The sequence below is a fragment of the Streptomyces sp. NPDC049597 genome, from assembly GCF_040675505.1.
Lineage (GTDB): Bacteria > Actinomycetota > Actinomycetes > Streptomycetales > Streptomycetaceae > Streptomyces.
On sequence record NZ_JBFAOY010000001.1, the window covers coordinates 249,280 to 305,364 of the forward strand.

Genomic DNA, 56,085 nt, shown 5'->3' on the forward strand with positions numbered 1-56,085 from the left:
GATCACCGACACGTTGTCCGCGAGGTTGTTGGTGACGTAGGCGCGGGTGCCGTCCGGGGTGACCGCGACGCCGGAGGGGCCGTCACCGACGGGGACGGTGGTGGTCACGGTGTTGGTGGCGGTATCGATCACCGACACGTCGTCGGACAGAAAGTTGGTGACGTAGACGCGCGTGCCGTCCGGGGTGACCGCGACGCCGGAGGGGCCGTCACCGACGGGGACGGTGGTGATGACGGTGTCGGTGGCGGTATCGATCACCGACACGTCGTCCGAGCTGAAGTTGGCGACGTAGGCGAAGGTCCCGGTCTGCGCGGCGGCGGGCGTGGCCACAGCGAGCGGGACGGTCAGGCCGGCCAGGACCGCAAACCCCGCCAACCAGGCCCGCACCATGCCCCACCACGAGCCCCCGCCCCCGCGAGGTCGCCCCGTATTCCCCCGCTCAGACGCCCCCCATACCGCGATACCCGACATGCAGACCTCCTGCAGTGCACCGCACCGACGTGTGCGATTGCTCCTAATGAAGCCGGCGATCGATGCCCGCTCAGGGCGTCCGGGATCGCCGCGGCGCTGATGATCGCCGCAGCCGAGGCTATGTGCCGTGATCGGCTCGCGTGTGCTCGAACCGCGTGGATGAGGGCCGTATGGGCGAGCCGGGTAGCCCATGCGGACACTCACGTCGCCTGCTCCCCGCGTGGCGAGTTGGTACTGCGTCCGTGGGTCCGCACCTGCCGGGGTCAGTCGCGCGGCAGCTCGATCGTCACTCGACCGCAGCCGAAGCGCGCCGCCTCGGCGGCGACGTATCCCGGCATGACGTCGGCGAGGAAGTTCCTGCCGCCGTCCATGGCTTCGAGCTGCTCGGCCAGGAACACCACGGGTCCCGTCTGGCACTGCGCCCGGTACACCGCACGCCTCGGGCCGGCCGTCCCGTAACCCTTGTCGTCGCTCTCGGCCCCGAGGCGCGTCCCGCCGTACAGCAGTTCCTTGTCCTCGTCGTCGTCCGACGCCACCTCGACCGTGCACGTCCCCTGCGGCCGCCCTGCGGCCGGCGGCGCGGACTCGGTGCCGCGCCGCTCGGCACCTGACTCGTCCACGGCCTCGTCGCCGAGCAGGTGCGGGCCGCTGTTCTGCTGCCACGCGCCCCAGCAGTAGGCGTCCTTGAACGGCCCGCTGTCCGTGGCCCACAGCCAGATCCCGGTCGCGAAGACCGCGCCGACCGCCACCCCGGCTATGACGCCGAGGCGCTTCCGTCTGCTACCGGCCATGACTTTCCGCCTTGCGAACCCGCGAAGTCAGAGCAAACGCAGCGATGGTACGCGGCAGCCGGTCAGAGCGCGGCGGCGGCTCCCACGAACGCCGCGAAGGCGGCGGGGGTGAGGGTGAGGACGGGTCCTTCGGGGTTCTTGGAGTCGCGGACGGCGATGTGAGGGGCGAGGTCGGCGACCTCGAGGCACTCACCGCCGGTGTCGCCGCTGTACGAGGACTTGCGCCAGGTCGCGCCGCCGAGGGGGGCGCACTCGATGCACTCACCGCCGCTGGAACCGCTGTAGGACGACTTACGCCACTGCGGGCCCGTCACCTTCTGGCTGCCCATAACGTTCCTCCATCACGCGAGTGATCAGCGCCGCCGAGTCCCTCGGGGAGAGGGCCGCCGCTTGCAGGTGAGCGTATCCGACCGAACGCTCCTTGATCACTTGCGGATCGGCCGTCATGTGACCACCGTCGTAGCTCTCTGCGTAGAAGACATCGGGGTCCCCGTCGAAACGCAGAACAGTGAACGAGCCCATCATTCCCGCATGTTGTCCAACCGAGTCCGGGAGCACCTGAATGTTGGCCCACGGGCGGTCAAGGACGCCCAACAGGTGCGCAAGTTGGTGGCGCATGACCTCGCGGCCCCCGATCTCCCTGCGGAGCGCCGCCTCGTCCAGCACCACCCACAACGCCGGCGGCTCCGTTCGCTCGAGGATGCGCTGGCGCTCCATGCGCGCCGCGACCACCTCGTCGAGCTTGTCCGGGTTTTCGATGCCCAGGACCGCCCGCGCGTAGTCCTCCGTCTGCAACAGCCCGTACACCAACTGCGCCTGGTACGTCGAGATGTACGCCGCCTTCGCCTCCATCTCCGCGTACGCCTGGAACCAGTGCGGCAGTTGGCTGCGCAGCACCAGGCCGACCAGCCGGGAGAACATCCCGTCCGTGCCCAGCGCCGCGTCCACCCGTTCGCTGAAGTCGCGGGTCGGGACCTTCTTCGCCGTCTCGATCTGGCCGACCAGCGAGCCCGTGACGAAGATGCACGAGCCCAACTGCGCCTGGTTCATGCCCGTCGCCTCTCGCCGACGTCGCAGTTCGGCACCGTAGTAGTCCAGCGGCGATGCACTGGGGTCGAGATTGCGCATCTGATACAAGGCGATCGCCCCCGTTCGTGAACAGCTCGTAGCCGAGCGTAAGCAGCGCCCCGCTCGTACGTGACGTGAATCACGTAAAGGACCTCGTTCAGGGCGGTTACCCGCCCGTAGGGCACGATGGCCTCCGATCCGCACCACCCGCCCGGAGGACCGCATGCCGCCCGCCACCCCCAAGCCGGAGATCCTCGCCGCCTTCGAGGCCGCCAAGGGCTTCATGCCCGTGGACGAGGGGCTGGCCCTGTACGCGGCCGCCGTCGAGGCGGGGGCGCTCGGGCTGCCGCTGCTCGAAGTGGGGACGTACTGCGGGCGCTCGACGATCCTGCTCGCCGACGCGGCCCGCGAGGCCGGGACGGTGGCGGTGACCGTGGACCACCACCGGGGCAGCGAGGAGCAGCAGCCGGGCTGGGACTACCACGACCCGGAGGTGGTGGACCCCGAGGTGGGCCTGATGGACACGCTGCCCACCTTCCGCCGCACGCTGCACCGCGCGGGTCTGGAGGACCACGTGATCGCGGTCGTCGGCCGGTCGCCGCAGGCGGCGCGGGTGTGGGGCGGCAAGGTCGGCCTGGTCTTCGTCGACGGCGGCCACACGGACGAGCACGCGACGAACGACTACGAGGGGTGGGCGCCGCACATCGCGGAGGGCGGTCTGTTGGTGATCCACGACGTGTTCCCCGACCCGGTGGACGAATTCACCGGCCAGGCCCCGTACCGCGTCTGCCTGCGGGCGCTGGGGTCGGGCGCGTTCAGTGAGGTGTCGGCGACGGGCTCGCTGCGTGTGCTGCGGCGCACGGGCGCGGGGATCTGATTCCGGCGGGCCGCCCGGCTAGCATCGCGACCGTGCCGTACGACGAGAACCAGCACCCGTACACCGGACCGCGCCGCTCCCGGCGCGGTCTCGTCGCTGTCGCCGCTCTCGTGCCCGTGGGCCTCGCCGGATGGCTGATCTGGCACGGGGCGGGCGGGAACGACGCCCCGGGACCCGCGGCGGCCTCGACCCCGTCGTCCGCGGGCAAGCCGGGCGACGCCGGTCCGACCGCCTCGCCCTCCCTCAGCGCCTCGCCCTCCCCCAGCGCGTCGGCCACGAGTTCCAGGGCTCCGGAGCGGCCCCGGGCCAAGGGGCCGCTCGCCGGGAAGGTGGTCGTGGTCGACCCCGGGCACAACCCCGGCAACTTCCGTCACCCGAGCGAGATCAACAAGCTCGTGGACATCGGGACGAACCGCAAGGAATGCGACACCACGGGCACGGCGACCGTCGACGGATACCGTGAGGCCGATTTCACCCTCGATGTTTCACGACGTCTTCGCACCTTGCTGGAGAAGCAGGGCGCACGGGTCGAATTCACCCAGGAGAACGACCGTCCGTTCGGCCCCTGCGTCGACGAACGGGCACGGTTCGGCAACGAAGCGAAGGCCGACGCCGTGATCTCCGTGCACGCGGACGGTTCGGGGACCGGAAACCGCGGATTCCACGTCATCCTGCCGGCGCTCGTCAAGGGCGGTGCCGCGGACACGTCGAAGATCGTCGGACCCTCCCGTGACCTGGGCGAACGCATCGCGGGCCACTTCCTGCGCGCGACCGGGAGCGCGCCGTCCAACTACGTCGGCGGCGGTACGGGACTTGATGTGCGGGGGGATCTGGGCGGGCTCAACCTGTCCACCGTTCCCAAGGTGTTCATCGAATGCGGCAATATGCGTGATGCCGAGGACGCCGCTCTGCTGACCAGTCCGGGCTGGCGTCAGAAGGCGGCCCAGGGGATGGCGGACGGGATCGGCAGCTACCTCCGGAAATGACCCGGGCAACTGCGATACCCGGAGGACGGGCGGAACCGGCGGACGATAGATTCGCCTCTACGATGGGGAGTCACCCCCGAGCTCCGCGTCCGTGCACCCGCCCGACCAGGCGGCAGCGACGACCGCCCCGATGAGACGACCTACGAAGGACTGACACGTGAACATCCGCTCCCTCACTCGAGGCGATGGCGTGGTGATCGGAGCAGCGGTGTTGCTGTTCATCGCCTCGTTCCTCGACACGTTCGACTGCTCCGGCAGTGAATGCGACGACGTGCCGACCGCCTGGGACAACGGATCCCTGCTCCTGGGCTTCTACCTCGCCGGCATCATCGGTGCGGCCCTGATCGTCCTGTCCCGTGCGCTGCCGCAGCCTCCGAAGGTCATCGGCCTCGACCTCGGCCAGCTCGGTGTCGCGCTGACGCTCTTCACGGCCTGGTCCGCGCTCGGCGCGATCTTCGACCCGGCCGGTTCGCTCAACGCCGAGGGCTTCAGCCCCGATTCGGGCACCGGACTCATCCTCGGCTTCATCGCCGCGCTCGTGCTCGCCGCCGGCGCCGTCTGCACCCTGCTGGTGCCCGCCTTCAAGGCCCCGCTCATCGGCGCCCCCCGCCCGGCCGCCCCGCAGCCGTACGGCATGCAGCCGCAGGGGGGTTACGGTTACCCGGGCGCCCAGCAGCAGCCCTACGGCGCCCAGCCGGGTCAGCCGCAGCCTTACGGTGCCCAGGCGGGCGCTCCGCAGGCCGGCCACCCCGGTCAGCAGGCCGCTCCGGCCCCGGCCGACGCCTCGCAGGGCGGTGCGGCGTCCGACTTCTCGCCGTTCTGGTTCGCCGTGCCCGTCGCCCGGCCGCTGTACGGCGAGGACGGTTCGCCCACGCCGATCGCCGAACTCGCCCCCGGCACCTGGTACCTGGCGGTCGAGCAGCGCGGTCCGGGCCTGGTGGCCCAGACCCAGGACGGCCGTCGCGGCGTCCTGCAGGACACGTCGGGCATCCAGCGCGGCTGACGTCGCGCACGCCTTCGCGGCCCCTCGCCCTTCCGGGCGGGGGGCCGCTGCCGTACTCTGACGCCCCGTCAGAAGTCGGCTGCGGGAGGCGGCGCACATGCGACTGGGACTCGCCCTCGGCTACTGGGGCCGCGGCCCCGACCCCGCCCACCTCGAACTGGCCCTGGAGGCCGAGCGGTTGGGCTACGACTCGGTGTGGACGGCTGAGGCGTGGGGGTCGGACGCGTTCACGCCGCTGACCTGGATCGCCGCGCACACCTCCCGTATCCGGCTGGGAACGGCGGTCGCGCAGATGGCCGCGCGCACTCCGACGGCGACGGCGATGCACGCGCTGACGCTCGACCATCTGTCCGGCGGGCGGATGATGCTGGGGCTCGGCCTGTCGGGGCCGCAGGTGGTGGAGGGCTGGTACGGACGCCCGTTCCCGGCGAGCCCGCTGACCGCGACGCGCGAGTACGTGGGCATCATCCGCCAAGTCCTCGCCCGCGAGCGGCCCGTGGAGCTCGCGGGGCGCTTCCACTCCCATCCGTACGCGGGCGCGGACGGCACGGGCACGGGCAAGCCCCTGAAGCCGATCACGCATCCGCTGCGGGCGGACCTGCCGGTGCTGCTGGGTGCGGAGGGGCCGAAGAACATCGCGCTGACGACGCGCATCGCCGACGGCTGGCTGCCGCTGTACTGGTCGCCGCTGCGGACGGACGTCTACGCGGCGTCTTTGGCATCTCTGCCCGAGGGCTTCGTCGTCGCGCCGATGGCACGGGCCCGCGTCTGCGACAACGTGGCCGAGGGGCTGCTGCCCGTGAAGGCGATGCTCGGCTTCTACATCGGCGGCATGGGGCACGCCGCGCGCAACTTCCACGCGGATCTGATGGGGCGGATGGGCTTCGAGGAGGAGGCGCGCCGGGTGCAGGAGCTGTTCCTCGCGGGACGCCGCGAGGAGGCGGTGCTGGCCGTGCCGGACGCGTTCGCGGACGAGATCTCGCTCACCGGGCCCAGGGAACGGATCGCGGAGCGGCTGGAGCTCTGGCGCAAGGGGCCCGTCACGGACCTGCTGGTGACGGCACCGGACCCGCACACGCTGCGGGTGCTCGCGGAACTGAACGCCTAGGCTCAGCCGCCCAGTTGGGACACCGACGGGACCTTGTCGGTGACCGGTGCGCCCGCGCTCCTGCCCGCGTCCTTGACGTCCTTGATGACGGACTCGAACGACGCGATGTCGGCCTCGCCCGCCTCGCCGTTGCGGAGCTTGGTGCCGAGGCCCTTGAGCTTGTCGATGCCGGCGGTGAGCGGTGCGACGGCCTTGGCGAGGAGGGGGTCGTTCTTGGCGTTCTCGACGGCGGCCTTGAGCCGGTTGTACGCGAAGGCGCCGGCGAGACCGGCCTTGACGAGGGCGAAGGTGCGGCCGTCCGCGCCCTTCTCGAACCGGCCCTCGCGGTAGGGCTTCACGATCCACTGGTACGTGGCGCCGGCGGCGAGGCCCGCGTTGGCGACGAAGCGGGTCTTGGCGAACTTCTGCTTCTCGGCGGACGCGGCGCTGGTGGGCGTCGCCGTCTCGGCGGTGCCGGCTCCCTCGTCTCCTCCGCAGGCGACGGCACCGCTGAGCAGCGCGCAGCACAGGAGCAGGCTGACGAGCAGGCGGCGTATCGGGGTGGTCGGTACGGGCACGGCTGACCTCCGGGCGGACGGGTTACGACCGTCTCCCGGGCCGGGCCCCGACGCCATCGGGATTGGCCCGAACGGGTTTCACGCACGCACAAGCGGCAAGACGCTGGTCATGACAACACACGCGAGAAACACCGCGGTGGCGGCGCGGATCGTTGTCGTCGTCGCGGACGTCATGGCCGCCGTGATCGGCCTGTGGATCCTGATGTACCTGCTGGAGGCCAACCGCGCGAACGACCTCGTGGAGTTCGTCCGCGGGACGGCCCGGTGGCTGGCCGGCTGGTCGCACGACCTGTTCACGTTCGACAAGGAATGGGCGAGGGTGGTGGCGGGCTACGGTTTGGCGGCGCTGGTGTACCTGGTCGTGGGGCACGGGGTGGCGGGGCAGCTGCGGAAGCGGTAGCCGTTGCGGGGGCGTTTCCCCCACCCCGCCCCTCCCCGAACCGGGGCTTCGCCCCGGACCCCGGACCCCGTACCGCGCTGCGCGCGGTGTCCTCAATCGCCGGACGGGCTGGATTTCGCTCCGCGACATCAGCCCCGCCGGCGATTGGGCGCGGACCACGGGGCTTGCGGCAGAGCCCCACAGGCGCGCCGCGCACACCCAGCCCCGCCGGCGATCGAGACGCGGGGGTACAGGACTTGGGGCAAAGCCCCCACAGGCGCGCCGCGCAAATAGCCCCGCCGGCGATCGAGACCCGGAGGTACAGGGCTTGGCGCGGAGCCCCCACAGGCGCGCCGCGCAAATAGCCCCGCCGGCGATTGAGGCGCGGGGGTACGGGGGCGGAGCCCCCGAAAGGCACCGCGCGGAGCGCGGTGCCGGGGTCCGGGGCGGAGCCCCGGTTCAGGGAAAGGGCGGGGTGGGGGAAACGCCCCCGGTCACAGCAACCCGCAGCAGTCCCCCGCCAGCCCCCTCGGCAACCGCTCCCCCCCGAACACCGCCGTCGTCGCCTCGTCGCCCCCCAGCGCCGCCACCGCCAGCAGCAGGGAGCCCGCCGTCCAGGTGGTCAGTTCCTCCGGCCACATCGCGCGGTCGCCCTCGAAGACGTAGCCCGTCCAGTACATGCCGTCCTCGGCGCGCAGGTGCCGGATGGACTGGAGGATCTCCAGCGCGCGGTCGGACTCGCCCATCGCCCACAGCGCCAGCGCCAGTTCGCAGCTCTCACCGCCCGTGACCCACGGGTTCGGCAGGACGCAGCGCACGCCCAGGCCCGGGACCACGAAGTCGTCCCAGCGGGACTCGATCCGCGCCGTGGCCTCCGTGCCCGTGACCGCGCCGCCGAGGACCGGGTAGTACCAGTCCATCGAGTAGCGGTCCTTGTCGAGGAAGCGTTCGGGGTGGTGGCGGATCGCGTGGGCCAGGGCCCCGGTGGCGAGCTCCCAGTCCGGCTGGGGCTCCTCCCGCTCCTCCGCGATCGCGAGCGCGCACCGCAGCGCGTGGTGGATCGACGAACTGCCGGTCAGCAGCGCGTCGTTCACCGCCGTGCCGTCCGGCTCGCGCTTCCAGCCGATCTGGCCGCCCGGCTGCTGGAGGCCGAGCACGAACTCGACCGCCGCGAACACGGTCGGCCACATCCGGTCGAGGAACGCCTCGTCGCCCGTGGTCAGGTAGTGGTGCCAGACGCCCACCGCTATGTACGCGCAGAAGTTGGACTCGCGGCCGTGGTCGGTCACGGCGTCCGGGTCGCCGTCGTGGTAGGCGGCGTACCAGGAGCCGTCGTCGTTCTGGTGGCGGGCCAGCCACGCGTAGGCGCGGGCCGCCGCCTCGTGCTCGCCCCCCGCGTCCAGCGCCATCGCGGCCTCGGTGTGGTCCCACGGGTCGAGGTGGTGGCCCCGGAACCACGGGATCGCGCCGTCCTCGCGCTGCGCGGCGAGGATGCCCGCGACGGTCTGCACGGCCTGCTCGGCGGTCAGGACCCCGGGCAGGACGAGGTGGTCCGTCGTGGCCGGGGGCGCGGGTGGCCGCTGTCCGGTGGGCGGTTTCCCCGGGGTGGCACCGGGGCGGCGCGACGTCGTCACGCCTCTGCCTTGGGCAGATGGGGCTTGGTCGCGTACGCCACGAAACTCTTGCCGACGACCGGGTTGAGGAGCTGCTCCGCGAGCCGGGTCGCGAGCGGCTTCTTCATGATGTCCCAGACCAGCAGCTTGTGGTACGCCCGCACGGGCAGCGCCTTGTCGTTGTCCACTCCGAAGGCGCACTTGAGCCACCAGTACGGCGAGTGCAGCGCGTGCGCGTGGTGCGTCCCGTACGGCTTGAGGCCGGCTTCCCGGATCTTGGCGAGCAGTTCGTCGGCCTTGTAGATGCGGATGTGGCCGCCCTCGACCTCGTGGTACGCGTCGCTCAGCGCCCAGCAGACCTTCTCCGGGCCGTAGCGCGGCACGGTGACGGCGATCCGGCCGCCGGGCCGCAGCACGCGGACCATCTCGGCGAGCACGCCCTTGTCGTCGGGGATGTGCTCCATCACCTCGGAGATGATCACGACGTCGAAGGACTCGTCGGGGAACGGCAGGTTGAGCGCGTCGCCCTCCATCGCGGTGGCCGTGGCGCCCTCGGGCGCCTCACCCGCCTCCTTCATCGCGGCGAACCACTTGGCGACCTCGCGGATCTCCTCGGCGTTCTGGTCCAGGGCCACGACCTGCGCACCGCGCCGGTAACACTCGAACGCGTGCCGGCCTGCGCCGCAGCCCAGGTCGAGCACGCGGTCGCCCGGGGCGAGCGGAAAGCGGGAGAAGTCGACGGTCAGCACGGGGGTCTGCCTTCCTGGGGGCGGAGCTGGTGTGCGGGGGGTCAGGAGGTGTGGGTACGGACGGGTGCGGGCGAGGCGGCGATGGCCTCCCGGTAGCGCTCGGCCGTGCCGATCGCGGCCTGCTTCCAGGTGAAGCGGGCGAGCACCCGGGCCCTGCCCGCCGCGCCGAGCCGGGCCCGCAGGTCCGCGTCGCCGAGGAGGCGGCGCAGGGCAGTGGCCAGGGCCTCGGCGTCGCCGGGCGGCACGGCCAGGCACGTCTCGCCGTCGGGGCCCGCGACCTCGGGGATCGCGCCGCCCGTGGTGGCGACGAGCGGGGTGCCGGTGGCCATGGCCTCGGCGGCGGGCAGCGAGAAGCCCTCGTACAGGGACGGCACGCAGGCGATCTGGGCGCTGCGCACGAGGTCGACGAGTTCGGCGTCGGTGATGCCCTTGACGAACCGGACGGCGTCCGCGAGTCCGTACCGTTCGATGAGCTGGGCGACGGGGCCGTCCTCGGCGCGCTTGCCGACGACGACGAGGTGGGCGTCCGGGTTCTCGGTGCGCAGTTTCGCCAGGGCCTCGACGAGGTGGACGAGGCCCTTGAGGGGCACGTCGGCGCTGGAGGTGGTGACGATCCGGCCGGGGACCTCGGCGACCGAGGGATTCGGCGAGAAGAGGTCGGTGTCGGCGCCGATGTGGACGACGTGGATCCGGTCGCCGCGTACGCCGAGGTGGTCGGTGATCTCCTGCCGCGAGGAGCCGGAGACGGTGAGCACGGACGGGAGGCGGCGGGCGACGCGCTTCTGCATGCGGGTGAAGGCGTACCAGCGGCGTACCGAGGCCCGGCGCTTCCAGTCGGCGGCGGCGTCCAGGTCGAGCTGCCGGTCGACGGTGATCGGGTGGTGGATCGTGGTGACGAGCGGGGCGCCGAGGTCGCCGAGGAGCCCGTAGCCGAGGGTCTGGTTGTCGTGGACCACGTCGAACTCGCCGCGCCGGGCCCGCAGATGGCGGCGGGCGCGCAGGGAGAAGGTCAGGGGCTCGGGGAAGCCGCCGGTCCACATGGTGGCGACCTCGAGGCCGTCGATCCAGTCGCGGTACTCGCCGCGCCCGGGCGTGCGGAACGGGTCGGGCTGGCGGTACAGGTCGAGGCTCGGCAGCTCGGTGAGCGGCACGCCCTCGTCGAGGACCGGGTAGGGCTGGGCGCCTATGACCTCGACGTGGTGGCCGAGGCGGGCGAGCTCGCGCGACAGATGGCGTACGTAGACGCCCTGGCCGCCGCAGAACGGGTTCCCCTTGTACGTCAGGAGCGCGATGCGCAGCGGGGAGTCGCCGTCGCCGGACGCGCCCGCACGGGGGCCGATCTCTATGGCCTCTGCGGTCACCCACGGCCCCCTTCTCACTGCGTTTCGCCGGAGCGTAATCGGTCGCGCTAATCTAGAACAAGTTTCAGACTTGATCGTTCGAGGAGCTTCGAATCTACCGGCAGGTAGCGCAACTGTGACCGGCGGATCAGGTGATTCGCGCCACGGCGGGCGTACCGTGCCGGGCGATCCGGACGCGTGCGGGGAACGGGACCTATGACAGCGGAAGCCAAGCCGGCGGTGCCTGTGTCACCGCCCCTGACCGAGCGCCAGGAGGCGCGCCGCCGTCGCATCCTGCACGCCAGCGCGCAGCTGGCCTGCAGAGGCGGCTTCGACGCCGTGCAGATGCGGGAGGTCGCGGAGGCGGCCGGAGTCGCCCTCGGCACGCTCTACCGCTACTTCCCCTCCAAGATCCATCTGCTGGTCGCGACGATGCAGGACCAGCTGGAGCGTCTGCACACCACCTTGCGCAAGCGCCCGCCGGGCGGCGAGGACGCGGCCGAGCGGGTGGCGGAGACCCTGATGCGGGCGTTCCGGGCGCTCCAGCGCGAACCGCAGCTCGCGGACGCGATGGTGCGGGCGCTGACGTTCGCCGACCGCAGCGTGAGCCCGGAGGTGGACACGGTCTCGCGGCAGACCACGGCGATCATCCTGGACGCGATGGGACTGGAGAACCCGACGCCTGAGCAGCTGTCCGCGGTGCGGGTGATCGAGCACACCTGGCACTCGGCGCTGATCACGTGGCTGTCGGGCCGGGCGTCCATCGCACAGGTGAAGATCGACATCGAGACGGTGTGCCGGCTGATCGATCTGACGGCGCCGGACGCGGCGGCCGCGCCCCCGAAGGGACGCGGCCGGACGGCGCGCTAGCCGCTGGGCGCCGGTGCGCCGGGCGGCTGTCAGGAGTCCTTGTTCTTCTCCAGGTCCTCCCGGAAGAGCTTCTCGCACGCGGGGCCGTTGTCCGTGGCGATAAAGGTGATCAGCAGGAACGTGTCCTTCTGGCCCTGGTAGCTCGCCTTCACGGTCCAGCCGCTCTTGTCCAGCGTCTTGATGACCGAGCCCTGCTGGTCGAAGTTCTGCGACTCCTTCCAGCCGCCCTTGCCGAGGGCCGCGACGGTCGCGTCGTAGGACGTCTTCGGGTCGGCGGCCTTCTTGTCGTCGGGCTGCCACGAGACCATGCAGCTCCTCAGGGCCGGCGGGACGTCGTCCGACGGCTTCTCGGTGAAGCCGGCCGCCGTGGCGGCGTCCGCGATCTCCTTGGTCACCGCGGCGGCGTCGAGGCTGCCCGCCTCGGCCGGGGCCTGCGAGGAGCCGGATCCGCCGCCCTTGCCCTCGTCGGAACCGCCCTCGCTGCCGCAGCCGGTCACCATGAGCACCACACCGGCAGCCGCGGCCGCCCACCTCGCCTTGCGCACAGTTCTCCCAATCCCAGGTGCACGGGGGCACGTTGCCCTCGTGATCATGGATCAGAAGTTTCGCACGATCGCGCGCGCGGACCCGCGCGACGCCCTCAGGGGGCGATGGGCAACCGGCGCTTGTGGTCGGTGAGGCGGTAGCGGCTGACGATCTTCTCGAAGGCCCGCTCGTCCACCGGCTTGCCCTCCAGGAAGTCGTCGATGTCGTCGTAGGTGACCCCGAGCGCGTCCTCGTCGGCCTTGCCGGGGTCGAGGGTCTCCAGGTCGGCCGTCGGGGTCTTCCACACCAGCTCGGCGGGCGCGCCCAGCGCGTCCGCGACGGCGCGCACCCGGCGCTTGGTCAGGCCGGTCAGCGGGACCAGGTCGGCCGCGCCGTCGCCGAACTTGGTGAAGAAGCCGGAGACCGCCTCGGCGGCGTGGTCGGTGCCGACGACCAGGCCGTCGTGCGCGCCGGCCACCGCGTACTGGGCGATCATGCGCTGGCGGGCCTTGATGTTGCCGTGCACGAAGTCCTGGTGGTGGGCGTCGCGGAAGGTCACCCCCGCGGCCAGCGCGGCTTCGAGCGCGGCGTCGCTCGCCGGCTTGATGTCCACCGTCAGCACGTGGTCGGCCCGGATGAAGGAGAGCGCGAGCTGGGCGTCGTGCTCGTCGGCCTGGACGCCGTAGGGCAGCCGCATCGCGTAGAACCGCGCCTCGTGGCCGGCTGCCCGGGCCCGCTCGACGGCGAGCTGGCACAGCCGGCCGGTGGTGGTGGAGTCGACGCCGCCGCTGATGCCGAGCACGAGGGAGCGCAGACCGGTGGAGGTCAGCCGCTCGGCGAGGAAGGCCACCCGGCGTTCGATCTCCCGCTCGGCCTCGAAGGTCTCGGCGACCTCGAGCTCCCGGGCGATCTCCTGCTGCAGGGCGATGGACGCCGGCTCGCTCACGTCTGCTCCTCGTTCCGGTCCGGTGTGCTGTGTCGCGCCCACCCTACCCAGCGGGTTTCCGGCGCAGCCGGGCCGGACGCCCGGTGGGAGCACTGCCGGACGGAGTCCGGGCCCCCGGCCGTGATCCGCCGGGCACCTGCGGGACGCGGCGCTCAGTCCTCCGGCGGGAAGACCGTCTCGCCGCTGTCCAGCAGCGTGATCGTGATCGCCTCGACGGGGCAGTTCTCGGCCGCGGCCAGGACCTCCTCGCTCGCGTCCGCCGTCTCGGCCCGCGGATGCGACTGCCGCGCGGTGTCGAGCCGGAAGCCGTCCGGAGCGTGGCCCACGCACATGCCCGAGCCGATGCACACGCCCCGGTCCACCTCGACGCGCCAGCGGTCACCCATCGGCCCGCGCCTCCCATCCGGCCGGCAGATGGATCATCTTGTGCTCCAGGTAGGCCCCGTACCCCTCGGGCCCGAACTCGCGCCCGAGGCCGGACTTCTTGTAGCCGCCGAACGGTCCGAGCATGTCCAGGCTGAAGGTGTTGACGTTGTACGTGCCCGTCCGCACCCGGCGCGCGAAGTCGATGCCGTGCTCGACGTCGGAGGTCCACACGCTGCCGCTGAGCCCGTAGTCGGAGTCGTTCGCGATCGCGGCGGCCTCGTCCTCGTCCTCGTAGGGCAGCAGGCAGATCACCGGGCCGAAGATCTCCTCGCGGGCGATGCGCATGGAGTTGTCGACGCCGCCGAAGAGGGTCGGCTCCACGTACCAGCCGCGGTCCAGGTGTGCCGGACGGCCGCCGCCGCTCAGGATCTTGGCACCCTCCTCCTGGCCGACGCGGATGTAGTCGAGCGAGCGCCGCTGCTGGCGTTCGGCGACCAGCGGTCCGACCTGGGTGGCCGCGTCCAGCGGGTCGCCGACGACCAGCTCGGATGCCGCAGCGGCGAACGCCTCGGCGATCTCGTCGTAGCGGCTGCGCGGCGCGAGGACACGGGTCTGGGCCACGCACGCCTGCCCGTTGTTCATCCACGCGGCCGGGACGATCCCGGCGACGGCTCCCGCCAGATCCGCGTCGGGCAGGATCACGGCCGCCGACTTGCCGCCCAGCTCCAGGGTGACGCGGGTGAGGTTGCGGGAGGCGACCGCCATGACACGCTTGCCGGCCGCGACCGAACCGGTGAAGGACACCTTGTCGACACCGGGGTGGCCGACCAGGTACTCGCTCACCTCACGGTCGGCCGGAAGGATCGACAGCACGCCCTCCGGCAGCCCGGCCTCCTGCGCGATCTCGCCGAGCAGGTAGGAGTCGAGCGGTGACTCGGGCGACGGTTTGAGGATCGCGGTGCAGCCCGCGAGGAGCGCCGGGGCGAGCTTGGCGGCGGCGGTGAACTGCGGGACGTTCCACGGGACGACGGCCGCGACGACCCCGACGGGCTCGCGGCGCACCAGCACGGGGCCGAGGACGCCGTCGCGGTGCTCCTCGTGGACGAAGCCGCGGGCGACCGCTGTGGCCGCGTCCCACACCATCATCGCGCCGAGGGCCTGGGCGAGGACGCTCCAGGAGTACGGGGAGCCGTTCTGCGCACTGATGCAGCGGGCGATCTCCTCGTGGCGTACGGCGATCGCGTCCTTGATCCGGGAGACGACCTCGATGCGTTCGCCGAGGGACATCCGGGGCCAGGGCCCCTCGTCGAAGGCGCGGCGCGCCACGGCGACGGCCCGGTCGACGTCCGCGCGCGAGGCGTGCGGGACGCGGCCGATGACCTCTTCGGTGTGCGGGGAGACGACGTCGATGGTGTCGCTCCCGAGCGGATCGGCCGGCCGGCCGCCGATGAACAGGTGTCGGTGCTCCTGGAAGTCGGTCATGACCGCTGCCTCCCGCTGGGCCGCCGTGTCCGGCGACGTGGCCCACGCCGCATCTGACGGTGCTTCAGAACTGATACCAGCTCCCGTTCCAGGAGTCCACGGGGCGCGGGCGACCGACAGTAGACACGGGCAACCATGAGAACCGGTTCTCGTTATAGTCGACGGACGGGCAACAGCCCTCAGGCGGACGGGAGATGAGCACTCCATGACGCAGGTGACCGACCACGGAGGGGGCGTACGGTCCCTCCGCGTCCCGATTCCCGACAATCCCCTCGGCCACACCGTGGTCCATCTCCTCGACACCGACCGCGGACCGGTGCTCGTCGACACGGGCTGGGACGACCCCCGGTCCTGGCACATCCTCACCGCCGGACTCGAAGCGTGCGGAACCTCGGCCGGCGAGATCCACGGCGTGATCGTCACCCACCACCACCCCGACCACCACGGTCTGTCCGGACGCGTCCGCGAGGCGTCCGGGGCGTGGATCGCGATGCACGCCGCCGACGCCGCCGTCGTGCGCCGCACCCGCGAGGCCGCACCTGGCGTGTGGCTCGCCTACCTGGCCGACAAGCTGGAGCGGGCCGGAGCACCCGAGGAGCACCTGGCCCCGCTGCGCGCCGCCCACGCCGCGGGCGGCGGCCGGCTGCCCGGACTGCGTGCCGCCCTGCCGGACCGCGAGATCGTCCCCGGCGAACTGCTCGACCTCGCGGGCCGCCGGCTGCGCGCCGTGTGGACGCCCGGCCACACCCCCGGCCACGTCTGCCTGCACCTGGAGGAGGACCACCCGGCACAGCGCCCCGGCCACGGGCGCCTGTTCTCCGGAGACCACCTGCTCCCCGGCATCACCCCGCACATCGGGCTGTACGAGGATCCTGACGACGACACCGTCACCGACCCCCTCGGCGACTACCTCGGCTCCCTCGAACGCGTCGGCCGGCTCGGCGTCGCCGAGGTGCTCCCCGCCCACCAGCACGCCTTCACCGACGCGACGGGCCGGGTGCGGGAGCTGCTCGCCCACCACGAGGAGCGGCTCGCCGGGCTGCTGCGCCTGCTGTCGACGCCGCTCACGCCCTGGCAGGTCGCGGAGCGGATGGAGTGGAACAGGCCCTGGGCAGAGATCCCGTACGGCTCCCGCACCATCGCGGTCTCCGAGGCCGAGTCCCACCTGCGGAGACTGGTGAAGCTGGGCCGCGCGCAGGAGGTGCCGGGCGGCTCCCCCGCGCGGTACGTCGCGTGTGACCGGATCCCGGGGTCGGCCGGTGACCGTCACACGGCCCCCGCGCGGCCCCTCACGCCGTGACCACGGGCGGCTCGCCCGTGGTCCACACGGCCCGCACGTCCATCCGGCTGATCCGCCAGCCGCCGGACGTGCGCCGCAGCTCCGCCTCGTGGACGCCGCCCACGGTGAACAGCGGGTTCGCCCCTTCGCCGCGCTCCCGCAGGGTCGAGTCGTGGTGGACGTGCACCATCAGCGCGTTCCACGAGGCGGTCGCCGTCTCCCCGTCGCCTGCGACGTCCACCAGGACGTCGCAGGCGATGTGCTGGGTGCGGGCGAACCGGCCGACGGCGACCTCGGCATGGCGTACGGCGTCGGCGCCTTCGGCGTCGCCGACCGGGGTCGTGGTCCGCACGTCGCTGGTGAAGCAGCCGTCGGCCCATCCGTCCGTGAACTCGCGGGCGTCCAGCGCCCGGAAGAGGCGGCTGACGAGCGTGCTGATGTCGTGGTGATCCCTCTGTGCGGTCATGACGGCGAGCGTGCCGCCTCAACCGCACTTGAGGTCAAGGCGCGCTGACTCACAGCCGCTGGATGATCGTCCCGGTCGCCTGCGCGCCGCCCGCGCACATCGTGATCAGCGCGAACTCCTTGTCGGCGCGCTCCAGTTCGTGCAGGGCGGTGGCGATCAGCCGCGCGCCCGTGGCGCCGACGGGGTGGCCGAGGGCGATGCCCCCACCGTTGACGTTGACCTTCTCCAGGTCCTGGTCGAAGACCTGGGCCCAGCTCAGCACCACCGAGGCGAACGCCTCGTTGACCTCGACCAGGTCGATGTCCTTCAGCGACATGCCCGCCTTGCCGAGCACCGCGCGCGTGGCGTCGATGGGGCCGTCGAGGTGGAAGTGCGGGTCGGCCCCGACGAGGGCCTGCGCGACGATCCGCGCGCGGGGCCTCAGTTTCAGCGCCCGCGCCATCCGCTTGGACGCCCACAGCACGGCGGCGGCCCCGTCGGAGATCTGCGAGGAGTTCCCGGCGGTGTGCACGGCGTTCGGCATGACCGGTTTCAGCCGTGCCAGCGCCTCCATCGAGGTGTCCCGCAGCCCTTCGTCGCGGTCGACGAGCCGCCACATGCCCTGGCCGGCGGCCTGCTCCTCCTCGGTCGTCGGCACCTGCACGGCGAACGTCTCGCGTTTGAACCGCTCCTCGCTCCAGGCGATCGCGGCCCGCTCCTGCGAGACGAGCCCGAGGGCGTCCACGTGCTCGCGGGTCAGCCCGCGGCGCCGCGCGATCCGCTCGGCGGCGTGGAACTGGTTGGGCAGGTCCACGTTCCACTCGTCCGGGAAGGGCTTGCCGGGCCCGTGCTTGGACCCGCTGCCGAGCGGCACCCGCGACATGGCCTCCACGCCGCAGCCGATGCCGATGTCGACGACGCCGGAGGCGATCATGTTGGCGACCATGTGGCTCGCCTGCTGCGAGGAGCCGCACTGGCAGTCCACGGTCGTCGCGGCCGTCTCGTACGGCAGGCCCATGGCGAGCCAGGCGGTGCGGGCCGGGTTCATGGACTGCTCGCCGGCGTGCGTGACGGTGCCGCCGACGATCTGCTCGACGCAGTCGGCGGGGATGCCGGTGCGGCCGAGGAGTTCGCGGTAGGTCTCGCCGAGCAGGTAGGCGGGATGGAGGTTGGCGAGGAGTCCTCCCCGCTTGCCGATGGGGGTGCGTACGGCTTCGACGATGACGGGTTCCGCGGCCATGAGCTCGTCCTCTCCTCGCTCGGCCCCCGGGCGTCCCGGCGCCCACCGGGCCGAACTCGCGAACTGATACGCGTTCTAGTTCCCCCTGAAGTCTGATGGCTATTACCGCCGGTACGCAAGGGTCCTGCACGCCCCCACTGGGCACTTTCCGGGCAACTCCTCCCTTCATGGCCCTTGCCACTTGTAGAACTCGTTACTACCTTTCGGACACCTCCTGATGGCTCGTCAGACCGTCCACCAGAACGCGGAGCTGCCGATGTCCTGCCCCCATCTGCCCGACGGGTTCGACTTCACCGACCCCGACCTCCTCCAGGCGCGCGTCCCCCACCCGGAGTTCGCCGAGATGCGGCGCACGGCCCCGGTCTGGTGGTGCGCCCAGCCGGCCGGCGTCTCCGGCTTCGACGACGAGGGGTACTGGGTCGTCACCCGGCACGCGGACGTCAAGCACGTCTCCACGCACCCCGAGCTGTTCTCGTCGCACACAAACACGGCGGTCATCCGCTTCAACGAGTCGATCAGCCGTGACCAGATCGAGGTCCAGAAGCTGATCATGCTGAACATGGACCCGCCGGAGCACACCCGTGTCCGCCAGATCGTCCAGCGCGGCTTCACCCCGCGCGCGGTGCGCTCACTGGAGGACGCCCTGCGCCGCCGGGCGCGCTCGATCGTCGAGACGGCGCTCGCCCGCGCCGAGGACGACGGCAGCTTCGACTTCGTCACGAACATCGCCGTGGAGCTCCCGCTCCAGGCGATCGCCGAACTCATCGGCGTCCCCCAGGAGGACCGCTCCAAGATCTTCGACTGGTCCAACAAGATGGCCGCCTACGACGACCCGGAGTACGCGATCACGGAGGAGGTCGGCACCGAGGCGGCGATGGAGATCGTCTCGTATGCGATGAACCTGGCGGCGGCGCGCAAGGAGTGCCCGGCGACGGACATCGTCAGCCAACTGGTCGCCGCCGAGGGCGAAGGGAACCTCTCCTCGGACGAGTTCGGCTTCTTCGTGATCCTGCTCGCGGTGGCCGGGAACGAGACGACGCGCAACGCGATCAGCCACGGCATGCACGCGTTCCTGACGCACCCGGACCAGTGGGAGCTCTACAAGCGCGAGCGCCCGTCGACGGCCGCCGAGGAGATCGTGCGCTGGGCGACCCCGGTGGTCTCCTTCCAGCGCACGGCGACCCAGGACGTCGACCTGGGCGGTGTCCGCATCAAGAAGGGCGACCGGGTCGGCCTGTTCTACTCCTCGGCCAACAACGACCCGGAGGTCTTCACCGACCCCGGACGCTTCGACATCACCCGCGACCCCAATCCGCATCTGGGCTTCGGCGGCGGAGGCCCGCACTTCTGCCTCGGCAAGTCCCTGGCGGTGATGGAGATCGACCTGATCTTCCAGGCGACAGCGGATGCCCTCCCGAACCTGCGTCTGGCGGGCGCCCCCCGCCGGCTGCGCTCGGCGTGGCTGAACGGCATCAAGGAGCTGCGGGTCGGCGTCGGCGGCTGAGCAGCGCGCGCCGGGCCCGGACCCGGGAGACGGGGGCATCCCCTGCGCCCCGCCCCTGTCCCCCGCCGAGCCCCTCAGGTCAGCGGGCGCCCCGCGTCCCGGCGCGGCGGATGCGCCAGGCGACGCCGGCTCCGGCCGCACACGCCAGCAGGACTCCCCCTGCCACCAGGAGGGTGCCGGTTCCCCCCGTGCCGGAGCGGGCGGCTGGGCCGGAGGTGGCACTCGCGGTGGTCCGCCCCTCGTCACCGTCTCCCGCGGACTCGGGCTGCGCCGTACCTTTTCCGACCGTGGGCCGCTCCGTGCCGGGTCCGGTCGTGGGCCGCTCCGTGCCGGGACCGGCCGTGGGCGAGGCAGGGGTTCCGGGAGAGACCGTGATCTCCTCCTCGTCCCGGCCGAGCCCCGGATGGCCCGCCTCCACGGTGACCCGCCAGCGCCCGGGGGGCAGCGCCTCCGCCGTGGTGTGACCGGTCGCCGAGGCGGGGTCGCGGACGAGCCTCCAGGGGCCGAGCGACCTGCTCCCGTCGGCGCTGACCGCATTCACGGTGGCAGCGACCCGCTCGTCGACCGGGTCGTTGTCGTTCTCCCAGGTGACGGTCGTCCGCACGCGACCGAAGTCGTGCCCGGTGATCTCCACCTTCAGGGTGTCGCCGTGGGCCAGGGCGCCGGTGGCGGTGGTCAGGGACAGGGCCGCGCCCGCCAACGCGGTGGCGACGGCCGGGCCGAGGGCTCGGCGCATGACGATGTCCTCCATGGATGAGATGTGGGGTGGAACGGGGACGGCCGGCGGGCCACAGGCCCGCCGGCCGTCATGGAACTGATGCGGGGTCCTCAGGCTCAGGCGGCCTTCTGGACCGTCCACACCTGGGCCGGCGCGCCCGCCGCGTGCTGCAGCTCGATCAGCCAGGACCCGTAGTACGGGCGGTTGCTGACGCCGAGGACGTAGCGGCTGTCACCGGCCGTCACCGTCACGCCGTTGCCGCTCCGGGCGATCCTCCACCGCTGGGCAGCGGTGTCGGCGCAGGGCTGCTGCGCCACGTACATGCCGGCGGAGGGAGCGCCGCCGACCTGGAGGCACTTGCCGGAGACGGCGGAACGGATACGGGTGTAGCCGTTGCCAGCGCTGTCGAAGTACCACTGCTGCTGGGCGTATCCGTTGTGCTGCGAGCCGACGAGGACGGTGCCGTCGCCGCTCCTGCCGCCCCAGATCTCGGCGGCGTTCCCGGTCGCGCTGTTGGTGAGCAGGTGGCGCGTGTTGGGCGTGGGGGTCGTCCCGTCGCCGTCACCACCGCCCGAGGTGCGGAACGAGGCCGCCTTGCCCCGGCCGCTGTCGCGGCCCGAGGTGTCACGCACGGAGACGGATACGGTGTAGTTCGTTCCCGGCTTCAGGTTGTAGACACGGGCGCTGGTCCCCTGCACCCAGCCGATGGCCTGGTCGTTCAGGAAGATCTGGTACCAGGCCGCTCCGCTGACCGCGTTCCAGCTCGCGACCGCCGAGTCCGGGCCGATCTGCCCGACGGTGACGGCGGGTCCGGTGCCGGAGCCGTTCGTCGGGGTGGGCTTGGGCGTCGGCGTAGGACTGGGGTTCGGGTCGGTCCCGGTGCCGCCCTTGATCAGGAACTGGTTGTCCGCCATGTTCCAGTGCGTGGCGAGGTAGCTGCCCTGCCTGGGGTTGGTGTGGAAGTAGTCGTCGTGGTTGCAGTCCAGGCGGTTCTCGTAGTCCTGGCCCTGGCAGACGTAGCGCATCTTCGGGTAGTAGGGGGTGTCCGAGTAGCACATGACGTCGTACTCGTCCGTGCAGTGGGCGCCCCGGCTGGTGTTGGGTGCGCTGTTGTTCACCGCGCCGAGGTTGTGGCCCAGTTCGTGCGCCGCGGTGTGTCCGCCCCAGCAGCCGGTGTCGGTACGGCCGTAGGAGGGGCCGAAGTTGCTGAGGTTGTTCTGACCGGGACGCTCGTCCCCGGCGAAGGAGCCGATGCCGCAGTAGACCTGCGTGTCCGCGAAGATCATGTACTTGCGGTCACGGCGGTCGAGCCCCTTGGCCGCGAGCGCCCTGTTCGTGGCGCTGAACTCGGTGAGCGCGGAGGCCGGGAGCTCGATGTTGAGCACGGTCGGCGTGCAGTCGGCGGCCGTCACATAGCGGATGTTGCGCACACCGCCGGTGTCCTTGGCGCTCTGCGAGTAGATGAGGTCGGCGTCGGCGGCCCACTTGCGGAACGACGGGAAGTACTCCGCGTACCGGTCTCGTCCGGGGGCGTGCACGTACACGACCTGGACACGGTTGCCGCTGTTGCCGTCGCCGTCGCAGCGCACGGTCTGCCCGGCGGGCCCGTTCGCCGCGGGGGCCTGCGAGGCGGAACTTCCGGCAGCGGGAGGGCTGCTCGCCTTGCCGGCCGAGGCCGCGGCGTCGAGTGCGGGTGCCGCGGTGCGCGGAAGCTCTCCCCCGGAAGGCTTCGGGCTGCCCGCCTCGGTCGGATCCTCCGCGGGTGCGGCGGCCTTCACCGCGGGCGGAGTGTCCTTCTTGATGTCCACGCCCTTCGGAGGGGCGTCAGGGCCGTGAGTGCAGTGGCCGTCGGCCGTGCGGTACACCCCCGCGCACGGATCCCCCTCGTGCGCGGGCTTCAGCCCTTCGTAGATCATGCCCCGCTTGGGCTCACTCTTGGGCACTTCCGTGAGCGGCTCGGGGTCCTTGTCGCGAGCCGGCTCCTTGGCCGGCTCCGGGGTCGCTGCGAGCGGCTCCCCCTGGGCGAGCGACAGCGGTCGGTTCTCGTCCGACCCCGGCTGGGTCGCCTGGTAGGCCACTCCGGCCACAACCGCCATGACGGCGACCGCGGCCGTGCCGAGTATGAGCCGGCGGGACTTGCGACGCGGAGGCTTCTTGAGTCTTCTGCGTCCGGACAAACTGCACCTCTTCCTTGGTCAGGGGATGGGTGCGCGAAAGCTTGCCAGAACAAATGAGCGGAAAATTAAGACAAATGGGATCGGCCTTTGCGAAGTCGTTCTGTTATCAGTGCTCTTGAATTGATGATCCGTCAACTCGTAGTAGGTACAAGGAAGTTACGCGCGTTGAGCGACTGTGGTCTAGTCCCATTTAAGGATGCCGTAATCTGATCGAAATATGAATCTGCCCCTTTTTGAATTTCCGTCAACTTCGTTTCTCACGGGGCGAATTGGCGCGATCACAAACAGTGCGGCCTCCTTCCCGTCGAGGGAAGGAGGCCGCTGTCCTTGCGGTGACGATGAATAGCCGGTCCGCTACCGCTCCGACACCATGCGCGATGAGGCACCCTCTCGCCGCAGCGAGTCGACGAACGCGGCGAACGCGGCGGGGGCGAGGTGGAGGACGGCTCCGTCGGGAACCTTGGAGTCGCGCACGGCCACGGCATGGGCGAGCGGCGCGCACTCGACGCACTCGCCACCCTTGTCGTCGCTGTAGCTGGACTTGCGCCAGGTGGCGCCGCCGAGGGGGGCGCACTCGACGCAGTCGCCGCCCTGGTCGCTGCTGTAACTGGACTTACGCCACTGTGTCGTGCTGCTCTCCATAGCGCTCCTCCAGAACGTCTCGGATCAGCTGCGCCGAGTCCTTGATCGAGAGGGCTGCGGCCTGCAGGTGATCGTAACGGAGCGAACAGTCGCTGACCGTGGCCGGGTTGGCCGTCGGATGGCCCGTCCCATAGCCCTCGGTGTAGAGGATCGTCGGGTCGCTCGCGAAACGGTAGAGGTTGAAGGAGCCAGTCAGGCCGGCATGCGCACCGGCCACGTACCGCAGCACCTGCACGTTCACCCGAGGATTCCCCTCGTACGACAACAGCCGCTCCAGTTGACCGCGCATCACCCCCGTGCCGCCGATCTCCTGTCGCAGCGCCGCCTCGCCCAGGATCGCCCACAGCACCGGCGGCTCGTCCTTCTCCAGGATGCGCTGGCGCGCAAGGCGGACCGCCGTACGGTCGTCGAGTCGCGTGGGGTCCATCGTGCCGAGCACCGCGCGGGCGTAGCCCTCCGTCTGGAGCAGGCCGTGCACCATGTGGGTCTGGAACGTCGAGATCTCCGTCGCCCGCGCCTCCAGCTCCGCCACCTGCTGGAACCATGCGGGCAGCTGGCTGCGCAGCACCAGGCCGAGCAGCCGCGACAGCAGACCGCCCGTCCCGAGCGCCGCGTCCACGCGTTCGCTGAACTCCGCCGTCGGAAGCTTCCTGGCCGTCTCGACCTGGCCCACCAGCGAGCCCGTGTAGTTGACGATCGCGCCGAGCTGTTTCTGCGTCAGGCCCGCCGTCTCGCGGTAGCGGCGCAGCTCGTAGCCGTAGTAGTCGAGCGGCGAGGCGCTCGGGTCGAGGGCGTTGATGTGTCGGACGTCGGGCATGACGGATCCCCCTTGCTCAACTGCCGCAACCGGAAAGCACGTTGCGTACGTTCGGTAGCCGAGCGTAGTCGCCGCAGGCCACGCTCGTGGCGTGAACGAAGACATTCCCCAGTACGGTATGCGCCTCACCGCGGGCGCCCACTCGGCGCGGCACGTCCGGCGGATCGTCCGCTGCTACCTGACGCTGTGGAAACTGCGCGAACTCGCCGACTCCGTCGAACTCGCGGTCACCGAGCTGCTGGCCAATGTCGTGCGTCATGTGCCGGGCGGGCACTGCGCGTTGGTCATCCTGCGGCATCCGGACGGCGTACGCGTCGAGGTGTCGGACGGCGTCGACCGGCTGCCCGTCCTGCGGCACGCCGACGCGGACGACGAGGACGGCCGTGGGCTGGCGCTGCTCGACGCCGTCGTCGACAAGTGGGGCGTGGACAGCCGGAGGCAGGGCGGCAAGACGGTCTGGTTCGAGGTGGCCCCGGCCGTCGCTCAAGTGGCGGAACCGGCCGATGTGTCGGACGATGGCTGAACGCGACGATCCACCCCGGAGGGTGCGGGACGCATGCCCCGTACCTCCCGGGGCTCACGCACGTGTGACCGCGACCTCCTTGGACTCGGCCGCCCTGGCGGAGGGCACCGCATGTGCCGGGATCCGCAGCTCGCGGCGTCCGGCCAGTGCGTACGTGAGGCCGAAGCCCGCGCCGACCACGGCCGCGCCGCCGACCGCGTCGAGCACCCAGTGGTTCGCGGTGGCGACGATGGCGCACACCGTGAACAGCGGGTGCAGGAGCGCGACGAGCTTCATCCACAGCCTGGGTGCGAGCACCAGCACGATGATTCCGCACCACAGCGACCAGCCGAAGTGCAGCGACGGCATGGCCGCGTACTGGTTGGTGACGGCCGTCATCGCGCCGTAGTCGGGATGCGCCAGGTCCTGCGGTCCGTGCACCGTGTCGACGAAGCCCATGCCCGGCATCAGGCGCGGCGGCGCCAGCGGGTACAGCCAGAACCCGAGCAGCGCGAGCAGCGTCGCCAGGGCCAGCGAGGAGCGGGCCCAGCGGTAGTCCCAGGGGCGGCGGACGTACAGGATGGCCAGGACGCACAGCGGGATCAGGAAGTGGAAGGACGTGTAATAGAAGTCGAGAAACGCCTCCAACCAGTCCGTCCGCACCACCGCCTGGTTCACCCGGTGCTCGATGTCGATGCCGAGCGCGCCCTCGGCGGAGTGGATCTGCCGGGCGTGCGACTCCGCCGCGTCGACGCTGCCGGTCGCGGCGGCGCGGATGCGCGAGTACACCGAGTACCCGACGCGGATCACCAGCAGTTCCAGGAGCAGGTTCGGGCGGCTGAGCACGCGCCGCCAGAACGGGAGCAGCGGTACACGGCTCCAGCGCGCGGGCAGGGGCCGGGCGTACCGCGTGGGGACGGGGCGCCGGAAGTACGGCGACGCGCGCGACAGGAACGGCACCGCGCAGGAGGCGGCGAGCGCGGCGATGAGCAGGGCGTTGTCGCGGATCGGCTGCAGCACCGTCATGTTCGGCAGCAGCATCGTGCCGGGGAGCGTCATCACCAGGACGACGAGAACCGGCCACAGCAGGCGGTCGCCGGCACGCTTGCCGACCCGGCCGGCGACGGCGAGGAGCACCCACAGCAGCTGGTGCTGCCAGGCCGTCGGGGAGACGGCGACGGCGACGCAGCCGGTGAGCGCGACGGCGAGGAGGAGCTGGCCGTCGCGGGCGTAGTGGACGGCGCGGCGCAGGCCGAGGAACGTCACGGCGGCGGCGAGGGCCAGGCAGAGGGCGATCTCCAGCGGGCCCTCGACGCCGAAGCGGAGCAGGGCGCCGTGCAGGGACTGGTTGGCGGGGCCGTCGGGGCGGGGGCCGAGACCGGCCCCGGCGACGTGGTGGACCCAGTACGTCCACGAGTCGCCGGGCAGCGCGGCCCAGGCGAGCGCGGAGAGGGCGGCGAAGGTGCCCGTGGCGCACGCGGCGGCCTGCCGGCGGCCGGCGAACCACAGCAGCGGCGCGAAGAGCAGAACGGTGGGCTGCAGGGCCGCGCCGAGACCGATGAGCAGGCCGGAGGATCTCTCGCCGCGTGCGGCGAAGCAGCCGAGGAGGACGAGCAGGACGGGGATGATGCTGGTCTGGCCGAGGTGGAAGCTGTTGCGCACCGGAAGGGACAGCATCAACAGGCTGACGGCGACCGGCGCGGCCAGCAGGCTGCTGCGGCGCGACACGGGAGCGGGCAGGGCGCGCGAGACGACGAGGCCGAGGGCGACCACGAGCAGCAGGGTGCCGAACGTCCAGACGACGCCGAGGCTCTGCTCGGCGGAGCCGGCGAACGGTCTGAGCACGAGCCCGGCGAACGGGGTGCCGGTGAACGGGGTGCCGGCGAACCGGCCGGCGTCGTAGAGGCCGCCCGTTACCTGCAGCACACCGCTGGGGCCGATCAAGGTCTCCAGGTCGGTGAGCCGTTCACCGGGCGGCTGCCGCAGCACCGCTGCCGCCTGCCGTACGGCGAGAACGGTGGCGACGAGCCACAGCGCCGCCCTGGCCGCCCCCGTCCTCGCGTCCGTCGCCGTGCTGCCGCGCACGCTGCCCTCCGCGTTCGCCACGTCGCGCCGCGCCTCCCCACCGTTGCCACCGTCGTGTCGTCCCGGTCCTGCCGCCCTGCCGTCCTGCGCCCCGTGGTCCTGCGTGTCGTGCGGTCCTGCGTGTCGTGCGGTCCCGCGTGTCCTGTTCCGGCCTCGCGGGGCGTCGGCAGGGCGTGCCGCACTGCCCTGCCGGAAAGACTCAGGCAACCCCTTCTTCGCCTGCCTGTCACCCCGTTGCTGTCCGGTTCTCGCCACTCGATCGCACCCCGGAAGCCCTGACCAGCCGGAACCGCCGACGCGCCCGGCACCGTCACAGGAGGCATGCGTCGGAACATACAAGAACGCGGGCCGCGCCCGCGCGCGCTCGTCGTCCTGTTGCTGCTGCTCGGCTTCCAGCTCGGGGCTCTGGTCGCGCCGGCTCACGCCTGCGGCTGCGGCGCGATGGTGCCCGACCCGAACGCGAGCATCACGGTGGGCCGGGAGACCTCGGTGGTCGACTGGGACGGCCGCACCGAGCAGATCGTCATGCGGTTCACGGTCACGTCCGACACGCCGCGGGCGGCATGGATCATGCCGGTGCCGGGGCGGGCCACGGTCGACCTCGCGGACGAGGCGCTCTTCGACGAACTGGTGCGCATCGCCGCGCCCGAGCACCGCGAGCGGCAGTACTTCTGGCCGCGCGGCAACGACTGGCCGTTCGACGACGTGGACGGCGCGGGGGCCGCGCCGCCGAGTGCGGCCGCCCCGGACGCCGGGGTGGGCGTGGTCGGCCGTGAACGGCTGGGGGACTTCGACGTCGCCCGGCTGACGGCGACCGACCCAAACGCGCTGGGCGACTGGCTGGAGGAGAACGGCTTCGAGATGCCCGCCGGCCTCACCGGCGACCTGCGGCCGTACGTCGACCGGGGCTGGGAGTACGTGGCCGTACGGCTCGCGCCGCGCGAGGAGGGGGCGGTGCTGACGGGCACGCTCGACCCCCTGCGGCTGCGGTTCGCGAGCGACGAACTCGTCTATCCGATGCGGCTGTCCCGGCGCGCGGACACGGCCCAGTCCCTCGGTCTGTTCGTGCTCGCCGGGCACCGCATGGAGCCGCGCTCGGCGATCGGCGGCAGCGAGCCGGAGGTGACCTACGCGGGGCGCGTGACGTCGCCGACCGGGGAGCTGGGCCGTCTCACGGGCGGGAAGGAACGCTTCCTCACCGTCTTCGACCAGGAGTTCCCCGACCCGTCCCGGATCAACGGCGACCACGAGCTGCGGGCGGCTGCCGAAGACACACCCTTTCGGCGGGTGGTGTGGCACGACGAGCTGCTGACGCTGGGCGGCGTACCGGTGTGGCTGCTGACGCTCGGCGCGGTCGCCGCCGGGGCGTCGGCGGCGGTGGTGTGGGCGGTACGGGTACGGCGGCACAGGCCGGTCCGGCCGTCGAATCCCGTGCCGACGCCGGTGCCCTGAAATAGCGTGACCCGTATGACTGATGACGCTGCGCAGGACCGACTGCAGGACCGGTGGAACGCCGTCGACCGCTACGTCGGCGAGCTTCTCGTGCCCGAGGACGACGCGCTCACGGAGGCGCTGGCGGCGAGCGAGGCGGCGGGGCTCCCGTCGATCAACGTCGCCCCGAACCAGGGCAAGCTGCTGCATCTGCTGGCCCGGATCCAGGGAGCGCGCACGGCGCTGGAGATCGGCACGCTGGGCGGCTACAGCACGATCTGGCTGGCGCGCGCGCTGCCGGCGGACGGCCGGCTGATCTCCCTCGAATACGACCCGGCCCGCGCCGACGTGGCCCGCGCGAACCTCGCCCGCGCCGGGTGCGACAAGGTCGCCGAGGTCAGGACGGGCGCGGCGCTGGACCTGCTCCCCCGCCTGGAGGCGGAGCCGGGAGCGGGCCCGTTCGACCTCGTCTTCATCGACGCGGACAAGGCGAACAACGCCCGCTACGTGGAATGGGCACTGCGCCTGACGCGCCCGGGAAGCGTGATCGTGGTGGACAACGTGGTGCGCGGCGGCGGGGTGACGGACCCGTCGAGCGGGGACCCGGCGATTGTCGGCACGCGGGAGATGTACCGGCTGGTGGCGGACGAGCCGCGGCTGGACGCGACGGTGGTGCAGACGGTGGGCGTGAAGGGGTGGGACGGGCTGCTGGTGGCGCGCGTGCTGAGCTGATGCTCCCCGCCCCGCCCCTTGCCGGCCGGGGCTCCGCCCCAGCCCCGCCTTCCGGGGGCTCCGCCCCGGTACCGCGCTTCGCGCGGTGTTCCGTTCGCGCGTGCGAGAGCCAGCCTCGTCGGCTTTCGGGGCGCGGCCGCCCCGGGGGGAAGACATCCAGCCCCTCGGCGTCTGAGGCGCGGACCCCCGTGTGTGCGGCTCGGGCGGCGTCCCCCGGGGGCGGGGCGGGGCGTGCGGCAGGATGGGGGCATGAGCATCGTGAAGATCAACGTCCTCACCGTCCCCGCCGAGCAGCGGGAGACCCTTGAGAAGCGCTTCGCCTCCCGCGCCGGCACCGTCGAGTCGTCCGACGGGTTCGAGTGGTTCGAGCTGCTGCGGCCCGTCGAGGGCACCGACCAGTACCTCGTGTACACCCGCTGGCGCGACGAGGAGTCGTTCCAGGCGTGGATGGAGGGCCCCATGAAGGCGGCGCACCAGGGCGGCGGCGAGGGCGGCGAGCGTCCCAGGCCCGCCGCGAGCGGGTCCACCGTGTGGTCCTTCGAGGTGATCCAGCAGGCCGCTCCCAAGGTCTGACACCTGTCGGACTCGGGCCCGGACCCGTGAGCGCCGCGGGCCCGGACCCGTGAGCGCCGCGGGCCCGGACCCGTGAGCGCCGGGGGCGTCGACGCTGGTACGGCGCCGTAATTCGTAATTCGCTGGCGGGACGGGCCCGTCCGGGGATACAGAGGTCCGTATGACCGAGTGGACCCTCGCCCCCGAGGCCGTCGACACCGACGACGCCCACGCCCTGCGCCGCGCCTACTACGGCGACGTCGCAGGCAGCTACTGGAAGCGGCCGGCGACCGACGCCGAGATCGACGAGGGACTGACCGGGGACGGCGCCGAGCGACTCGTCCCGCCCACCGGCCAGTTCGTCGTCGGACGCTACGGGGGCGAGGCCGCCGCCTGCGGCGGGGTGCTGATGCTGGACGCGGAACGGGCCGAGCTCACCCGCGTGTTCGTCCGCCCCGCCTTCAGGGGCCTGAGGGGCGCCGGGCTGCTCATGGACCGGCTGGAGCACGAGGCCCGCGCCCTGGGCGCCCGCCGCATGGTGCTCAACACCCGGCTGGATCTGCTCGCCGCCCGGTCCCTGTACGCACGGCACGGGTACGAGGAGATCCCGGCGTACTGCACCGGCCCGTACATGGAGGTCTGGTACGGCAAGAAGCTCTAGTCGCTCAGTGCCGTCGAGGGTACTCCGCCGCAGGCCGCTCGTGGTCGCCGCGCGGCTCGGGGCTGTGAGGCCCTTCCGCGTCCGAGCCGCACAGCTCGCTGTTGAGCTCGCGCACCAGCTGGATCAGGTCGGTCGGCCGGTCCGGCCCCCACCAGTCGCCCAGCAGCTCCGCCAGAGACTCCTCGCGGGCCTGCGACAGCCGGGCCGCCGCCTCCGCGCCCCGGTCCGTGAGCAAGAGGTCCAGGCCCTCGCGGCGGGCCAGCCCACGCCCTTCGATCTCGCGGGCCGCCTCGGTGACGGCGCGCAGCGGCACCGGCGTGGTCTCGGCGAGGCGGGCCGGTTCCACCGTGCCGTGCCGCCTGATCCGCAGCAGGAGCCAGCTGGAGGCGGGCAGCAGGTCGTACCCGGCGCGCGCGGTGATCTTCTCGTAGATGTGCCGGCGCCCCTCGCGGGAGCCCAGGACGGACAGGGCGCGGGCCACCTCGTCGTGCGAGGAGCGTTCGACCGGGTTGGAGGCGAGCGTCTGGCTGGGGTCGGGCGCGGTGACCGAGCCGCGCAGCGTGTCCTCCCTGAGGAACCAGGAGATGAGGAACGCGAGGAGGACGACCGGCACCGCGTACAGGAAGACGTCCGTGATGGACGTGGCGTACGCGTGGAGCACGGACGGGCGCAGCGGCGGCGGGAGTTCGGCGATGGCGCGCGGGTCGGCCGCGAGTTCGGACGGGCCCGCGCCCGGCGGCACACGCTGTCCGGCGAGGGCGTCGTCGAGCTTGTCCTCCAGCCGGTTGGTGAAGATCGTGCCGAAGACGGCGACACCGAACGACGCCCCGATGGACCGGAAGAACGTCGCACCGGACGTGGCGACGCCCAGGTCCTCGTAGCTGACCGCGTTCTGCACGACGAGCACCAGCACCTGCATGACCAGGCCGAGTCCGGCGCCGAAGACGAAGAAGGTCACACTCATCTGCCAGGTGGAACTGGACTCCTTCAGCTGGTGCAGCAGGACGAGCCCGAGCGCGGTGACGGCCGTTCCGGCGACGGGGAACACCTTCCAGCGGCCGGTGCGGCTGACGATCTGCCCGGACGCCGTCGAGGTGATCAGCATGCCGAGGACCATCGGCAGCATGTGCACACCGGACATGGTCGGCGACACGCCCTGCACCACCTGGAGGAACGTCGGAAGGTACGTCATCGCCCCGAACATCGCGAAGCCGATGACGAAGCTGATGACGGCGACGAGGCTGAACGTCCTGATGCGGAACAGCTTCAGCGGCAGCACCGGTTCGGCGGCGCGCCGCTCGACGGCGACGAACGCCACGAGCAGGACGGCCCCGAGCACGGCGAGCCCGACGATCTGCGCCGAGCGCCACGCCCAGGTGACGCCGCCGAGGGAGGCGACGAGGACGAGGCAGGTGGCGACGGAGGCGATGAGGAACGTGCCGAGGTAGTCGATCGTGTGCCGGGTGGCGCGGGCCGGGATGTGCAGGACGGCGGCGATGACGAGCAGCGCGACGACGCCGATGGGCAGGTTGATGTAGAAGACCCAGCGCCAGCTGAGGTGTTCGGTGAAGAACCCGCCGAGGAGCGGGCCGAGGACGCTGGTCGCGCCGAAGACGGCTCCGAACAGGCCCTGGTAGCGGCCGCGTTCGCGGGGCGCGACGATGTCGCCGACGATCGCCATGGACAGCACCATGAGACCGCCGCCGCCGAGGCCCTGGAGGGCGCGGTAGGCGATGAGCTGGGGCATGTTCTGCGCGATGCCGCACAGGGCGGAGCCGAGGAGGAAGATGACGATGGCGGCCTGGAAGAGCTTCTTGCGGCCGTACTGGTCGCCGAGTTTGCCCCACAGGGGGGTGGCGGCGGTGGAGGCCAGCATGTAGGCGGTGACCACCCAGGACAGGTGGTCCATGCCGCCCAGTTCGCTGACGATGGTCGGCAACGCGGTGGCGACGATGGTCTGGTCGAGCGCGGCGAGCAGCATGCCCAGCAGCAGCGCTCCGATGGCGACGAGTACGGTCCGGCGGTTCCGGACCTCTCCGGGGGCCGGGGACGAGTGCGCGGTGCTCACTTCCTGGGCCATGCGGATCTCCTTTGCGTTCCCTTCCATCGTGGTGGGTGTGTCCGGTTATGGCCTGCCGAGGGGCGGGCGGGGCGGGACAGGTGGGGTGGTGCCGTGCGGTCGGGCACCGGGCGTCTGCATAATCGGCGGCATTCCTAGGGGAGGGGCCGGCCATGACCGGAAACAGCTGTCCCGAGTGCGGCGGACCGCGGAGCGCGGACGGCGGCGCCGGGTCCGGATGCGACTGCGCGCGCAGAGCGGTGGAGGCGATGCGGGCGGAGCGTCAGGCGCGTGCCGCGGCGGCGGAGGACTTCGATCCGCTGCGGATCCGCCCGTATGTGGCGCTCCCGGAGCCGGACTTCATCGACACGGCCCCGCCGCCCCCGCTCCCCGGCGAGGCACCGCGACCGCAGGCCGTCCGCCCTGCGTACGGGGCTGCGCCGGGGGCGATCGCGCCCGGGGTCGTCCGGGCGGGCCCGGTCCCGCCCGCGGCCGGAGCGGCGGGAACCGTCGGCCCCGCGGCCTCGGGGGCCGTCGCCCGCGGATTCGCCCCGGGACCGGCGGGCCACGCCGCACCGGACCCAGCAGGGGCCGGGATCGTCGGCCCCGCACACCCGGGGGCGGGCGCCGTCGTGATACGCGGCGAGGCCTGGCCTGCCGGGCCCGTCGGTCCGGCCGGGGGCGTGGGCCACGGCCCGGAAGGGCCCGGGACCGCCGGGCCGAGACTCGCGCCGGGTGGCTCCGGTGCGCGCAACGCTCCCGTACCGCAGGCCGGGCCCGGCCCGATGCCCGACCTCGCCTCGCCGCCCCCCGCGCCCCCTGGGGTCGTACGAGCCCCCGGAGAGCCCGACGCGGCGTGGGGCGACGACACGCACGAGCTGCCGCCGCTCGACGGCCGCGCCGCTGACGCCGCTCCGCCCGCCGAGAGCGCGCCACGGCGGCGTACGGCCGTCGCGGTCGTCGTCGGCGCGGCCGTTCTCGCCGTCGCGGGGACCATGGCGTTCGCCGGCGGCCTGTTCTCCGGGGAGCGCGAAGGCGACCACGTCTCGATGCCCGACCGGGGCACGAGCGGCCCCAGTCTCAACGTCGGCCCGGACGCGCCGTCCGCTCCCGCGTCCGTGTCCGGCTCGCCCTCCGCCTCCTCCCCCGCGTCGGCATCCTCCTCCGCCTCCGCGTCGGCGTCCGCGTCGGGGCGTCCCTCCGCGGGAGCCTCGGCGGACGGCACTGCACCGGCCGGATCCGCTCCTGGGGCGACGGCCCCGAGCGCTCCGCCGTCGACCGCCGTGGCGACCGGCAGCATGTCGGAGGACTCGCCGAGGCGGTCCTCGGCGAAGACGCTGCAGAAGGGCGACAGCGGCCCCGCCGTGACCGAGCTCCAGCTGCGGCTGGCGGAGATCCGGCTGTACGAGGGCCCCGTGGACGGGCAGTACGGCGAGAGCGTCGAGGACGCCGTGGCGCGGTACCAGTGGGCGCGCGGCATCAAGAGCGACCCCCTCGGCGTCTACGGACAGAAGACGCGCCGGTCCCTGGAGGCGGAGACGAGCGAGCCGTGACGAGGCCGAAGCGGGGGCGGGGTGGCGCGCCCCCGCCCCTCTTTTGTATCGTGTAGGAACAAAGTGGTTCCGCCCGCACCCCCTGACCGGCGGGCGGGACCGCTCTGTCTCCTTCCTCGCGCCCTGGAGCCATGCCGATGCCGGCCACCGCCACGCCCGTCCTGACCGCCCGTGCCCTGCTCCTGGACATGGACGGCACCATCGTCAACTCGGACGCCGTGGTCGAACGCTGCTGGCGCGCCTGGGCCGTCGAGCACGCGCTCGACCCCGCCGAGGTGCTCAAGGTCGTCCACGGACGACAGGGCCACGCGACCATGGCCGTGCTCCTCCCAGACCGGCCCATGGAGCAGAACCACGCGGACAACCGCGTCCTGCTCGCCCGGGAGACCGCGGACACGGACGGCGTCGTGCCCGTCGAGGGCGCGCCCGCGTTCCTGGCCGCGATCGCCGGCCTCCCGCACGCCCTGGTGACCTCGGCCGACGAGGCGCTGGCCACGGCCCGGATGAACGCGGCCGGACTGCCGATGCCGGCGGTGCGGGTGACCGCCGAGTGCGTGGGCGCGAGCAAGCCCGACCCGGAGGGCTTCCTCAAGGGCGCGGCCGAGCTCGGGTACGACCCCGCCGACTGCGTGGCCTTCGAGGACTCCGAGGCCGGGATCACGGCCGCCCGCGCGGCGGGCATGCGGGTCGTGGGCGTGGGTCCGAGGGCCGCCGCCTTCGCCCCCGACCTGTACGTGCCGGACCTGACGCACCTCACGGTGACCGCCCGCCCCGACGGCACCGTCGAGCTCAGCACCTGACGGCCTCCGCCTCCCTCGCACCGGACCTTGCCCGCAGGGCAGGGTCCGACGCGTGTCGAGGGCCACGACCGGCCCGTTCCCGGGGCGACCGTCCAGGCGGTCAGCCCGCGACGGCCTCGTACAGGCTGAACGCGGCCAGGGCCAGCATCAGCGCGGCCGCGATCCTGGTGATCAGCTGCAGCGGCACGTACTTCATCAGCGTCCGGCCTCCGAGGATCCCGATCCCGGCGACGGCCCACAGCGCCAGCACGGCGCCGAGGCCGACGGAGAGCGGGTTGTCGTAACGGGCCGCGAGGTTGGCGGTCATGATCTGGGTCAGGTCACCGAACTCGGCGACGAGGATGAGCATGAACCCGGCCCCCGAGACCTTCCAGAACGACTGGTCCGCCGGAGCCTTGATGCTCTCCTCCTCACCGCCGTCCCTCTTGAGGAGCAGCATCAGCCCACCGGCGAGGAACAGCAGGCCGACGACGGCCTGGACCAGCCGCTGCGGCAGCAGCGTGAGCACGCTTCCGGCCGCGACGGCGAGCCCGACGTGCACGGCGAAGGCCGCGGCCACCCCGGCGAAGACGTACGAGGCGCGGTAGCGGGTGCCGAGCATCAGACCTGCCAGCGCGGTCTTGTCGGGCAGCTCCGCGAGGAAGACGACACCGAACGTGATCGCCATGACGGTAAAGCTGATCATGGAGGGAGAACCTCAATCGGTCGGGCGCGGCCCTGCCGAGAGTCCTGAGCGTTTCAGGGGTCGCTTCGGCACGGCAGCGCCATGAACACATGGACACTGCGGCCGAAGGTCTCGCTGGCGGTCTCGGACGAGGCCGCCTCCGGGCGCCGGCCGGGCACGAGGCCCGGCAGTATGTCGACGTTCCGGCGAAGAGCTACTCCCCTTCTGCTGCGTACAGCCTACGCGACCGTACGACCGGCCTGTCGGGGACCCGGCTCCCGGCTTCCCCGGGCGTCCGGCGCGGGCGGCATCCGGTGGGCCCCGAGGAGAGCCAGGGTCGCGGTGCGCAGGGAGGACTCGGCCTCGGGAAGGGAGAGCCCGCCCGCGCGAACCTCGTCGCCCGCCGCGTGGCCGAGCGCGACCACCGCCGCCACGAGCCAGGCGGGTGACACGTGCGGGTCGAACTCGCCCGCGTTCTGGCCCCGCTCGATCAGGCGGGTGAGCCGGGCCGTGACCGGTTCGTGGCGGGCACGGTCCTCGTCGGGGGGCGTGGCGACGGCGTCGGTCCGGAGAACGCGGCGGGTGTCAGCGCCCTCGCGCTGCGCCGACGCGGTCAGTGAGGGTCCGCCCCGTCCCGGTGCAGCCGGCCCCGGGCGACGAGCTCGAGCACCACCGCGACCGCGACGGCCTGGACGGCCATCAGGGCGACGAGCACGAAGAACTGCACCGCGCCCGCCTCCACCGGTGAGGCGCCGCCGAGCAGCATGCCGACGAACGCGCCCGGCAGCGTGACCAGTCCGACGGTCCTGGTCTGGTCGAGACCGGGCAGCAGGGCGTCGGAGGCGGGCTCGCGGGCGACTTCCATGCGGGCGTCCCGGTCCGGCAGTCCGAGGGCGAGACCGGCCTCCACCTCGCCGCGACGCTGGGCCAGTTCGTCCAGGGCCCGGCGGCCGCCGAGGACGGTCGCGGTGAGCGCGCCGCCGATGAGGATGCCGGTCACGGGGATGAGGGCGATGCCCTTCACGGGCACGAGTCCGGTCAGCAGCAGGGCCGCGACGACGGGGAGGACGCCGGCGGCGATCGGCAGCGCGGCCCACCACCAGGTGGAGTTGGCCGTGATGCGGCGCCCGGCGGTGCGCACGGCGACGGCGTACATCAGCAGCAGGAAGGCGAGGAGCAGCGGTACGGCTTCGACGACCCAGCCGATCGCCAGGGAGACGACGGCGAGTTGGGCCGCGGCGCGCACGCCCGCGACGGCGATCGCACGGGAACGGCCCAGGTGGGCGAGGGCGGCGACGGTCGCCGCGGCGGCGAGCAGGACGGCCAGTACGGCTCCGAGGGTGAGGTTGACCGGCAGCAGCACGCGGCAACCCTAGCCGGTGGAACGGACGGTGCCGGTTCGTCAGAACCCTTGATGTGACGTGCCCATGTCGTCACTCTGTTACCTGGCGCCCATCCCCGAGCAACCTGGCGCCGCCAGCATGGCCACGCCTGGGCCCCTCCCGCACCGAAAGGGCGCAGGGATGGCCACGTCCCCCCACTCCCAAGGAGTTCGCATGTTTGGTGTCTACGCGCGTCACGCCCGTCGGGCGGCCGTCCTCGCCGCAGCCTCCGCCGTCGCGGCCACCGGCCTCCTGGCGACCGCGCCGGCCGCACAGGCCGCCCCGCCCACCCCTGTCAGCGCCTCCACGGCCCGCAGCTATCTCAGCCAGCTGACCGTCGCCCCCGAGGGCTCCTCCACCGGCTACAGCCGTGACCTGTTCCCGCACTGGATCACCCAGTCGGGCACCTGCAACACCCGCGAGGTCGTCCTCAAGCGCGACGGCTCGAACGTCGTCCAGGACTCCAGCTGCGCCGCCGTCAGCGGCAGTTGGCACTCCCCCTACGACGGCGGCACCTGGTACGCGGCCTCCGACGTCGACATCGACCACATCGTCCCGCTCGCGGAGGCATGGCGCTCCGGGGCGAACAGCTGGACCACCTCCCAGCGCCAGCAGTTCGCCAACGACCTGACCCGCCCGCAGCTGATCGCCGTCACCGACAACGTCAATCAGGCCAAGGGCGACCAGGACCCCGCCGAGTGGCTGCCCTCGGTCACCTCGTACCGCTGCATGTACGCCCGGATGTGGGTGCACACCAAGTACTACTGGAACCTGAAGGTCGACTCCGCCGAGAAGAGCGCGCTCCAGTCCATACTGAACGGCTGCTGACCGGCCTCCGGGCCCGCGCACACCGCGTGGAACCAGGCCGCCCCTCGCGTCGTTCCGTACCGTACGGGGTGACGGAAGGGGCACACATGGCCGGGCTGCGCCTGGGGCCGCTGCTGCGGTACGTGGACTGGGACACGGGCACGAGCGCGACCGTCTGGGTCGAGGCGGACCGCCCGTGCACGGCCGAGGTGCGCTGCGAAGGCGGCGGCCGCGGCTCCTCACGCACGTTCGCCGTCGCGGGCCACCACTACGCGCTCGTGCCCGTGACGGGCCTCGCACCGGGCACGACCTCGGCGTACGAGGTGCTGCTCGACGGCGAGCGGGTGTGGCCGCTGCCCGACTCGGCCTTCCCGCCCAGCACGATCCGTACGCCCGGCGCGGCCTCGGCGGACGTCGTCGTCTCCTTCGGCTCATGCCGCTGGGCCGCGCCGCCCGTCGGCGGGCACGACCCGGTGGGCCCCGACGCGCTGGACACCCTGGCCGCCGCGCTGGCGGCCGATCCCGCCGCCCGGCGGCCCGACGTGCTGCTCCTGCTCGGCGACCAGGTGTACGCGGACGAGACGTCGCACACGACCCGCCGGTGGATCGCCGAACGGCGGGCCCGAGCGGGCACGGGCGCCACGGCGCCGGCGGAGCAGGTCGCGGACTACGAGGAGTACACCCGGCTGTACGACGAGTCCTGGCTCGACCCCGAGCTGCGCTGGCTGCTGTCGGTGGTCCCCAGCTGCATGATCTTCGACGACCACGATCTGGTCGACGACTGGAACACCAGCGCCTCCTGGCTCGCGGACATGCGGACGAAGCCGTGGTGGCAGGAGCGGGTGACCGGCGGGCTCATGTCGTACTGGGTGTACCAGCACCTGGGCAACCTCTCCCCCGCCGAGCTGGAGGCCGACGAGCTGTACGGGCAGGTGCGGGCGGCCGGGGACGGGACCGACGCCCTGCGGAAGTTCGCGCTGCGCGCGGACGCCGACCCGGCCTCGGTCCGCTGGAGCTACCGCCGCGACTTCGGCCGCACCCGGGTGCTGATGGTCGACACACGGGCCGGCCGCGTGCTGGAGGAGCAGGACCGGGCGATGCTCGACCCGCAGGAGGCCGCGTGGCTGCGGGACCAGGCTCTCGCCGGCCGGGGCTCGCTCGACCACCTGCTCGTGGGCAGCTCGCTGCCGTGGCTGCTGCCGCCCCTGATCCACGACGTCGAGACGTGGAACGCGGCGCTGTGCCGGGGCGGGCGCGGTGCGCGCTGGGCGCGGCTGAGCGAGCGGCTGCGCAGAGTCGCGGACCTGGAGCACTGGGCGGCGTTCCCGGCGTCGTTCGAGAAGCTGACGCGCATGATCGCGGAGGCGGGCGCCGGTGAGGACGCCCCCGCGACCGTGTGCGTGCTCTCCGGCGACGTGCACCACGCGTATGTGGCGGAGCCGGTGTGGCCGTCGGCCGGGCGGCCCGTGGCACGGGTGCTCCAGCTGACGTGCTCGCCGCTGCACAATTCGGTGCCCGCGGCGATCCGGGTCGGGTTCCGGTTCGGCTGGAGCCGGTTCGGGAAACGGCTGGGCCGCGCGCTGGCCCGGCACGGCCGCACGGGTGCCCCGTCCGTGAACTGGCGGCGTACGGGCGGTCCCTGGTTCGGCAACCAGCTCATGACCCTGACGCTGCGGGGCCGTTCCGCGGCGCTGCGGCTCCAGCGGGTGGAGGGCCCGGAGGAAACGCGGGGCGGAGCCGCGCGGCTGACGACCGTGCTGGAGCGGAGCCTGACGGACGCCCCCTGACGGGCGTCACGTTCCGGCCGTGCGGGGCGGGCGACGCGGACCCGGCCCGGCGGCCTGCGGCGCGGCACCGGCATGATGAGGCGGACGATCCGCTTCCAGCGCCCGTCGCGCACCCCACATGCCCCGGGAGTCAGTGTTGTCCGCAGGTTCCGCGCAGTCCCCCCGCCCCTTCGCGATGGCCCTCGTCGGCGCAGGCCCTCGCGGCACGTGTTTCCTCGAACGGCTCTGCGCCTCCGTCCCCGACCTCGCCCCGGACACGCCCCTGACCGTCCATGTCGTCGACCCCGCCGCCCCCGGTGCGGGCCGCGTGTGGCGCACCGACCAGAGCGCCGAGCTGCTCATGAACACGGTGGCCTCGCAGGTGACGGTGTTCACGGACGACAGCGTCGCCTGCGAGGGGCCGATACGCCCGGGGCCGAGTCTGTACGAGTGGGCGGCCGGCCGGGCGGGCGAGCGACTCGGCCCCGACGACTACCCCACCCGCGCCTGCTACGGGCGCTACCTGGAGTGGGCCTTCGCCCGCACGGTGGCCTCGGCCCCGCAGACGGTCGAGGTACGGGTGCACCGGGCCCTCGCCGTACGGCTGGAGGACGACCGGGACGTCCCGGCCGGCGTACGGGACCCGCTGCAGTCGCTCCGGCTCGACGACGGCACGCTGCTGTCCGGGCTGAGCGCGGTGGTTCTGGCGCAGGGCCATCTGCCGGTGGTTTCACGCCAGTCCACCGCGCAGCTCGCCGACTACGCGGCCCGCCGCCCGGGGCTGCGCCACTTCCCGCCCGCCAACCCGGCCGACCTCGACCTGTCGGGCATCGCCGCCGGGGAGCGGGTGCTGCTGCGCGGACTGGGGCTCAGCTTCTTCGACCACCTGGCCCTGTTGACCACGGGGCGCGGCGGCTCGTTCGTCCGCGACGGGGAGCGGGGGCTCGTCTATCGTCCGTCCGGGCGCGAACCCGTGCTGTACGCGGGCTCCCGGCGGGGCGTGCCCTACCAGGCGCGCGGCGACAACGCCAAGGGCCCGTCCGGACGGCACGAACCGCTGGTGCTGACTCCGGAGGTGATCGCCGGCTTCCGGGAGCGGGCCGAGGCCGGGCACCCTGCCGACTTCCTCTCGGAGATCTGGCCTCTGGTCGCCAAGGAGGTGGAGACCGTCTACTACGCGTCCCTGCCGGCGGTCCGGGAGCGCGAGGGCGCGGGCGGCCGTTCAGGCTCGGGCTCGGGCGGGGGCTCGGGCTCGGGCTCGGGCGGGGGATCCTTCCGGGAGCGGTTCCTGGCGGCGCGGCACGGCAGCGCCGAGGAGGCCGAGACGCTGGAGGCGTTCCGCGTGAGGGAGGCGGACCGCTGGTCGTGGGAGCGTCTCTCCCGTCCGCACCGGGGCGAGGTGTTCACCTCGCGCGCCGGTCACCGGGCCTGGCTGCTCTCGTATCTGCGCGCCGACGCCGCGCAGGCCGGGCTCGGCAACGTCGACGGCCCGGTGAAGGCGGCTCTCGACGTCCTGCGCGACGTCCGCAACGAGCTGCGCCTGATCGTCGACCACGGCGGTCTGACCGGTACGTCCCGCCGCGACCACCTCGACCGCTGGTACACGCCGCTGAACGCGTTCCTGTCCATCGGCCCGCCCCGGCGCAGGATCGAGGAGATGACGGCGCTGATCGAGGCGGGCGTCCTGGAGGTGGTGGGCCCGCGGATGTCGGTGGGCACCGAGGCAGGGCTGTTCACGGCGCACTCGCCCGATGTGCCGGGATCGGCCGTGACGTTCACCGCGCTGATCGAGGCGCGCCTGCCGGAGCCGGACCTGCGCAGAACGGACGACGAGCTGCTCGGCCGGCTGCTGAAGACGGGGCAGTGCCGCCCCCACGCCATCGACGGTTACGAAACCGGTGGTCTCGATGTCACACCGCGCCCGTACCGTCTGGTCGACCGTCAGGGCCGTGCGCACCCACGGCGGTTCGCGTTCGGTGTGCCCACCGAGGGCGTGCACTGGGTGACCGCGGCGGGCGCCCGCCCGGGCGTGGACTCGGTGACGCTGTCGGACGCCGACGCGGTCGCGCGCGCGGCCCTGCGCTCGCTCACCCCGCCGCTCGCGGGCGCGGGCCGCGGTCCGGGCAGGGGTGACCGGGCCCGCATCGAGAGCAGGGCGGAAATCGGACACGGCCGGATGTTGAAGTTGCAAGTATGAGTTAGGTCCGCCTAACCTTTGTCTCCTCATCGGTTCCGTCCCCCCATGACCGAAGGAGTCCCATGGCAACCCCCACGCTCTCCGGCCGGCTGCATCAGGCGCAGCCGTACGCGCTCGGGCTGTTCCGCGTCGTCGTCGGCCTGCTGTTCCTGTGCCACGGCGCGGCCTCGCTGTTCGGCGTGCTCGGCGGGATGAACGGCACCACCGTCGAGACCGGCGCCTGGCCCGGCTGGTACGCGGCGGTCATCCAGCTCGTCGCCGGCGCGCTGGTGCTGCTCGGCCTCGGCACGCGCACGGCCGCGCTCCTCGCGTCCGGCTCGATGGCGTACGCCTACTTCTCGGTGCACCAGCCGGAGTCCCTCTTCCCGCTCCAGAACGGCGGCGAGGCGTCCGCCATGTTCTGCTGGGCGTTCCTGCTGCTGGTCTTCACCGGCCCGGGCGCGCTCGCGCTCGACGGCCTGTTCGGCGCGCGCGGCGCCGAGCGGGAGGGCGAAGGCGCTCTGGAGGAGAAGACGGCCGTGACCGCCTGACGTCCCAACCGGTCCGTCACGGACGGCATTCGGGCCCCCGCGGCCCAGTCGCGCATCCGCCCGCGGAGTCCGGCGGCGCCCGGTCCCTCGCCACGAGGGGCCGGGCGCTCGGCGTTCCCGCCTGTCGGACGCGCCCTGCACGTCACGCGGAATACGACATCTCGCCCCCCTCCCGCCACCCTCCCGATCTCCGTGCGTCACCCGGGCGTACGCTGTACAGCTGTCAAGCCGCCCCCTGACGCCCCTCGCGACACCGCGGCCTTGTCACCGAAACCGGGGAGAGAACAAGGTGCTGGAGAGTGTGGGGTCGCTGACCGGCAGCCCATGGATCTACGCCGTCGTGGCCCTGTCCGTCCTCCTCGACGTCTTCCTGCCCGTCCTGCCCAGCGGGGTGCTGGTCATCACGGCCGCGACCGCTGCCGCCGCGGGCTCCACGGCGACCGTCGCGGGCGCGGCGGGGCAGGTGCAGCGCGAAGTGCCCTCCCTGCTCGTCCTCCTGCTCTGCGCGGCGACCGCGTCCGTGCTGGGCGACCTGGTCGCCTACCGGCTCGCCCGGCGCGGCGGTGCCCGCTTCGACCGGGCCATCGCGCGCTCCCCCCGCCTGACCAGGGCGCAGGAACGTCTCGGTGCCGCGCTCAGCCGCGGCGGCGGAGCGCTCGTCGTCATCGCCCGCTTCGCCCCCGCCGGACGCTCGGTCGTCTCGCTGGGAGCGGGCGCCTCACGCCGCAGGGTGAGGGAGTTCCTGCCGTGGTCGGCCCTGGCCGGTGTGGCGTGGGCCGGCTACAGCGTCGGCCTCGGCTACTTCGGCGGGCAGTGGCTCGGCGCGAGCTGGGTCGGCGCGGCGGTGTCGGTGCTGGCGCTGTTCGCGGCCGGGTGGCTGGCCGCCTACGTCATGCGGCGTCCGGCTCCGGCCGCCTGACGGCCCGGCCGCGCACCTCGAGCCCTTCGAGGAGCCTGCGGGTGGCCTCGGTGATCTCGTCGACGGCCTGCTCGAACACCTCCCGGTTGTGCGCGGCGGGCGCCCGGAAGCCGGACACCTTGCGCACGTACTGCAGAGCGGCGGCGTGCATGTCCTCCTCGGTGGCCTCCTCGGGGAGCACGGGCGGACGAAGGGTCTTGATGCTGCGGCACATGCGTCCAGTGTGCCGCGCGCCACTGACAGCCCGCGAGCGTCGTGCCCCGGGGAGGCAAGCGGCGGGGGCCCGTCCGGCCGGTCCGCGGGCGGACAGTAGAGTGCGGCTCCGTCCCCTCCCCCGCTATTCGAGGTACCCGACTCCGTGACCCCCGCACCGCGCCCACCTGCAGTGACCGTCGTCGGGATCGGCGCGGACGGCTGGCCGGGGCTCGCCCTCGCCTCCCAGGACGCCCTGCGCGCAGCCGAGGTGATCATCGGCGGTACCCGGCAGCTGGCGCTGCTGCCCGGCGAGTGCGGCGGCGAACGGGTGCCGTGGCCCAGCCCGCTGCGACCCGCCGTCCCCGGGCTCCTCGCCGCGCACGCCGGGCGCCGCGTCGCCGTCCTCGCCAGCGGCGACCCCTTCTTCCACGGCATCGGGCGCGCCCTGGCCGACGAGCTCGGGCCGGACGCCCTGCGCGTGCTGCCGCATCCGTCCTCCGTCTCGTACGCGTGCGCCCGGCTCGGCTGGCCCGTCGAGGACACCGGGGTCGTCACGCTCGTCGGCCGCCCGGCGGCCCGCCTCGCCGCCGCCCTGCACGAGGGGCGCCGCCTGCTGGTGCTCAGCGCGGGGGCGGACACGCCCGTGGAGGTCGCGGCCCTGCTGCGGGACCGCGGCTACGGCCCGACGCGGATGCGGGTGCTCGAACAGCTCGGCTCCGACGCCGAGCGGCACGTCGACGGCACCGCCGACACCTGGGACACCGGCGCTCCCCGTGCCGTCGACGCGCTGAACGTCATCGCCCTGGACTGCCGCCGCGCCCCCGGCGCCCTGCGGCTGTCCGCCGCGCCGGGTCTGCCGGACGAGGCGTACGAGCACGACGGCCAGCTGACGAAGCGCCACGTCCGCGCCGCCACCCTGGCGGCGCTCGCGCCCGCGCCCGGCGAACTCCTGTGGGACATCGGCGGCGGGTCGGGGTCGATCGCGATCGAGTGGATGCGTACGCACCCGTCGTGCCGCGCGGTCACCGTCGAACGCGACGCCGTGCGCGCCGAGCGCATCGCCCGCAACGCCGACACCCTCGGCGTGCCCGCTCTGCGCGTGGTGCGCGGGTCGGCGCCCGGGGCCCTGGCCGGGCTGCCCGCGCCCGACGCCGTGTTCATCGGCGGCGGGCTGACCGCCCCCGGCCTGCTGGACGCCTGCTGGGACGCGCTGGCGCCCGGCGGCCGGCTGGTCGCCAACACCGTGACGCTGGAGTCCGAGGCGCTGCTCGCCGAGCGGTACCGCGCGCTGGGCGGCGAGCTGGTACGGCTCGCGGTCGCGCACGCGGTGCCCGTCGGCGGGTTCACCGGCTGGCGCCAGGCGATGCCGGTCACCCAATGGTCCGTCACCAAGAGTGGAGAACTGTCATGACCGTGTACTTCATCGGCGCGGGCCCCGGAGCCGCCGACCTGATCACCGTGCGCGGCGCGCGCACGCTGGCGTCGTGCGGGGTGTGCCTGTACGCGGGCTCCCTGGTCCCCACGGAGCTGCTCGCCGAGTGCCCGCCGGACGCGCGGCTGGTGGACACGGCCCGGATGGACCTGGACGCCATCACGGCCGAGCTGGTCCGCGCCCACGAGGAGGGCCACGACGTGGCCCGGCTGCACTCGGGCGACCCGTCGGTCTTCAGCGCGGTCGCCGAGCAGATGCGGCGGCTGGACGCGGCGGGCGTGCCGTACGAAGTCGTCCCGGGCGTGCCGGCGTTCGCGGCGGCGGCCGCGGCGCTGAAGCGGGAGCTCACGGTCCCGACCGTGGGCCAGACGGTGATCCTGACACGTGTCGCCCAGCAGGCGACGCCGATGCCGGAGGGCGAGGACCTCGCGACGCTGGGCAGGAGCGGGGCGCTGCTGGTGCTGCACCTGGCGGCGCGCTATGCGGACCGGGTCGTCGACGAACTGGTCCCGTACTACGGCAAGGACTGCCCGGCGGCGGTCGTGGCGATGGCGAGCCGCCCGGACGAACTGGTCCTGCGGGGCACGCTGGAGGACATCGCGGACCAGGTGAAGGCGGCGGGGGTGACGCGGACGGCGGTGATCCTGGTGGGCCGCACGCTGGCGGCGACGCAGTTCCGCGACAGCCACCTGTACTCCCCGGAACGCGACCGCCACGCCTGCTGACGGGCCTGCCCGGGGTGCGCCCGGCACGGGGCGCGGCTCAGGCCCCCAGGTGCGGTCCCAGACCCCGGGTGGCTCCGGCATGGGAGCGGCCCAGGCCTCTGGGGCCGGCCCGGACGCCCCCGTGCGGCCCGAAGCCCCTGGGTGCGCCCGGAACAGGGCGCAGTGCAGGCCCCGGGCTGAGAGCGCCCCGACCCGTGCGACGCCCTCGTGACGTTGTGCCCACCCCTTCCGCCCAACGGAACAGTCGCCCACAACGACGGCAAGGTCCCGCACGGCGCAGTCCGCGCGAGCGCCGCCGGGGACGCAGCCCACACGTTCCGCGCGGCAAAGCCGCCCACGGGCGGGGACGGGGCCCACACGTTCCGCGCGGCCCAGCCCGCGCGGGGTTCGGGGCGGAGCCCGGTGCTCGTCAGAGTTCCGGGAGGGGCGGGGGGCATACCCCATGCACCTCCACAGCCCCGCGCTCGGGGCGCAGCCCCAGACCCCGTACAGCGACGCGGCGCGGACAACGGCTCACGGCCCCGCCGGGGCCGACCGGCCCACCACCGTCCCCGCGCGGTCGATGCACACCACGTCCACCGTCACCGGCGCGCCCCGCAGGACCGACAGGGCCTCGTCGCGGGCCCTCGCCGCGACGAGGTCGCCGAGCGGGACGCCCGCCGCCTCGCACAGGCGCAGCGCCGCCAGACCCGTGTTGGCCGTGGCGATCTCCGCGGCGAGGGACTCGGACGCGCCGCCCGCGCGGGCCAGGTCGGCGAGGAAGCCCTTGTCGACCTGGGAGCGGGCCGAGTGCAGGTCCAGGTGACCGGCCGCCAGCTTGGAGAGCTTGGCGAAGCCGCCGCAGACGGTGAGCCGGTCGACCGGATGCCGCCGCACGTACTTCAGCACCGCGCCCGCGAAGTCGCCCATGTCGAGCAGGGCGATGTCCGGCAGGTCGTAGAGCGTGGTCACGGTCCTCTCGGAGGTCGAGCCGGTACAGCCCGCCACGTGCGTCAGGCCCGCCGCGCGGGCCACGTCCACGCCGCGGCGGATGGAGTCGATCCAGGCCGAGCAGGAGTACGGGACGACGATGCCGGTCGTCCCGAGGACGGACAGGCCGCCCAGGATGCCGATCCGCGGGTTCCAGGTGGAGCGGGCGATCTCCTCGCCGTCGTCGACGGAGACGGTGATCTCGACGTCCCCCGTGCCGCCGTGCCGGTCCGCCACGAGCGCGACGTGGTCGCGCATCATCCGGCGCGGGACCGGGTTGATCGCCGGCTCGCCGACCTCCAGGGGCAGGCCGGGCAGCGTGACCGTGCCGACGCCCGGTCCGGCCCGGAAGACGACTCCGGAACCGGCCGGCAGCAGGCGGACCGTCGCCCGGACGAGCGCGCCGTGCGTCACGTCCGGGTCGTCGCCGGCGTCCTTGACGATCCCGGCCATGGCGGACGACGAGCCGGTCAGGGCTTCGACGGCCAGGGCGAAGGACGGCGTCTGGCCCTTCGGCAGGGTGATCGTCACCGGGTCCGGGAACTCCCCGGTGAGCAGCGCCGTGTACGCGGCCGTGGTCGCCGCCGTCGCGCACGCCCCGGTCGTCCATCCGGGCCGCAGACCGGTGTGCTTGAGTTGGGCGTCCCGCCCGCCGCCTGAACTCATGTGAGGACTCCCGTGCACGTACTCGTTCTCGGTGGGACCACCGAGGCCCGCACCCTCGCCGCGACCCTGCACCCTACGGTCCGCGTCACCAGTTCGCTGGCCGGGCGCGTCGCGAGCCCCCGGCTGCCTGCGGGCGAGGTACGGATCGGCGGGTTCGGCGGTGTGGACGGGCTCGTGGACTGGGTGCGCGCGCACCACGTGGACGCGGTCATCGACGCCACCCATCCCTTCGCCGAGCGGATCAGCTTCAACGCGGCCAGGGCGGCCGCCACCGCCCATGTTCCCCTGCTGGCACTGCGCCGCCCCGGCTGGGTCCCTGTCGAAGGCGACGACTGGCACCCGGTCGGCTCGCTGACCGAGGCGGCCCGCGCACTGGACGGCCTCGGGGAACGCGTGTTCCTGACGACCGGGCGCATGGGTCTCGCCGCCTTCGCGGACTGCCCGCAGTGGTTCCTCGTCCGGTCGGTGGACGCGCCGGAGGCGCCGATGCCGGCCCGCAGCGAAATCCTCCTGGACCGGGGCCCCTTCACCCTGGACGGCGAGAGCGCGTTGCTGCGCACCCACCGCGTCGACGTCCTGGTGACGAAGGACAGCGGCGGCGCGGCGACCGCCCCGAAGCTCCGCGCGGCCCGCGACGCGGGCATCCCGGTGGTGGTCGTGCGCAGGCCGCCGGTGCCGGAGGGCGTGCGGGTGGCCGCGACGGTCGAGGAAGCGGTGGCCTGGGTACACGGCTGAGGCCGCCGCCCCTCGGGGGGGCGACGGCCTCGTTCACGCGTGCCTCAGCTGGCGGCGGGAGCGCCGAGTTCGGTGACTGCCACCCAGTTCACCGTCTCGTCGTCCACGCGGAGGGAGTTGGCCCAGTCGTCCACGGCCACCACGGCGTACATGACGGTCTCGCCGTCCGCCGCACTGCCGTGGAGGAACGAGATGGCGTCCTCGCCGAGGCACGCGACCCGGTGGGCCGGCCAGACGTGGCCGCCTTCGCCGTCGCCGTACTTCTCGGCCTTGAAGACCTCGTACCGCTTCAGCGGGGGCGAATCGGCCTGCGGGAGCCGGGTCGTCGCGAAAAGGCCGTCCGCGTCGGGTGTCTCGACGCGGACGGCCTCGGCGCCTTCACTCGTAGCGGCGCGGCGTCCAGGCGATCGTGCGGCCGTCGCCGCGTTCGACCGCCTCGGTCCGGGACGAGCCGACCAGCAGCAGCGTGCGCATGTCGACCTCGGAGGGCTCCAGCGTCTTCAGGGTCACCACCCGCACCGACTGCTCCGGGCCGCCCACGTCCCGCGCCACGACCACCGGGGTCTCGGGCGAGCGGAGTTCGAGCAGCAGGTCACGGGCGGCCGCGACCTGATGGGTACGGGAGCGGGAGCCCGGGTTGTAGATCGCCAGGACCAGGTCCGCCGAGGCCGCCGCGCGCAGGCGCTCCGCGATGACCTCCCAGGGCTTGAGCCGGTCGGACAGGGAGATCGTGGCGTAGTCGTGGCCGAGCGGGGCGCCGGCCGCGGCCGCCGCCGCGTTCGCCGCGGTCACGCCCGGCAGCACCCGTACGGGCACGTCCCGGTACTCCTCCTGCGAGGCGACCTCCAGCACCGCCGTGGCCATGGCGAAGACCCCCGGGTCACCGCCCGAGACGACCGCGACCCGCCGTCCGCGCCGCGCCAGGTCCAGGGCGAACTCGGCGCGTTCGGACTCCACCTTGTTGTCGGAGCCGTGGCGGATCTGGCCGGGGCGGTGCGCGACACGGTCCAGGTACGTGGTGTAGCCGACGAGGTCGTCGGCGTCGGCGAGCGCGCGGCGCGTCTCGGGCGTCAGCCACAGCGGGCCGGCCGGCCCCGTGCCGACGACCACGACTTCGCCGCTCTCCGGGCGCGGCCTCGGGTTGGCGATACGGCTGGGCACGACGGCGACGGAGAAGTACGGCACCGACCCGGGGTCGATGTCGGCCAGTTGCCCGGTCCGTTCGCCGTTCATCGTGGCCCGCTCCACGTACCGGGCCTCGTCCAGCCGGCCCGAGGTCTCCATCGCGCGGCGCACGGCCGGGAAGGTGCGGCCGAGCTTCATCACGACGGCCGAGTCGGTCGCGGCGAGACGGGCGGTCAGCTCCTCCTCCGGCAGCGTGCCGGGGATGACCGTGAGGACCTCCTCCGCCTCGCACAGCGGCGTGCCGAGCCGGGCCGCGGCGGCGCTGATCGAGGTGACGCCGGGGACGACCTCGGTCGGGTAGCGGTGCGCGAGCCGCTTGTGCATGTGCTGGTAGGAACCGTAGAAGAACGGGTCGCCCTCGGCGAGGACGGCCACCGTCCGCCCGGCGTCGAGGTGCTCGGCGAGCCGGGCCGCCGCCTCCTCGTAGAAGTCGTCGAGCGCGCCGCGGTACCCGCCGGGGTGGTCGGTCGTCTCGACCGTGATCGGGTACATCAGGCGCTCCTCGATGTGGTCGGGGCGCAGATGCGGGGCGGCGATGGAGCGGGCGATGGAACGGCCGTGGCGCGCGCAGTGGTACGCGATCACGTCCGCCTCGGCGATGATGCGCGCGGCGCGCAGGGTCATCAGCTCCGGGTCGCCGGGGCCGAGCCCGACGCCGTACAGGCGCCCCGTCGTCTTCTGGTCGTCGCTCACTACTCCGCCTCGCTCGCGATCGCGTTGACGGCGGCGGCGGCCATGGCGCTGCCGCCGCGGCGGCCGCGCACCACGAGGTGTTCGAGCCCCATCGGGTGGGCGGCCAGGGCGTCCTTGGACTCGGCGGCGCCGATGAAGCCGACGGGAACGCCGATGACGGCGGCGGGCCGGGGCGCCCCCTGCTCGATCATCTCCAGAAGCCGGAACAGCGCGGTGGGGGCGTTGCCGACGGCGACGACGGAGCCCTCCAGCCGGTCGCGCCACAGTTCGAGCGCGGCGGCGCTGCGGGTGGTGCCCAGTTCGGCGGCGAGCGCGGGCACGGACGGGTCGGAGAGCGTGCAGATCACCTCGTTGTCGGCGGGCAGCCGTTTGCGGGTGACGCCGCTCGCCACCATCTGCGCGTCGCACAGGATCGGCGCGCCGGCGCGCAGGGCGGCGCGGGCGTGCAGGACGACGTCCGGGGAGTGGGCGAGGTCGCGGACGAGGTCGACCATCCCGCAGGCGTGAATCATGCGGACCGCGACCTGGGAGATCTCGGCCGGCAGGCCGGCGAGGTCCGCCTCCGCGCGGATCGTGGCAAAGGACTGGCGGTAGATCTCCGCGCCGTCCTTCTCGTAGTCGAACACTGTGCTCTCGCTCACTTCGTCGGTCGTTCGGTGGGGTCGGTGGAGTTGCTGCGCGCCGCCGCGAGGGCGTCGGCGAGTTCGGTCAGAGGGACGGTGTGCCGCGGGACTCCTGGGGCGGTCAGGTCGTAGCGGCCCTCGCCGGTCGCGACGACGTCCACCCAGGCGCCCCGGGGATGCCCGCAACGGCGTTCGCAGCCGGACCAGTACACGGGCAGCCCACCCGCACCGGCGGCGACACGGGCGGTGGCGTCGGCCCGTACGTCGGCGAGGGACTTGGCGCAGCCGGGCCGTCCGGTGCAGGCGCCCACGCCGACCCAGGGCGAGTCGGGCCCGGTGACGAGGCCCGCGTCGGCGAGGGCGGGCAGGAGCGCACCGGAGACGCCGGGAAGGACGACACCGCGCCAGGGCGTGACGCGCAACTCCCCGGTCCCGTACGTCTCGGCGGTCCGGGCGAGCAGCCGCCACTGCGCGACGCGCATGCGTCCGAGGGTGACGCCGACGTGCAGGGAGACGGCGCCTGCGGGGCCGTCGACGACGCCGGGCACGGGGATGGCGGGCTCGCCGCCCGGGCCGGGCCAGGGGCCCGTGGGTCCGCCGGAAGCATGGACGACACCCGACGCGGAGGCCGTGGTCCCGCCGCCCTGTTCGGGACCGTGGGCGGGAGCACCGGCTCCGGCCGTGGCCGACGCGTCGGCCACGGCAGGGCCGCCGGACGGCGCTCCGTCGCGGGCACGGGCTGGGCTCGGCCCCCCGGGGCCTTCCGGCAGTCCGGCGCCCGCCGTCGCCGGCTCGGCGTCCGCGCCTCGCGCGGGCGGGCCGACGTCCGCGTCCGCGCCCCGCCCGGAGCGATCCGACGCGGACGCACCGTGCGACGCGAGCACGGCCACACCTGCCGCCGCCGCCCGGCGGGACAGCTCCGCGGCCGACACCGTGTACGCCGGCGGAAGTTCCCGCACCCGCCACGCACGCGTGCCGCCGGCGTCCGCCGCGTCCAGGAACGCCTCGGCCGCGAGCAGCAGCGCACGCGCGCCGTCCTGCGTGCCGACCTCCAGCGCCTGTTCTCCGAGCAGGACCCGCACCCGCGCCCCGCCCGGCTCTGCGAGCAACATCACATCCGCGCCGAGCCCCGCCATGTCCCCGCGGCCGTCGTCCAGCGCGAACAGGAACCGGCCCGACAGCGCCGTGGCCCGCTCGCTCGCGCACAGCAGCGCGTCCAGTTCGCGCACGAGCGGCTGGACGTCGAGGTGACCGCGGCCGTCCAGCCCGGACAGCGGCGAGGCGACGACGTTGCGCACCCGCTCGTGGGCGGGCGCGGGCAGCAGGCCCGCGGCGTCCAGATGTGCCGCCAACTCCCCGCCGCAGCCCCGGCCGAGGCCCCTCAGCTGAAGGTTGCCGCGGGACGTGATGTCGAGCGCGCCGTCGCCGAGCCGCTCGGCCGCGTCGGCCAGGGCGTACGCCTGCCGGGCGCTCAGCACTCCCGCGGGCACGCGGACGCGCGCCAGCGCACCGTCGTCCGCGGTGTGCAGTCGCAGCGCGCCGGGGCAGGCATCACCGCGGTCCCGTACGGGAGTTTCGTCCCGGTCCGGGCGGTTCGAGGGGGCCGAAGGCATGGCGGCGAGCATACCGACCATCGGACAAGCCACCTGCTGCCGGAGACGTGACGGCCCTTACTATGCTGAGCAGCGGGCCACACGGTCCGTCACCGCCGAAGACGGCGTCAGGGGAGGAAGCCCGGTGAGATCCCGGCGCGGTCCCGCCACTGTGAGCCCGGCAGCAGCGCAGCACGCGCACGCGGCCGGGTGAGCCAGGAACTCCCGCCGTCCTCAACCGCCCGGGGCGCGGAAACCCCGAGGAAGGCCAGACGTCGCATGCCGATCTCGTCCGAGGGACTGCCCTCGCAGCCCCGCATCCTGCTCCTGTCGACGTCCGACACCGACCTGCTCAGCGCCCGCGCGGCAGCCGGACCGGTCGCGTACCGCTTCGCGAACCCCTCCCGCCTGCCGGTCGAGGACCTCCCCGGCCTCCTGGAGGGCACCGACCTCGTCGTCGTACGCCTCCTCGGCGGGCTGCGCGCCTGGCAGGAGGGCATCGACCTGCTCCTCGCCCAGGACCGCCCGGTCGTCGTCCTCACCGGCGAACAGGCCCCCGACGCCCAGCTGATGGAGACCTCCACGGTCCCGATCGGCATCGCCGCCGAGGCCCACGCGTACCTCGCGCACGGCGGCCCGGCCAACCTGGAGCAGCTCGCCCGCTTCCTGTCCGACACCGTGCTGCTCACCGGCCACGGCTTCGAGCCCCCGGCGGCCGCGCCCACCTGGGGCCGTCTGGCGCGCACCCCGCGCCGGGAGACCGACGGCCCGCTGATCGCCGTGCTCTATTACCGCGCCCACCACATGAGCGGCAACACCGCCTTCGTGGACGCCCTGTGCGGTGCGATCGAGGACGCCGGCGGCCGGGCCCTGCCCCTGTACGTGGCGTCGCTGCGCGCCCCCGAGCCGGAGCTGCTGGAACAACTGCGCAGCGCCGACGCCCTGGTGACCACGGTGCTCGCGGCGGGCGGCACGCGCCCGGCCGACGCGTCGGCCGGCGGCGACGACGAGTCGTGGGACGCGGGCGCGCTCGCCGCCCTGGACGTGCCGATCCTCCAGGCGCTGTGCCTGACGGGCCCGCGCTCGGCGTGGGAGGACAACGACGAGGGCCTGTCCCCGCTGGACGCGGCCAGCCAGGTGGCGGTGCCGGAGTTCGACGGCCGGCTGATCACGGTCCCGTTCTCGTTCAAGGAGATCGACGAGGACGGCCTCCCGTCGTACGTCGCCGACCCCGAGCGCGCCGCCCGTGTCGCCGGGACCGCCGTGCGCCACGCCCGCCTGCGCCACATCCCGAACGCGGACAAGCGCATCGCGCTGGTCCTGTCCGCGTACCCCACCAAGCACTCCCGCATCGGCAACGCGGTCGGCCTGGACACCCCCGCCTCCGCCGTCGCCCTCCTGCGGCGCCTTCGCGCCGAGGGCTACGACTTCGGGCCCGAGGCCGACATCCCGGGCCTCGTCTCCGGCGACGGCGACGAGCTGATCCACGCGCTGATCGAGGCCGGCGGCCACGACCAGGACTGGCTGACCGAGGAGCAGCTCGCCCGCAACCCCGTGCGCATCCCGGCGGCCGACTACAAGCGCTGGTACGCCGAACTCCCGGCCGAACTGCGCGAGGCCGTGGAGGAGCACTGGGGCCCGGCGCCCGGCGAGATGTTCCTGGACCGGTCGCGCAACCCCGAGGGCGACATCGTGCTGGCGGCCCTGCGCCGCGGCAACCTGCTGATCCTCATCCAGCCGCCGCGCGGCTTCGGCGAGAACCCGATCGCGATCTACCACGACCCCGATCTGCCGCCCTCGCACCACTACCTGGCCGCCTACCGCTGGATCGCCGCGTCGGCGGACGACGGCGGTTTCGGCGCGGACGCGATGATCCACCTGGGCAAGCACGGCAACCTGGAGTGGCTGCCGGGCAAGAACGCGGGCCTGTCCGCGGCCTGCGGCCCCGACGCCGCGCTCGGCGACCTCCCGCTCGTCTACCCGTTCCTCGTCAACGACCCGGGCGAGGGCACCCAGGCCAAGCGCCGGGCGCACGCCACGCTGGTCGACCACCTGGTGCCGCCGATGGCGCGGGCGGAGTCGTACGGCGACATCGCGCGCCTCGAACAACTCCTGGACGAGTACGCCCAGATCTCCTCCATGGACCCGTCCAAGCTGCCCGCGATCCGCGCCCAGATCTGGACGCTGATCCAGGCGGCGAAGCTGGACCACGACCTCGGGCTGGACGACCGCCCGGACGACGACGGCTTCGACGACTTCCTGCTGCACGTCGACGGCTGGCTGTGCGAGGTGAAGGACGCGCAGATCCGCGACGGTCTGCACGTCCTGGGCGGCGCGCCGACCGGCCCGGAGCGGGTCAACCTGGTCCTGTCGATCCTGCGCGCCCGCCAGATCTGGGGCGGTACGACGTCGCTGCCGGGGCTGCGCGAGGCCCTGGGCCTCGACGAGTCCGCGGCGACCCGGACGACGGCCGACGAGGCGGAGGCCACGGCCCGCGCACTGGTCGAGGCGATGGAGGCGGCGGACTGGGACCCGGACGCGGTGCCCACCGCCCACGGCGAGCAGGTGGCGGCCATCCTGCGTTTCGCTGCGCTCGAAGTGGTCCCGCGCCTGTCCCGTACGACGGACGAGATCACCCACGCGGTCCACGCGCTGAACGGCGGCTTCGTCCCGGCGGGCCCGTCCGGTTCGCCGCTGCGCGGCCTGGTCAACGTCCTGCCGACGGGCCGCAACTTCTACAGCGTCGACCCGAAGGCCGTCCCCTCGCGCCTCGCCTGGGAGACGGGCCAGGCGCTCGCCGACTCCCTCCTGGAGCGCTACCGCGCGGACAACGGCGAGTGGCCCACGTCCGTCGGCCTGTCCCTGTGGGGGACGAGTGCGATGCGCACGGCGGGCGACGACATCGCCGAGGCGCTCGCCCTGCTGGGCATCCGCCCGGTGTGGGACGACGCGTCGCGTCGCGTGACGGGTCTGGAGCCCATCCCGCTCGCGGAGCTGGGCCGCCCGCGCGTGGACGTCACCCTGCGCATCTCGGGCTTCTTCCGGGACGCGTTCCCGCACACGATCGGCCTGCTGGACGACGCGGTGCGCCTGGCCGCCTCCCTGGACGAGCCGGCCACCGAGAACCACGTCCGCGCCCACACCCAGGCCGACCTGGCCGAGCACGGCGACGAACGCCGCGCCACGACCCGTATCTTCGGTTCCCGCCCCGGCACGTACGGCGCGGGCATCCTCCAGCTGATCGACTCCCGCGACTGGCGCACGGACGCGGACCTGGCCGAGATCTACACGGTGTGGGGCGGCTACGCCTACGGCCGCGGTCTGGAGGGCCGCCCGGCGCGCGCCGAGATGGAGACGGCGTACAAGCGGATCGCGGTCGCGGCCAAGAACACGGACACGCGCGAGCACGACATCGCGGACTCCGACGACTACTTCCAGTACCACGGCGGCATGGTGGCCACGGTCCGCGCCCTGCGCGGCACCGCCCCGGAGGCGTACATCGGCGACTCCACCCGCCCGGAGACGGTCCGCACCCGCACCCTGGTCGAGGAGACGTCCCGCGTCTTCCGCGCCCGCGTGGTCAACCCCCGCTGGATCGAGGCGATGCGCCGCCACGGCTACAAGGGCGCCTTCGAACTGGCGGCGACGGTCGACTACCTCTTCGGCTACGACGCGACGACGGGTGTGGTCGCGGACTGGATGTACGACAAGCTGACCCAGACGTACGTCCTGGACCCGGAGAACCGCGCCTTCCTCCAGGAGGCCAACCCCTGGGCCCTCCACGGCATCGCGGAACGCCTCCTGGAGGCGGAGTCCCGCGGCATGTGGGAGAAGCCGGACCCGGCGGTGCTGGAAGGCCTGCGACAGGTGTTCCTGGAGACGGAGGGCGACCTGGAGGACGGGGCGGACGACTAGGCCGTGTTTTAGATCGGTGTTTCATTCCACGTCTCAGGCCGTGATGATCACGGTGTGGGTCGTGGGGATCTCTCTGATGAGCAGTGGTCAGTGCTGGAGTCGTTGCTACCGGCGGCAGGTGTCAACCGTCGGTCGCGGAACCGTCGGCGGTTGATCGATGGTGTGCGGTGGCGGGTGCGCACTGGAGTCCCGTGGAGGGATTTGCCGCGTGAGTACGGGCCCTGGCAGACCGTGTACGGGTTGTTCCGACGCTGGCAGCGCGAGGGCGTCTGGGCCCAACTCCTCACGTTGTTGCAGGCCAGAGCTGATGTGCTCGGACTGATCACATGGGAGGTGAATGTCGACTCCACGATCTGCCGCGCTCATCAGCACGCCGCCGGAGCCCGTCGGGACGGGTCCGCGCAGAAGGAACCGCCCGACGGCGTGGGCAACGAGCCAGCTGACCACGGACTGGGCCAGTCGCGGGGCGGGTTCACCACGAAGATTCATCTGGCCTGTGAACAGGGTCAGAAACCATTGTCGCTGCTGGTTACGGCAGGTCAGCGGGGTGACAGTCCACAGTTCGGCCCGATACTCGAGGGCATCCGGGTGCCGAAGGCCGGTGGAGGGCGCCCACGGCGGAAGCCGTCGCGGGTTCGGGGCGACAAGGCGTACTCCTCGCGCGCCAACCGTGCCTACCTGCGCAGACGCGGGATCCGGTGCACGATCCCGGAGCCGGTCGACCAGCTGCGCAACCGCAAGCGGCGCGGCCGTGCCGGTGGC

At 73.1% G+C, this 56,085-nt stretch carries 54 protein-coding genes and 1 riboswitch (1 of these 55 only partly in view); of the genes, 26 read left to right on the forward strand and 28 right to left on the reverse strand.

The window, feature by feature from the left end; genetic code table 11:
* The 4 genes from AB0K02_RS01135 to AB0K02_RS01150 all read right to left on the reverse strand — a co-directional run.
* Positions 1–375, reverse strand: a 375-nt coding sequence (locus tag AB0K02_RS01135; protein ID WP_365990231.1) for a beta-propeller fold lactonase family protein, incomplete at its 3' end; no start/stop codon positions are given.
* Between the two features lie 359 nt (positions 376–734).
* Entirely contained in the window at positions 735–1,262 is a 528-nt protein-coding gene (locus AB0K02_RS01140) for a hypothetical protein (RefSeq protein WP_365990232.1), read from the reverse strand.
* Between the two features lie 62 nt (positions 1,263–1,324).
* Positions 1,325–1,591 (reverse strand): DUF397 domain-containing protein, encoded by a 267-nt coding sequence (locus tag AB0K02_RS01145; protein WP_365990233.1) that lies wholly within the window; start codon positions 1,589–1,591, stop codon positions 1,325–1,327.
* A complete protein-coding gene (locus tag AB0K02_RS01150; RefSeq protein WP_365990234.1) occupies positions 1,554–2,399 on the reverse strand; it encodes a helix-turn-helix transcriptional regulator in 846 nt (281 codons plus the stop codon). The genes AB0K02_RS01145 and AB0K02_RS01150 overlap by 38 nt, the downstream gene beginning before the upstream one ends.
* 154 nt (positions 2,400–2,553) lie before the next feature.
* Here AB0K02_RS01150 and AB0K02_RS01155 point away from each other — a divergent pair, with 154 nt between their 5' ends.
* From AB0K02_RS01155 to AB0K02_RS01170, 4 genes are all read left to right on the forward strand, one after another.
* The gene (locus tag AB0K02_RS01155; protein WP_365990235.1) at positions 2,554–3,207 is read left to right on the forward strand and encodes a class I SAM-dependent methyltransferase; all 654 of its coding nucleotides are present in this window, start codon (positions 2,554–2,556) and stop codon (positions 3,205–3,207) included.
* A gap of 32 nt (positions 3,208–3,239) precedes the next feature.
* Complete coding sequence (locus AB0K02_RS01160; RefSeq protein WP_365990236.1) at positions 3,240–4,193, forward strand: N-acetylmuramoyl-L-alanine amidase; 954 nt, start codon at positions 3,240–3,242, stop codon at positions 4,191–4,193.
* Between the two features lie 157 nt (positions 4,194–4,350).
* Positions 4,351–5,196, forward strand: a complete 846-nt coding sequence (locus AB0K02_RS01165) for a hypothetical protein (RefSeq protein WP_365990237.1) — start codon at positions 4,351–4,353, stop codon at positions 5,194–5,196.
* A 97-nt stretch (positions 5,197–5,293) separates the two neighbouring features.
* Positions 5,294–6,304 (forward strand): LLM class F420-dependent oxidoreductase, encoded by a 1,011-nt coding sequence (locus tag AB0K02_RS01170; RefSeq protein ID WP_365990238.1) that lies wholly within the window; start codon positions 5,294–5,296, stop codon positions 6,302–6,304.
* Between the two features lie 2 nt (positions 6,305–6,306).
* On the opposite strand, the gene AB0K02_RS01175 is transcribed toward AB0K02_RS01170, so the two are convergent.
* Entirely contained in the window at positions 6,307–6,861 is a 555-nt protein-coding gene (locus AB0K02_RS01175) for a hypothetical protein (protein WP_365990239.1), read from the reverse strand.
* 109 nt (positions 6,862–6,970) lie between these two features.
* Between AB0K02_RS01175 and AB0K02_RS01180 the strand changes: the two genes are divergently transcribed.
* Positions 6,971–7,261: a hypothetical protein gene (locus tag AB0K02_RS01180; protein ID WP_365990240.1), complete on the forward strand. Its 291-nt coding sequence runs from the start codon at positions 6,971–6,973 to the stop codon at positions 7,259–7,261.
* Positions 7,262–7,734: 473 nt separating this feature from the next.
* Here AB0K02_RS01180 and AB0K02_RS01185 read toward each other — a convergent pair whose 3' ends face one another.
* The 3 genes from AB0K02_RS01185 to AB0K02_RS01195 form a co-directional block, all read right to left on the reverse strand.
* Positions 7,735–8,781, reverse strand: a complete 1,047-nt coding sequence (locus tag AB0K02_RS01185) for a prenyltransferase (protein ID WP_365990719.1) — start codon at positions 8,779–8,781, stop codon at positions 7,735–7,737.
* An 89-nt stretch (positions 8,782–8,870) separates the two neighbouring features.
* A complete protein-coding gene (locus AB0K02_RS01190; RefSeq protein WP_365990241.1) occupies positions 8,871–9,602 on the reverse strand; it encodes a class I SAM-dependent methyltransferase in 732 nt (243 codons plus the stop codon).
* A 41-nt stretch (positions 9,603–9,643) separates the two neighbouring features.
* Positions 9,644–10,963, reverse strand: a complete 1,320-nt coding sequence (locus AB0K02_RS01195; RefSeq protein WP_365990242.1) for a glycosyltransferase family 4 protein — start codon at positions 10,961–10,963, stop codon at positions 9,644–9,646.
* A gap of 195 nt (positions 10,964–11,158) precedes the next feature.
* Between AB0K02_RS01195 and AB0K02_RS01200 the strand changes: the two genes are divergently transcribed.
* Positions 11,159–11,812 carry a TetR family transcriptional regulator gene (locus tag AB0K02_RS01200; RefSeq protein ID WP_365990243.1) on the forward strand — a complete coding sequence of 218 codons (654 nt, stop codon included), beginning with the start codon at positions 11,159–11,161 and terminating at the stop codon, positions 11,810–11,812.
* A 29-nt stretch (positions 11,813–11,841) separates the two neighbouring features.
* Here the strand turns inward: AB0K02_RS01200 and AB0K02_RS01205 are convergent, their stop codons facing one another.
* From AB0K02_RS01205 to AB0K02_RS01220, 4 genes are all read right to left on the reverse strand, one after another.
* On the reverse strand, positions 11,842–12,357 hold the full coding sequence (locus AB0K02_RS01205) for a hypothetical protein (RefSeq protein WP_365990244.1): 516 nt from the start codon (positions 12,355–12,357) through the stop codon (positions 11,842–11,844).
* A 95-nt stretch (positions 12,358–12,452) separates the two neighbouring features.
* Positions 12,453–13,283, reverse strand: a complete 831-nt coding sequence (gene nadE, locus AB0K02_RS01210; RefSeq protein WP_365990245.1) for an ammonia-dependent NAD(+) synthetase — start codon at positions 13,281–13,283, stop codon at positions 12,453–12,455.
* A gap of 152 nt (positions 13,284–13,435) precedes the next feature.
* Positions 13,436–13,669 carry a ferredoxin gene (locus AB0K02_RS01215; RefSeq protein ID WP_365990246.1) on the reverse strand — a complete coding sequence of 78 codons (234 nt, stop codon included), beginning with the start codon at positions 13,667–13,669 and terminating at the stop codon, positions 13,436–13,438.
* Positions 13,662–15,131 carry an aldehyde dehydrogenase gene (locus AB0K02_RS01220; RefSeq protein WP_365990247.1) on the reverse strand — a complete coding sequence of 490 codons (1,470 nt, stop codon included), beginning with the start codon at positions 15,129–15,131 and terminating at the stop codon, positions 13,662–13,664. Before AB0K02_RS01220 ends, AB0K02_RS01215 begins: the two co-directional genes overlap by 8 nt.
* Before the next feature lie 205 nt (positions 15,132–15,336).
* On the opposite strand from AB0K02_RS01220, the gene AB0K02_RS01225 reads away from it, so the two are divergent.
* Positions 15,337–16,431, forward strand: a complete 1,095-nt coding sequence (locus tag AB0K02_RS01225; RefSeq protein ID WP_365990248.1) for an MBL fold metallo-hydrolase — start codon at positions 15,337–15,339, stop codon at positions 16,429–16,431.
* Here AB0K02_RS01225 and AB0K02_RS01230 read toward each other — a convergent pair.
* Both AB0K02_RS01230 and AB0K02_RS01235 read right to left on the reverse strand, forming a co-directional pair.
* Positions 16,421–16,876: a nuclear transport factor 2 family protein gene (locus AB0K02_RS01230; RefSeq protein WP_365990249.1), complete on the reverse strand. Its 456-nt coding sequence runs from the start codon at positions 16,874–16,876 to the stop codon at positions 16,421–16,423. The genes AB0K02_RS01225 and AB0K02_RS01230 overlap by 11 nt on opposite strands.
* Before the next feature lie 49 nt (positions 16,877–16,925).
* On the reverse strand, positions 16,926–18,095 hold the full coding sequence (locus AB0K02_RS01235; RefSeq protein WP_365990250.1) for a steroid 3-ketoacyl-CoA thiolase: 1,170 nt from the start codon (positions 18,093–18,095) through the stop codon (positions 16,926–16,928).
* A gap of 256 nt (positions 18,096–18,351) precedes the next feature.
* Here AB0K02_RS01235 and AB0K02_RS01240 point away from each other — a divergent pair, with 256 nt between their 5' ends.
* Complete coding sequence (locus tag AB0K02_RS01240; RefSeq protein WP_365990720.1) at positions 18,352–19,599, forward strand: cytochrome P450; 1,248 nt, start codon at positions 18,352–18,354, stop codon at positions 19,597–19,599.
* Between the two features lie 79 nt (positions 19,600–19,678).
* Here the strand turns inward: AB0K02_RS01240 and AB0K02_RS01245 are convergent, their stop codons facing one another.
* The 4 genes from AB0K02_RS01245 to AB0K02_RS01260 form a co-directional block, all read right to left on the reverse strand.
* Positions 19,679–20,350, reverse strand: coding sequence for a hypothetical protein (locus tag AB0K02_RS01245; RefSeq protein WP_365990251.1), 672 nt, complete (start codon positions 20,348–20,350; stop codon positions 19,679–19,681).
* Between the two features lie 83 nt (positions 20,351–20,433).
* The gene (locus AB0K02_RS01250; RefSeq protein ID WP_365990252.1) at positions 20,434–22,494 is read right to left on the reverse strand and encodes an RICIN domain-containing protein; all 2,061 of its coding nucleotides are present in this window, start codon (positions 22,492–22,494) and stop codon (positions 20,434–20,436) included.
* Positions 22,495–22,848: 354 nt separating this feature from the next.
* Positions 22,849–23,136 (reverse strand): DUF397 domain-containing protein, encoded by a 288-nt coding sequence (locus tag AB0K02_RS01255; protein ID WP_365990253.1) that lies wholly within the window; start codon positions 23,134–23,136, stop codon positions 22,849–22,851.
* Positions 23,108–23,953 (reverse strand): helix-turn-helix transcriptional regulator, encoded by an 846-nt coding sequence (locus AB0K02_RS01260; RefSeq protein ID WP_365990254.1) that lies wholly within the window; start codon positions 23,951–23,953, stop codon positions 23,108–23,110. Before AB0K02_RS01260 ends, AB0K02_RS01255 begins: the two co-directional genes overlap by 29 nt.
* Before the next feature lie 91 nt (positions 23,954–24,044).
* Here AB0K02_RS01260 and AB0K02_RS01265 point away from each other — a divergent pair, with 91 nt between their 5' ends.
* Entirely contained in the window at positions 24,045–24,476 is a 432-nt protein-coding gene (locus tag AB0K02_RS01265) for an ATP-binding protein (RefSeq protein WP_365990255.1), read from the forward strand.
* Between the two features lie 54 nt (positions 24,477–24,530).
* Here the strand turns inward: AB0K02_RS01265 and AB0K02_RS01270 are convergent, their stop codons facing one another.
* Complete coding sequence (locus AB0K02_RS01270) at positions 24,531–26,561, reverse strand: bifunctional glycosyltransferase 87/phosphatase PAP2 family protein (RefSeq protein ID WP_365990256.1); 2,031 nt, start codon at positions 26,559–26,561, stop codon at positions 24,531–24,533.
* Between the two features lie 300 nt (positions 26,562–26,861).
* Between AB0K02_RS01270 and AB0K02_RS01275 the strand changes: the two genes are divergently transcribed.
* From AB0K02_RS01275 to AB0K02_RS01290, 4 genes are all read left to right on the forward strand, one after another.
* Positions 26,862–27,992 (forward strand): DUF2330 domain-containing protein, encoded by a 1,131-nt coding sequence (locus AB0K02_RS01275; protein ID WP_365990257.1) that lies wholly within the window; start codon positions 26,862–26,864, stop codon positions 27,990–27,992.
* A 15-nt stretch (positions 27,993–28,007) separates the two neighbouring features.
* Complete coding sequence (locus tag AB0K02_RS01280) at positions 28,008–28,703, forward strand: O-methyltransferase (protein WP_365990258.1); 696 nt, start codon at positions 28,008–28,010, stop codon at positions 28,701–28,703.
* Positions 28,704–28,952: 249 nt separating this feature from the next.
* Complete coding sequence (locus AB0K02_RS01285; RefSeq protein ID WP_365990259.1) at positions 28,953–29,276, forward strand: antibiotic biosynthesis monooxygenase; 324 nt, start codon at positions 28,953–28,955, stop codon at positions 29,274–29,276.
* Between the two features lie 160 nt (positions 29,277–29,436).
* Positions 29,437–29,916 carry a GNAT family N-acetyltransferase gene (locus AB0K02_RS01290; RefSeq protein WP_365990260.1) on the forward strand — a complete coding sequence of 160 codons (480 nt, stop codon included), beginning with the start codon at positions 29,437–29,439 and terminating at the stop codon, positions 29,914–29,916.
* Positions 29,917–29,920: 4 nt separating this feature from the next.
* Here the strand turns inward: AB0K02_RS01290 and AB0K02_RS01295 are convergent, their stop codons facing one another.
* The gene (locus AB0K02_RS01295) at positions 29,921–31,996 is read right to left on the reverse strand and encodes an MFS transporter (RefSeq protein ID WP_365990261.1); all 2,076 of its coding nucleotides are present in this window, start codon (positions 31,994–31,996) and stop codon (positions 29,921–29,923) included.
* 152 nt (positions 31,997–32,148) lie between these two features.
* Between AB0K02_RS01295 and AB0K02_RS01300 the strand changes: the two genes are divergently transcribed.
* Both AB0K02_RS01300 and AB0K02_RS01305 read left to right on the forward strand, forming a co-directional pair.
* Positions 32,149–33,528, forward strand: a complete 1,380-nt coding sequence (locus AB0K02_RS01300) for a peptidoglycan-binding protein (RefSeq protein WP_365990262.1) — start codon at positions 32,149–32,151, stop codon at positions 33,526–33,528.
* A gap of 137 nt (positions 33,529–33,665) precedes the next feature.
* Positions 33,666–34,328, forward strand: coding sequence for an HAD-IA family hydrolase (locus AB0K02_RS01305; protein ID WP_365990263.1), 663 nt, complete (start codon positions 33,666–33,668; stop codon positions 34,326–34,328).
* Between the two features lie 100 nt (positions 34,329–34,428).
* Here AB0K02_RS01305 and AB0K02_RS01310 read toward each other — a convergent pair whose 3' ends face one another.
* Complete coding sequence (locus AB0K02_RS01310; RefSeq protein ID WP_365990264.1) at positions 34,429–35,013, reverse strand: TMEM165/GDT1 family protein; 585 nt, start codon at positions 35,011–35,013, stop codon at positions 34,429–34,431.
* A 218-nt stretch (positions 35,014–35,231) separates the two neighbouring features.
* The gene (locus tag AB0K02_RS01315; protein ID WP_365990265.1) at positions 35,232–35,444 is read right to left on the reverse strand and encodes a hypothetical protein; all 213 of its coding nucleotides are present in this window, start codon (positions 35,442–35,444) and stop codon (positions 35,232–35,234) included.
* On the opposite strand from AB0K02_RS01315, the gene AB0K02_RS01320 reads away from it, so the two are divergent.
* Positions 35,445–35,612, forward strand: coding sequence for a hypothetical protein (locus tag AB0K02_RS01320; protein WP_365990266.1), 168 nt, complete (start codon positions 35,445–35,447; stop codon positions 35,610–35,612).
* Here AB0K02_RS01320 and AB0K02_RS01325 read toward each other — a convergent pair.
* Positions 35,606–36,355 (reverse strand): ABC transporter permease, encoded by a 750-nt coding sequence (locus AB0K02_RS01325; protein WP_365990268.1) that lies wholly within the window; start codon positions 36,353–36,355, stop codon positions 35,606–35,608. The genes AB0K02_RS01320 and AB0K02_RS01325 overlap by 7 nt on opposite strands.
* A gap of 193 nt (positions 36,356–36,548) precedes the next feature.
* Between AB0K02_RS01325 and AB0K02_RS01330 the strand changes: the two genes are divergently transcribed.
* The 5 genes from AB0K02_RS01330 to AB0K02_RS01350 all read left to right on the forward strand — a co-directional run bounded on the left by AB0K02_RS01330 (position 36,549) and on the right by AB0K02_RS01350 (position 42,593).
* Positions 36,549–37,202 (forward strand): HNH endonuclease family protein, encoded by a 654-nt coding sequence (locus tag AB0K02_RS01330; RefSeq protein ID WP_365990269.1) that lies wholly within the window; start codon positions 36,549–36,551, stop codon positions 37,200–37,202.
* A gap of 86 nt (positions 37,203–37,288) precedes the next feature.
* Positions 37,289–38,968, forward strand: coding sequence for an alkaline phosphatase D family protein (locus tag AB0K02_RS01335; protein WP_365990270.1), 1,680 nt, complete (start codon positions 37,289–37,291; stop codon positions 38,966–38,968).
* A 175-nt stretch (positions 38,969–39,143) separates the two neighbouring features.
* Positions 39,144–41,144 carry an FAD/NAD(P)-binding protein gene (locus AB0K02_RS01340; RefSeq protein ID WP_365990721.1) on the forward strand — a complete coding sequence of 667 codons (2,001 nt, stop codon included), beginning with the start codon at positions 39,144–39,146 and terminating at the stop codon, positions 41,142–41,144.
* A 62-nt stretch (positions 41,145–41,206) separates the two neighbouring features.
* Positions 41,207–41,674 carry a DoxX family protein gene (locus AB0K02_RS01345; RefSeq protein WP_365990271.1) on the forward strand — a complete coding sequence of 156 codons (468 nt, stop codon included), beginning with the start codon at positions 41,207–41,209 and terminating at the stop codon, positions 41,672–41,674.
* A gap of 289 nt (positions 41,675–41,963) precedes the next feature.
* Positions 41,964–42,593 carry a VTT domain-containing protein gene (locus AB0K02_RS01350; RefSeq protein WP_365990272.1) on the forward strand — a complete coding sequence of 210 codons (630 nt, stop codon included), beginning with the start codon at positions 41,964–41,966 and terminating at the stop codon, positions 42,591–42,593.
* Here AB0K02_RS01350 and AB0K02_RS01355 read toward each other — a convergent pair.
* Complete coding sequence (locus AB0K02_RS01355) at positions 42,565–42,807, reverse strand: DUF2277 domain-containing protein (protein WP_365990273.1); 243 nt, start codon at positions 42,805–42,807, stop codon at positions 42,565–42,567. The genes AB0K02_RS01350 and AB0K02_RS01355 overlap by 29 nt on opposite strands.
* Before the next feature lie 144 nt (positions 42,808–42,951).
* Here AB0K02_RS01355 and cbiE point away from each other — a divergent pair, with 144 nt between their 5' ends.
* A complete protein-coding gene (gene cbiE, locus AB0K02_RS01360; RefSeq protein WP_365990274.1) occupies positions 42,952–44,199 on the forward strand; it encodes a precorrin-6y C5,15-methyltransferase (decarboxylating) subunit CbiE in 1,248 nt (415 codons plus the stop codon).
* The gene (gene cobM / locus AB0K02_RS01365) at positions 44,196–44,945 is read left to right on the forward strand and encodes a precorrin-4 C(11)-methyltransferase (protein ID WP_365990275.1); all 750 of its coding nucleotides are present in this window, start codon (positions 44,196–44,198) and stop codon (positions 44,943–44,945) included. Before cbiE ends, cobM begins: the two co-directional genes overlap by 4 nt.
* A gap of 513 nt (positions 44,946–45,458) precedes the next feature.
* On the opposite strand, the gene AB0K02_RS01370 is transcribed toward cobM, so the two are convergent.
* Positions 45,459–46,580 carry a cobalt-precorrin-5B (C(1))-methyltransferase gene (locus AB0K02_RS01370; protein WP_365990276.1) on the reverse strand — a complete coding sequence of 374 codons (1,122 nt, stop codon included), beginning with the start codon at positions 46,578–46,580 and terminating at the stop codon, positions 45,459–45,461.
* Positions 46,581–46,592: 12 nt separating this feature from the next.
* On the opposite strand from AB0K02_RS01370, the gene AB0K02_RS01375 reads away from it, so the two are divergent.
* On the forward strand, positions 46,593–47,315 hold the full coding sequence (locus AB0K02_RS01375) for a cobalt-precorrin-6A reductase (RefSeq protein WP_365990277.1): 723 nt from the start codon (positions 46,593–46,595) through the stop codon (positions 47,313–47,315).
* Between the two features lie 378 nt (positions 47,316–47,693).
* Here the strand turns inward: AB0K02_RS01375 and AB0K02_RS01380 are convergent, their stop codons facing one another.
* The 3 genes from AB0K02_RS01380 to AB0K02_RS01390 are packed head-to-tail and all read right to left on the reverse strand — an operon-like array spanning position 47,694 to position 51,429.
* Positions 47,694–49,193 carry a precorrin-2 C(20)-methyltransferase gene (locus AB0K02_RS01380; protein WP_365990278.1) on the reverse strand — a complete coding sequence of 500 codons (1,500 nt, stop codon included), beginning with the start codon at positions 49,191–49,193 and terminating at the stop codon, positions 47,694–47,696.
* The gene (locus AB0K02_RS01385; RefSeq protein WP_365990722.1) at positions 49,193–49,819 is read right to left on the reverse strand and encodes a precorrin-8X methylmutase; all 627 of its coding nucleotides are present in this window, start codon (positions 49,817–49,819) and stop codon (positions 49,193–49,195) included. Before AB0K02_RS01385 ends, AB0K02_RS01380 begins: the two co-directional genes overlap by 1 nt.
* 11 nt (positions 49,820–49,830) lie before the next feature.
* Positions 49,831–51,429, reverse strand: a complete 1,599-nt coding sequence (locus AB0K02_RS01390; protein ID WP_365990279.1) for a cobalamin biosynthesis protein CobG — start codon at positions 51,427–51,429, stop codon at positions 49,831–49,833.
* A 113-nt stretch (positions 51,430–51,542) separates the two neighbouring features.
* A riboswitch (cobalamin riboswitch) is annotated at positions 51,543–51,633 on the forward strand.
* A gap of 54 nt (positions 51,634–51,687) precedes the next feature.
* Here AB0K02_RS01390 and cobN point away from each other — a divergent pair.
* On the forward strand, positions 51,688–55,323 hold the full coding sequence (gene cobN, locus AB0K02_RS01395) for a cobaltochelatase subunit CobN (protein WP_365990280.1): 3,636 nt from the start codon (positions 51,688–51,690) through the stop codon (positions 55,321–55,323).
* Between the two features lie 54 nt (positions 55,324–55,377).
* Positions 55,378–56,085: the 5' portion of an IS5 family transposase gene (locus AB0K02_RS01400; RefSeq protein ID WP_365990281.1), read on the forward strand. Its footprint extends 162 nt past the window's final position; 708 of the gene's 870 nt are visible here — the first part of the coding sequence; it begins with the start codon at positions 55,378–55,380; its stop codon lies beyond the right edge, outside the window.

Coding starts and splice junctions, on each gene's coding strand:
- AB0K02_RS01140 (WP_365990232.1), bottom strand. CDS start 1,262: ATGGCCGGTAGCAGACGGAAGCGCCTCGGCGTCATAGCCGGGGTGGCG.
- AB0K02_RS01145 (WP_365990233.1), bottom strand. CDS start 1,591: ATGGGCAGCCAGAAGGTGACGGGCCCGCAGTGGCGTAAGTCGTCCTAC.
- AB0K02_RS01155 (WP_365990235.1), top strand. CDS start 2,554: ATGCCGCCCGCCACCCCCAAGCCGGAGATCCTCGCCGCCTTCGAGGCC.
- AB0K02_RS01170 (WP_365990238.1), top strand. CDS start 5,294: ATGCGACTGGGACTCGCCCTCGGCTACTGGGGCCGCGGCCCCGACCCC.
- AB0K02_RS01180 (WP_365990240.1), top strand. CDS start 6,971: ATGACAACACACGCGAGAAACACCGCGGTGGCGGCGCGGATCGTTGTC.
- AB0K02_RS01200 (WP_365990243.1), top strand. CDS start 11,159: ATGACAGCGGAAGCCAAGCCGGCGGTGCCTGTGTCACCGCCCCTGACC.
- AB0K02_RS01215 (WP_365990246.1), bottom strand. CDS start 13,669: ATGGGTGACCGCTGGCGCGTCGAGGTGGACCGGGGCGTGTGCATCGGC.
- AB0K02_RS01220 (WP_365990247.1), bottom strand. CDS start 15,131: ATGACCGACTTCCAGGAGCACCGACACCTGTTCATCGGCGGCCGGCCG.
- AB0K02_RS01225 (WP_365990248.1), top strand. CDS start 15,337: ATGACGCAGGTGACCGACCACGGAGGGGGCGTACGGTCCCTCCGCGTC.
- AB0K02_RS01230 (WP_365990249.1), bottom strand. CDS start 16,876: ATGACCGCACAGAGGGATCACCACGACATCAGCACGCTCGTCAGCCGC.
- AB0K02_RS01235 (WP_365990250.1), bottom strand. CDS start 18,095: ATGGCCGCGGAACCCGTCATCGTCGAAGCCGTACGCACCCCCATCGGC.
- AB0K02_RS01240 (WP_365990720.1), top strand. CDS start 18,352: ATGTCCTGCCCCCATCTGCCCGACGGGTTCGACTTCACCGACCCCGAC.
- AB0K02_RS01245 (WP_365990251.1), bottom strand. CDS start 20,350: ATGGAGGACATCGTCATGCGCCGAGCCCTCGGCCCGGCCGTCGCCACC.
- AB0K02_RS01255 (WP_365990253.1), bottom strand. CDS start 23,136: ATGGAGAGCAGCACGACACAGTGGCGTAAGTCCAGTTACAGCAGCGAC.
- AB0K02_RS01260 (WP_365990254.1), bottom strand. CDS start 23,953: ATGCCCGACGTCCGACACATCAACGCCCTCGACCCGAGCGCCTCGCCG.
- AB0K02_RS01275 (WP_365990257.1), top strand. CDS start 26,862: ATGCGTCGGAACATACAAGAACGCGGGCCGCGCCCGCGCGCGCTCGTC.
- AB0K02_RS01280 (WP_365990258.1), top strand. CDS start 28,008: ATGACTGATGACGCTGCGCAGGACCGACTGCAGGACCGGTGGAACGCC.
- AB0K02_RS01285 (WP_365990259.1), top strand. CDS start 28,953: ATGAGCATCGTGAAGATCAACGTCCTCACCGTCCCCGCCGAGCAGCGG.
- AB0K02_RS01290 (WP_365990260.1), top strand. CDS start 29,437: ATGACCGAGTGGACCCTCGCCCCCGAGGCCGTCGACACCGACGACGCC.
- AB0K02_RS01295 (WP_365990261.1), bottom strand. CDS start 31,996: ATGGCCCAGGAAGTGAGCACCGCGCACTCGTCCCCGGCCCCCGGAGAG.
- AB0K02_RS01300 (WP_365990262.1), top strand. CDS start 32,149: ATGACCGGAAACAGCTGTCCCGAGTGCGGCGGACCGCGGAGCGCGGAC.
- AB0K02_RS01305 (WP_365990263.1), top strand. CDS start 33,666: ATGCCGGCCACCGCCACGCCCGTCCTGACCGCCCGTGCCCTGCTCCTG.
- AB0K02_RS01310 (WP_365990264.1), bottom strand. CDS start 35,013: ATGATCAGCTTTACCGTCATGGCGATCACGTTCGGTGTCGTCTTCCTC.
- AB0K02_RS01330 (WP_365990269.1), top strand. CDS start 36,549: ATGTTTGGTGTCTACGCGCGTCACGCCCGTCGGGCGGCCGTCCTCGCC.
- AB0K02_RS01335 (WP_365990270.1), top strand. CDS start 37,289: ATGGCCGGGCTGCGCCTGGGGCCGCTGCTGCGGTACGTGGACTGGGAC.
- AB0K02_RS01340 (WP_365990721.1), top strand. CDS start 39,144: ATGGCCCTCGTCGGCGCAGGCCCTCGCGGCACGTGTTTCCTCGAACGG.
- AB0K02_RS01345 (WP_365990271.1), top strand. CDS start 41,207: ATGGCAACCCCCACGCTCTCCGGCCGGCTGCATCAGGCGCAGCCGTAC.
- AB0K02_RS01355 (WP_365990273.1), bottom strand. CDS start 42,807: ATGTGCCGCAGCATCAAGACCCTTCGTCCGCCCGTGCTCCCCGAGGAG.
- cobM (WP_365990275.1), top strand. CDS start 44,196: ATGACCGTGTACTTCATCGGCGCGGGCCCCGGAGCCGCCGACCTGATC.
- AB0K02_RS01370 (WP_365990276.1), bottom strand. CDS start 46,580: ATGAGTTCAGGCGGCGGGCGGGACGCCCAACTCAAGCACACCGGTCTG.
- AB0K02_RS01390 (WP_365990279.1), bottom strand. CDS start 51,429: ATGCCTTCGGCCCCCTCGAACCGCCCGGACCGGGACGAAACTCCCGTA.
- cobN (WP_365990280.1), top strand. CDS start 51,688: ATGCCGATCTCGTCCGAGGGACTGCCCTCGCAGCCCCGCATCCTGCTC.